The organism is Stutzerimonas stutzeri, from assembly GCF_002890915.1.
GTDB lineage: Bacteria > Pseudomonadota > Gammaproteobacteria > Pseudomonadales > Pseudomonadaceae > Stutzerimonas > Stutzerimonas stutzeri_AF.
In genome coordinates this window covers 726,446-783,876 of sequence record NZ_POUT01000001.1, presented here as the reverse complement: position 1 = coordinate 783,876, position 57,431 = coordinate 726,446, and the positions used below count along the sequence as shown (strand labels likewise).

Below are 57,431 nucleotides of genomic sequence, written 5' to 3'. Positions count from 1 at the left end.
GCCACGCCCATCGATGCCATGCAGCTGTTGCTGATGCGGCGCACCGACCATGCGCTGCTGGCCGAGCCGGCGATCTCCATGGCATTGCGCAAGGCCGCCGAGGGCCCCCTGAGCCTGGTCGCACCCGAGCTGCATCGCAGCGTGGACCTGCAGCGCGAATGGGGCCGCCTGCTACAGCGCGAGGCACGCATTCCCCAGGCCGGCATCGCCCTGATGGCCAGCATCAAGGACGACCCGGCGCTCGCCGCGCACATCGCCCGGGCCTATGCCGATTCGCTGCAGTGGTGCCACGCCCATGCCGATGCCTGCGGCCAACTGGTCGCCAGGCACCTGCCGATGCTCAGCGCCGAGGCCGTCGCCGACTCGCTGGCGGTGGCGCAGATGCAGGCGGTGCCGGCCGCCGAGGCACGGGCGGAAGTCGAGTTCCTCTTCGAACGGCTGCTCGAGAAGAATCCGGCGCTGGTCGGCGGCAAGCTGCCGCCGGCGGACTTCTACGCGCCGGCTGGGCCATGAGCCTGCTGCGCAGCTGGCTGGGCGGCCTGCCGGGCTATCTCTGGAGCGGCTGGGGCGCGCTGGCCAGCCTGTGCCTGCTGCTCGCCGGCTGGGAGGCGGTGGCCGCGCATTACGGTCCGCTGGTGCTGCCCGCGCCGCTGGACACCTTCGCCCGCCTGCTGCAGCTGATCGAGGATGGCGCGGCCTGGCCGGAACTGCTGGCCACCGGCCGGCGCGCCCTGCTCGGCTTCGCCCTCTCGGTGCTGCTGGGCAGCGCGCTGGGGCTGGCCGCCGGCGTCTCCATGACCGCCTCGATGATGGCGCGGCCGCTGGTCACGGTGCTGATGGGCATGCCGCCGATCGCCTGGCTGGTGCTGGCGATGCTCTGGTTCGGCGCCAGTGACGGCACGCCGGTGTTCACCGTGTTCATCGCCAGCTTCCCGCTGGTGTTCGTCGGCGCCCTGCAGGGCACGCGCACGCTGGACAACCAGCTCAAGGACATGGCCCTGGCCTTGCGCCTGCCGCGACGCATGCTGTTCTTCGATGTCTACCTGCCGCACGTGGTCTCCTACCTGTTCCCGGCCTGGATCACCGCCCTCGGCATGGCCTGGAAGATCGTGGTGATGGCCGAGCTGCTCGCCACCCAGGACGGCGTCGGCGCGGCGCTGGCGGTCTCGCGCTCGCATCTGGACACCAGCGCCACCATGGCCTGGATCAGCGCCGTGGTGGGCCTGCTGCTGGCGGTGGAATACCTGCTGCTGGAGCCGATCAAGCGCGAAGTCGAACGCTGGCGCGAGGTATCGCCATGAAGCGCCTGCAGGTCCACGGCCTGGGCCACGCCTTCGGCCGCGACGAGATCTTCGCCGGCATCGACTTCGGCCTGGCCGCCGGCGAGGTGGTCGCCCTGGTCGGCCCCTCCGGCTGCGGCAAGACCACCCTGCTGCACCTCTGCGCCGGGCTGCTGGACGTGCAGGAGGGCCGCATCGACAACGGCTTCCGCAACCCGGCCAGCATGTTCCAGCAGCCGCGCCTGCTACCGTGGAAGACCAGCGCCGACAACATCGCGCTGGGGCTCAAGGCGCGCGGTATCGCCCGGCACGCGCGCCTGCGGCAGGCCACTGCGCTGGCCTTGCGCCTGGGCCTGGGCACAGGCGATCTGGCCAAGTTCCCGCACCAGCTTTCCGGCGGCATGCAGAGCCGCGTCTCGCTGGCCCGCGCGCTGGTGCTGCAGCCGGACCTGCTGCTGCTCGACGAACCTTTCGCCGCGCTGGACATCGGCCTCAAGGAGGAGCTCTACGCGCTGCTGCTGGCCGAGCAGGCCGCGCGCGGCATGGGCGTGCTGATGATCACCCACGACCTGATGGAAGCGGTGCGCCTGGCCGACCGCATCCTGGTCATGGCGGCCGAGCCGGGGCGCATCGTCAGCCGCCTGGAACTCGACCTGCCCGCGCCGCAGCGCACCGATGCCTGGATCTACCAGCACACCGCCGAACTGTTGCAGCTGCCGGCGGTGCGGCAGAGCTTCGGCCTGGCCACGCGCGCGCCACAAGCGTTGCCGAGCGTCGCCCAGGGCGCCATACGCGAGGCGGCCTCTCCAGCCACTGCCAGCAGGAGGCGTTCACGATGCTGACTACCGTCACCCGCCGGCTCGCCGCTTGGCCATTGCTGCTGTGCAGCTTCCGCCCGCTGTTTCTCGTCAGCGTGCTGCTGGCCGTGCTCGGCGTGGCGCTCTGGCTCGGCTTTCTCGGTTTCGGCCTGGCGTTGCCGGCGGTCCCGGGCGGCCCGCTGGTCTGGCATGCGCACGAGCTGCTGCTGGGCTTCGGCCTCGCCGCGGTGGCCGGCTTCGTCCTCACCGCGGTGCCCGAATTCACCGCCAGCGCGGCGTTCGGCCGGCGCGTCGGCCTCGGCTTCGTCGCCCTCTGGCTGGCGGCGCGGCTGTGCTTCTGGCTGTCCGGCGTGCTCGGGCCGTGGCCGGCCGCGCTGGGCAACGTCGCCTTCGCCCTGGCGCTGCCGGTGCTGCTGACGCCACGCCTGCTGGGCGACCCGTTGCGCCGCCAGTACGGATTCTTCGGCGGGCTCGGCGCGCTGGCGCTGGTGACGGCAGGCTTTCATCTCGACGTGCTGGCCGGCCACTACCCGATGCGCTGGCTGCACGCAGGCGTCGGCGTGATGATGGTGCTGATCGTGGTGGCGATGAGCCGCATCTCCATGCGCATCCTCAACGACGCCATCCAGGCCCGCCGCGACCGTGGCCACGAGGTGGACGAGGACTATCGCGCCCGGCCGCCGCGACGCAACCTGGCGATCGTCTGCATCGCGCTGTTCAGCCTCGGCGAATGGCTGGCGCTGCCGGTGGCGCTCAACGGCTGGCTGGCGCTGGCCGCGGCGGCGGCGATGCTCAATCTGCTGAACGACTGGCATATCGGCCGGGCGCTGTTCGAGCGCTGGTCGCTGATGCTCTACAGCGTCTACTGGCTGATGGCGCTGGGCTACGCCACATTGGGCATCTCGTTGCTGGCGAACGGCGTAGCCAGCAGCGCCGGCCGGCACCTGCTGACGCTCGGAGCGATGGGCGTGTCGATCCTGGCGGTATTGTGCATCGCCGGGCGCACCCACAGCGGCCATGCGCTGGACCAGCGCCGCTGGGTGCCGCTGGCGGCCGCGCTGCTGGTGCTGGCCGCGCTGCTGCGCGCCGGCGCGGGCCTGCCGGGCGCACCGGCGCAGGTACTGACGCTGCTGGCCGGCCTCGGCTGGCTGACGGCCTTCGCCTTGGCCTTGCGCTACCTGGCACCGATCTGGCTGAGCCCCAGGCCGGACGGCGGGCAGGGTTGCGAGGAGCCGCTGAGCGAGGACAATGCGCCGGGCTGCCGGTAGTGCTGCGACACAGCTCGCCCCCCCCCCGGCGGAACCGTAGGCCGGGTCGGGCGGCGCTCCACTGAGGCGCGTAGCGCAAGCCGAAGCGTTGCCTGACACGTCGCCCGTTGGGCTTCGCTGCGCTCAACCCAACCTACGGCTCTGGCGGTTCAGCTATGTGCCGAGGGCGGCGCCATCGCTTTGCGGCTCTCGATCACCTGGCGCCAGGTCGGCGTGCCGCTGCCCTCGTCGCTCGCCTGCTGCATGGCGCGGATGCGGCGCTTTTCGGCACGGCGCGAGAGGTACCAGGCGAGGAAGGTGGCCAGCGATACGCTGAGCAGGATCAGGCTGGCCACCGCATTGATTTCCGGCTTCACGCCCAGGCGCACGGCGGAGAAGATCTCCATCGGCAACGTGGTCGAGCCCGGCCCGGAGACGAAGCTGGCCAGCACCAGGTCGTCCAGCGACAGGGCGAACGAAAGCATGCCGCCGGCCGCCAGCGACGGCGCGATCATCGGCATGGTGATCAGGAAGAACACCTTCCACGGCCGCGCGCCGAGGTCCATCGCCGCCTCCTCGATGGACAGGTCCAGCTCGCGCAGGCGCGCCATCACCACCACCGCGACGTAGGCCGAGCAGAAGGTGGTATGGGCGATCCAGATGGTCACCAGGCCGCGCTGCGCCGGCCAGCCGATCAGCTGGGCCATGGCGACGAACAGCAGCAGCAGCGACAGGCCGGTGATCACCTCGGGCATCACCAACGGCGCGGTGACCAGCCCGCCGAACAGCGTGCGGCCACGGAACACTGGGATGCGCGTGAGCACGAACGCCGCCATGGTGCCCAGCGCCACCGCGGCGATGGCGGTGTAGGCGGCGACTTCCAGCGAGCGCATCACCGCGCCCATCAGCTGGGCGTTGTCGAGCAGGCCGGCATACCACTTCAGCGACCAGCCACCCCATACCGTCACCAGCCGCGAGGCGTTGAACGAGTAGATGACCAGGATCACCATCGGCAGGTAGATGAACAGCAGGCCGAGCATCAGGATCAGGTTGGAGAAGCTCCAGCGTTTCATGGCGTGCCCTCGGGACGGGTCGAACGGGACGGGTCCGCGCAGGTGCGGGCCTGCTCGCAATGGCGGACGTTCGTGCCATCCGGGATCGCCAGCAAGCTGGCTGCTACTGTCGCGGTCATAGCTTGCCCTCCAATTCCTTGGCCTGGTTCCGGTTGAACAGGATGATCGGTACCAGCAGGATCGCCAGCATCACCACCGCCAGCGCCGAGGCCACCGGCCAGTCGCGGTTGTTGAAGAATTCCTGCCAGAGCACCTTGCCGATCATCAGCGTCTCCGGGCCGCCGAGCAGTTCGGGAATGACGAACTCGCCCACCACCGGGATGAACACCAGCATGCAGCCGGCGATGATGCCGTTCTTCGACAGCGGCACGGTGATCTTCCAGAAGCGGGTGAGGTTGCGCGCGCCAAGGTCGGACGCGGCTTCCAGCAGGCTCGGGTCGTGCTTCACCAGGTTGGCGTAGAGCGGCAGGATCATGAACGGCAGGTAGGAATAGACCACGCCGATGTACACCGCCAGGTCGGTATTGAGGATCTGCAGCGGCGAATCGATCAGGCCGATACCCAGCAGCAGGCTGTTGAGCAGGCCGTTGCTGCTGAGGATGCCCATCCAGGCATAGACGCGGATGAGGATCGCGGTCCAGGTCGGCATCATGATCAGCAGCAGCAGCACGGTCTGCAGGTCCTTGCGCGCGCGGGCGATGGCGTAGGCCATCGGGTAGCCGACCAGCAGGCACAGCAGGGTGCTGAAGAAGGCGATCTTCAACGAGCCGGCATAGGCGGCCAGGTAGAGGTCGTCCTCGCTGAGGAAGATGTAGTTGCCCAGGTTGATCAACACCTGCAGCTGCTGCTCGGCGTAGCTGAAGATTTCCGTGTACGGCGGAATCGCCACGTCGGCCTCGGAGAAGCTGATCTTCAGGACGATGGCGAACGGCAGCAGGAAGAACAGGAACAGCCACAGGAAGGGAACGCCGATGACCAGCCGGCGCCCGCTGTTCAGCCGTGCCCGGCTCATGCCTGCAGCACCACGCCGCTGTCGCTGAGCCAGTGCAGGTAGACCTGCTCTTCCCAGGTCGGCCATTTCACGTGGCGCTCGGCGTTGGCGACGAAGGCCTGCAGCAGCGTCCCCGATTCCAGCTTGATGTAGTACACCGAGTGGCCACCGAGGTAGGCGATGTCATGCACCACGCCCTGCACCCAGTTGTAGCCGGCCAGCTCGAGCACCGGCTTGTCCAGGCTCATCAGCAGCTTCTCCGGGCGCAGGGCGTAGGTCACACGCTTGTCCTCGGCGCGGGTGCTGATGCCGTGGCCGACATAGATCGGCCGTTCCAGTTGCGGACAGTCGATCACCGCATGGTCCTCGGCGTCTTCGATCAGCTCGCCGTCGAACAGGTTGACGTTACCGATGAATTCGCAGACCAGGCGGCTGGCCGGTGTCTCGTAGATGTCCATCGGACTGCCGACCTGGGCGATCCAGCCCTGGTGCATGATGGCGATGCGTTCGGCCATGGTCATGGCCTCTTCCTGGTCGTGGGTGACCATCACGCAGGTCACGCCGACGCGCTCGATGATCTGCACCAGCTCCAGCTGCATCTGCGAGCGCAGCTTCTTGTCCAGCGCGCCCATCGGCTCGTCGAGCAGCAGCAGCTTGGGCCGCTTGGCCAGCGAGCGCGCCAGTGCCACGCGCTGGCGCTGGCCGCCGGAGAGCTGGTGCGGCTTGCGCTTGGCGTACTGGGTCATCTGCACCAGGCCGAGCATTTCCTTGACCCGCTCGTCGATCTCAGCCTTGGCCAGGCCATCCTGTCGGAGGCCGAAGGCGATGTTCTGCTCCACGCTCATGTGCGGGAACAGCGCATAGGACTGGAACATCATGTTGATCGGCCGCTCGTAGGGCGGCAGGTCGGTGATGTCCTGGCCGTCGAGGAAGATGCGCCCCTCGGTGGGCCGCTCGAAGCCGGCGAGCATGCGCAGCAGCGTCGACTTGCCCGAGCCCGAGCCGCCGAGCAGGGCGAAGATCTCGCCCTGGTGGATGCTCACCGAGACGTCGTCGACCGCCACCGTCTCGTCGAATTTCTTGGTGACGCGATCGATCTTCAGCAGCACCTGCTTGTTCTTGCTCTCGCCGCTGAGGGCTTTCTTGTAGGCGCTGGAGGCAACGGCCATGCGCGAACTCCCGAAATGAAAAGGTTGGCCCGGCCTGCGCCGGATATCTGGTGGTCGTTGCTGCGGGCGCGCCGCACGCGGCGCGCCCTGGGATTCACTTGCCGGATTTCACCTTGGTCCAGCTGCGGGTCATCAGGCGCTGGACCTTCGGCGGCAGCTCGGCCGAGACGTAGAGCCGGTCGAGCACTTCCTGCGGCGGATACACCGAGGCGTCCTCACGGACGTCCTGGTCCATCAGTTCGCCCGCCTTGAGATTGGGGTTGGCGTAACCGACGTAGTCGCTCACCGCGGCGATCACCTCGGGGCGCAGCAGGTAGTCGATGAAGGCATGCGCCTCTTCGACGTTTTCGGCATCGGCGGGGATGGCGAGCATGTCGAACCAGAGGTTGCCGCCCTCCTTGGGAATCGCATAGGCGATCTCGATGCCCTTGCCGGCTTCCTCGGCGCGGGCGGCGGCCTGGAACACGTCGCCGGAGAAGCCGGCGGCGACGCAGATGTTGCCATTGGCGAGATCGGAAATGTACTTGGACGAGTGGAAATAGCGCACGTGCGGGCGTACCGCCAGCAGCTTCTGCTCGGCCTTCTGGTAATCGGCGGCGTTCTCGCTGTTGGGGTCCAGGCCCAGGTAATTGAGCATGGCCGGGATCATCTCGTCGGCCGAATCGAGGAAGGCGATGCCGCAGCTGGCCAGCTTCTCGGCATTCTCCGGCTCGAAGATCGCCGCCCAGGAGTCGATCTCGTCGACGCCGAGGGCCGCCTTGACCTTCTCGACGTTGTAGCCGATGCCGTTGGTGCCCCACAGGTAGGGCGCCGCATGGGCGTTGCCGGGGTCGTTCTTCTGCAGTTGCTTGAGCAAGGCCGGGTCGAGGTTTTCCCAGTTCGGCAGCTTGCTCTTGTCCAGTTCCTGGAAGGCACCGGCGCGAATCTGCTTGCCGAGGAAGTGGTTGGACGGCACCACCACGTCGTAGCCGCTGCGCCCGGCCAGCAGCTTGCCTTCGAGGGTCTCGTTGGAGTCGAAGACGTCGTAGACCGGCTTGATGCCGGTCTCCTTCTCGAACTCTTCCAGCGTCGTTTCGCCGATGTAATCCGACCAGTTATAGATGTGCACCGAGGCGGCCTGGGCGGTGGCGGTACCGGCGATGGCGGCGGCGATGATCAGCGACTTGAGGGTCGAGCGCATGGGATGAGTCCTCTTGTTACAGGCCGCACGTTATCCCGGCGGGAAAGGCGGGCTATTTATTGGAAAAACCTCTGGAAATCAACAGATTTGACACGACGACCAATGCGGTCGCGAAAGAAAGGAATGCGGGAACGGGCGACGAGCGGCGGGAAAGGCGTTTCCATCGTTTTCCTCGCGGTGGGGTCGCTCCGCCAGCCGGCGTAGCGGAGCGGTCTCGGGCCTGGTCAGGCCAGGCCGCGTGAGCGGGCCCGGCCTGGCCGAAGCGGATCAGCGACCGGACTTGATCTTGGTCCAGCTGCGGGTCATGGCCCGCTGGGTCTTCGGATCGAGGTCAGGGAAGGTGTAGAGCTTCTGCAGCACCGCCTGGCTCGGGTAGATGCCCGGGTCGGTGCGGATCGCCTCGTCCACTAGCGGGGTCGCGGCAGCGTTGCCGTTGGGGAACTGCACGTAGTCGGTGATCGACGCCATGACCTCCGGCTTCATCAGGTAGTCGAGGAAGGCGTGGGCATTGTCGACGCTCTTCGCATCGGCCGGGATCGCCAGCATGTCGAAGAAGCTGCCGGCCCCTTCCTGCGGGATCTTGTAGCCGACGTTGACGCCGTTGGCCGCCTCTTCGGCGCGCGACTTGGCCTGGTAGATGTCGCCGGAATAGCCGATGGCGACGCAGATGTTGCCGTTGGCCAGGTCGGAGATGTACTTGGAGGAGTGGAAGTAGGCCACGTGCGGGCGGATCTGCATGAACAGCTCCTCGGCCTTCTTCAGCTCGTCGGCCTTGCCGCTGTCCGGGGCATAGCCCAGGTAATGCAGGGCGGCGGGGAGGATCTCGGTCGGCGAATCGAGGAAGGAAACGCCGCAGGACTTCAACTTCTCGATGTTCTCCGGCTTGAACACCAGGTCCCAGCTGTCCACCGGCGCGTTGTCGCCGAGCACGGCCTTGACCTTGTCGACGTTGTAGCCGATGCCGATGGTGCCCCACATGTAGGGAATCGAGTACTGGTTGCCCGGATCGCTCGGCTCCAGCGCCTTGAGCAGGTCCTTGTCGAGGTTGTCCCAGTTCGACAGCTTGGCCTTGTCCAGCTTCTGGAACACGCCGGCCTTGATCTGCTTGGCCAGGAAGGGGTTGGACGGCACCACCACGTCGTAACCGGAGCTGCCGGCCAGCAGCTTGGCTTCCAGCACCTCGTTGCTGTCGAAGACGTCGTAGACCACCTTGATGCCGGTTTCCTTGGTGAAGTTCTCCAGGGTGTCTTCGGCGATGTAGTCGGACCAGTTGTAGACGTGCAGTACCTTTTCCTGGGCCTGCGCAGCCCCGGCGACGGTGCCGGCCAGCGTCATGGCGAATAGGGTCTTGGCGAAGGGATTCATCCGTGCAGCTCCTGTTGTCATCGTTTATATCGGGGCAGTGGAACAGGCCAATGAACGCCGCGGCCTGGCGGCGTGCCGGCATCGACACACCGCGCGGCAGGTCTGGCCATGAGCACGCGCGCAGTCTGGCAAGGTCGGGGGCGTTTTTTCAACAAGCCCAACGCATGCCGGCCACACAATCGACAACCTTAGCCCAGGACATCCGTGGCCGTCGCATCCAGGCAGCGCCTGACCTTGCCGATCAACTCGTCGATCTCCGCTTCGCCGATCACCAGCGGCGGCGAGATGATCATGGTGTCGCCGACCGCGCGCATCACCAGGCCGTTGCGGAAGCAGTGCTCGCGACAGAGCATGCCCACGCCCGGCTCGGCGAAACGCTCGCGGGTCTTCTTGTTCTTCACCAGCTCCAGGGCGCCGAGCATGCCGACGCCACGGGCCTCGCCCACCAGCGGGTGTTCGAGCAGTTCCTGCCAGCGTGATTGCAAATAAGGTGCCGTTTTCGCCTTGACCCGCTCGACGATCTTCTCCTCGCGCAGGATGCGGATGTTCTCCAGCGCCACCGCGGCGGCCACCGGGTGCCCCGAGTAGGTGAAGCCGTGGTAGAACTCGCCGCCCTCGTTGAGGGTCTGCACCACTTCGTCGCGCACCACCACGCCGCCCATGGGGATGTAGCCGGAGGTCAGGCCCTTGGCGATCGGCATCAGGTCCGGTTTCAGCCCGTAGTAGTCGCTGCCGAACCATTCGCCGGTGCGGCCGAAGCCGCAGATGACCTCGTCGGCGATGAACAGGATGTCGTGGCGCGCGAGGATTTCGCGGATCTTCGGCCAGTAGCTGTCCGGCGGGATGATCACGCCGCCGGCGCCCTGGATCGGTTCGGCGATGAAGGCCGCCACCTTGTCCTCGCCCACCTCGAGAATCTTGCGCTCCAGCTGCTCGGCGACGCGCAGGCCGAACGCGTCCGGGTCCATGTCGCCGCCCTCGCCGAACCAGTAGGGCTGGTCGATGTGCTCGATGCCGGGGATCGGGAAGTCGCCCTGGCCGTGCATGGCCTTCATCCCGCCGAGGCTGGCGCCGGCCACGGTCGAGCCGTGGTAGCCGTTCCAGCGGCCGATGACCACCTTCTTCGCCGGCTTGCCCTTGATCGCCCAATAATGGCGCACCATGCGCAGCACGGTGTCGTTGGCCTCCGAGCCCGAGCCGGTGAAGAACACGTGGTTCATCCCGTCCGGCGCGATGTCGGCGATGGCCTTGGCCAGCGCCACGGCCGGCGGGTGCGCGGTCTGGAAGAACAGGTTGTAGTAGGGCAGCTCGCGCATCTGCCGGGCCGCCGCCTCGACCAGTTCCTCGCGGCCATAGCCGACGTTGACGCACCACAGCCCGGCCATGGCGTCGAGGATCTTGTGCCCCTCGCTATCCCACAGGTACACGCCGGAGGCCCGGGTGATGATGCGCGTGCCCTTGGCGTTCAGCGCCTTGTAGTCGGTGAACGGCGGCAGGTGATGGTCGCGGCTCAGGGCTTGCCAGTGCAGGGTTTGCGAATCGCTCATCGGTCACCTCTTGGTCTTGTGTGCATGATCGGCGGATGAAGAGAGCATCATCCCCCTACGGCTCACGTAGGGTGAATCGCGCTTCACCGATCCACCGGATAGCGCGCCACCGAACGGAGTCACGGTGGATGTAAAAAGCGACATCCACCCTACGACTGCTTTACACCGACAACATCAGGAACTCGCGCTCCCAGGAGCTGATGACGCGGTGGTAGTTCTCCTGCTCGGCGCGCTTGACCGCGACGTAGCCGGTGATGAATTTCGGGCTCAGGTACTTCTCCAGCTCGCGGCAGGTTTCCATCCGCTCCAGCGCCGCTTCCAGGGTCAGCGGCAGGCGCAGGTTGCGCCGCTCGTAGCCACGGCCCTTGACCGGCTGGCTCGGCGGCAACTGCTCGACCATGCCGATGTAGCCGCACAGCAGGCTGGCGGCGATGGCCAGGTAGGGGTTGGCGTCGGCGCCGGCCAGACGGTTCTCCACCCGCCGGTTCTGCGGGTCGGAATCCGGCACGCGCAGGCCCACCGTGCGGTTCTCCTCGCCCCACTCGACGTTCACCGGCGCCGAGGTGTCGGGCAGGAAGCGGCGGAACGAATTGACGTTGGGGGCGAACATCGGCAGCAGCTCGGGGATGTACTTCTGCAGGCCGCCGACGTGGTGCAGGAACAGCTGGCTCATCGAGCCGTCGGGGCTGGAGAAGATGTTGCGCCCGGTTTCCAGCTCGATCACGCTCTGGTGCAGGTGCATGGCGCTGCCCGGCTCGCCGGTCATCGGCTTGGCCATGAAGGTGGCGGCGACATTGTGCTTGAGCGCCGCCTCGCGCATGGTGCGCTTGAACACCAGGATCTGGTCGGCCAGGTGCAGCGCCTCGCCATGACGGAAGTTGATTTCCATCTGCGCGGTGCCTTCCTCGTGGATCAGCGTGTCCAGGTCCAGGCCCTGGGCCTCGCACCAGTCGTACATGTCCTCGAACAGCGGGTCGAACTCGTTGGCCGCATCGATGGAGAACGACTGGCGGCCGGTCTCCTGGCGGCCCGAGCGGCCGACCGGCGGCTGGAACGGCAGGTCCGGGTCCTCGCAGCGCTTGGTCAGGTAGAACTCCATCTCCGGCGCGACGATCGGCTGCCAGCCCTTGTCGGCGTACATCTTCAGCACGCGCTTGAGAATATTGCGCGGCGACAGCTCGATGGGATTGCCCATCTTGTCGTAGGTGTCGTGGATCACCTGGGCGGTGGGCTCGATGGCCCAGGGCACGAGGAACACCGCGTTGGGATCGGGGCGGCAGAACATGTCGATGTCGGCCGGGTCGAGCAGCTCGTAGTAGATGTCGTCCTCGACGTAGTCGCCGGTGACGGTCTGCAGCAGCACGCTCTCCGGCAGGCGCATGCCGCGCTCGTCGAGGAACTTGTTGGTCGGTGAAATCTTGCCGCGGGCAATGCCGGTCAGATCGCTGATCAGGCATTCCACTTCGGTGATCTTGCGTTCTTTCAGCCAGCCGGTGAGCTGGTCGAGCTGGATACTCATGGTGACCTCGAATGGGGGTGAGTCGACCGTCAGCGTGTTCGGGCGTGCTCCCGACAGGCCTCGGCGAAGCCCTGGAACAGCGCCAGGTAATGGGGGTGCTCGTGCACCTTCCATTCCGGATGCCACTGTACGCCCAGAGCGAAGCTGCGCGCATGCTCGACGGAGAACGCCTCGATCAGCCCGTCGGGTGCCAGCGCCTCGATGCGCAGGCCGTCGCCGAGGCGCTCGACGCCCTGGCCGTGCACCGAGTTGACGCTGATCTGCGCCGGCAGGCCAAGACGCTGCAGCAGGCCGCCCGGCTGCACGTGCAAGGCATGGCTGAGGCCGTACTGCAGCTCCAGCGGGTCGTCGGGATTCTCGCGGTGGTCCTGGTAGGGACCGGCCTCATGGACCTTCTGGTGCAGGCTGCCGCCGAAGGCCACGTTCATTTCCTGGAAGCCCCGGCAGATGCCGAACACCGGAATCCCGGCCTCGACCGCGGCGCGGATCAGCGGCAGGGTCAGGCGGTCGCGCGACGGGTCGTGCGGGGTGCCCGCAGCGCTCGCCGGCCCGCCATAATGATGGGGCTCGACGTTCGACGGCGAGCCGGTGAACAGCAGGCCGTCGAAGTTTTCCAACAGGGCGGCCGGCTCGATCAGCTCGTCCAGGGCCGGAATCACCAGTGGCACGCCGGCGATCGCCGCGGCGCGCAGGTACTTGTCGCCGGCGATATGGAAACTGTGGGAGCCGATCTGCTTGGTACAGGCGCTGACGCCGATCAGGGGCATGCGAGGCATGGGATACTCGTTAGTCGGATGGGGCATACCGGAGAGTAGTCTTGTTCATTTTTATAGACAATAGCCCGCCTCTCCGGCCCATGCCCGCGTCACGCGCGACCTGCCGCGCCAGCCCAGGGCGCCCCAAAATAGGCCCAACGTGGGCACTCACGGGGCATCCGGGTGCGACTATTGACAGCGCAGAGGCTTTTCGATTGACTCACAGACAAGCATCTGATGATTGAAATTTTTAACAATTAAGGTACTTCATCATGGCCCCCCCGCCGCGTGCCGTTCAGCTCAACGAAGCGAACGCGTTTCTCAAGGAACACCCGGAGGTTCAGTACGTCGACCTGCTGATCACCGACATGAATGGAGTGGTGCGCGGCAAGCGCATCGAGCGCGCCAGCCTGCACAAGGTCTATGAGAAGGGCATCAACCTCCCCGCCTCGCTGTTCGCCCTCGACATCAACGGCATCACCGTGGAAAGCACCGGCCTGGGCATGGACATCGGCGACTCCGACCGCACCTGCTTCCCGATCCCCAATACCCTGAGCAAGGAACCCTGGCAGCGCCGCCCCACCGCGCAGTTGCTGATGACCATGCACGAGCGCGACGGCGCGCCGTTCTTCGCCGACCCGCGCGAAGTGCTGCGCCAGGTGGTGGGCAAGTTCGACGAACTCGGCCTGACCATCTGCGCCGCCTTCGAGCTGGAGTTCTATCTGATCGATCAGGAGAACATCAACGGCCGGCCGCAGCCGCCGCGCTCGCCGATCTCCGGCAAGCGCCCGCACTCGACCCAGGTCTACCTGATCGACGACCTCGACGAATACGTCGACTGTCTGCAGGACATCCTCGAGGGCGCCAAGGAACAGGGCATCCCCGCCGACGCCATCGTCAAGGAAAGCGCCCCGGCACAGTTCGAGGTCAACCTCCACCACGTCGCCGACCCGATCAAGGCCTGCGACTACGCGGTGCTGCTCAAGCGGCTGATCAAGAACATCGCCTACGACCACGAGATGGACACCACCTTCATGGCCAAGCCCTATCCGGGCCAGGCCGGCAACGGGCTGCACGTGCACATCTCGCTGCTGGACAAGCAGGGCAACAACATCTTCGCCACCGACAACCCGCTGGAAAGCCAGCCGCTGCGCCATGCCATCGGCGGCCTGCAGCAGACCATGGCGGCCTCGATGGCCTTCCTCTGCCCCAACGTCAATTCCTACCGCCGCTTCGGCGCCCAGTTCTACGTGCCCAATGCGCCGTGCTGGGGCATGGACAACCGCACCGTGGCGCTGCGCGTGCCCACCGACAGCCCCGATGCCGTGCGCATCGAGCACCGCGTCGCCGGCGCCGATGCCAATCCCTACCTGCTGCTGGCGGGCATCCTCGCCGGCGTGCACCACGGCCTGACCAACAAGCTCGAGCCGGACCAGCCGATCGAGGGCAACTCCTACGAGCAGGTCGAGCCGAGCCTGCCGACCAACCTGCGCGACGCCCTGCGCGAGCTGGACGACAGCGAGATCATGGCGCGCTACATCAGCCCCGACTACATCGACATCTTCGTCGCCTGCAAGGAGAGCGAGCTGGCCGAGTTCGAGCATTCGATCTCGGACCTGGAATACAACTGGTACCTGCATACGGTCTAAGAGCAGCTGGAAGCAAGCGTAGGGTGGATGTCGTTTTCACATCCACCATGACGCCACCCGTCAGGTCAGCGAAGCGTGACCAGCCTACGATCTACACCACGGTAAGGCTGGGTGAGCTTTTTCTTCCAGCTTCAGGCTTCCAGCTGCTCCTCCGAACGACATCGCCTAGAATCACTCCATTTCCGAAAGCCCCAACCCAGCGAGGCCGCCATGTCCCGTACCGTTACCGTCGCCGCCACCCAGATGGCCTGCTCCTGGGATCGCCAGGCGAACATCGCCAACGCCGAGAAGCTGGTGCGCGAAGCCGCCGCCAAGGGCGCGCAGATCATCCTGATCCAGGAACTGTTCGAGACGCCCTACTTCTGCCAGAAACCCAATCCCGAGTACCTGCAGCTGGCCACCAGCGTCGAGGACAACCCGGCCATCCAGCATTTTTGCAAGGTCGCCGCCGAGCTGCAGGTGGTGCTGCCGATCAGCTTCTTCGAGCAGGCCGGGCGCGCGCGCTTCAACTCCATCGCCATCATCGATGCCGACGGCGCGCTGCTCGGCGTCTACCGCAAGAGCCATATTCCCGATGGCCCGGGCTACCACGAGAAGTACTACTTCAACCCCGGCGACACCGGTTTCAAGGTCTGGAACACCCGCTACGCGAAGATCGGCGTGGCCATCTGCTGGGACCAGTGGTTCCCCGAAACCGCGCGCAGCATGGCGCTGATGGGCGCCGAACTGCTGTTCTACCCCACCGCCATCGGCAGCGAGCCGCATGACCCGACCATCACCTCGCGCGAGCACTGGCAGCGCGTGCAGCAGGGCCACGCCGGCGCCAACCTGATGCCGCTGGTCGCCAGCAACCGCATCGGCAAGGAAGAGCAGGACGGCTACGACATCACCTTCTACGGCTCGTCGTTCATCGCCGACCAGTTCGGCGCCAAGGTCGAGGAGATGGACCAGACCAGCGAAGGCGTGCTGGTGCACGAATTCGATCTCGACCAACTGGAACACATCCGCAGCGCCTGGGGCGTGTTCCGCGACCGTCGGCCGAACCTCTACGGCCCGATCAGGACCCTGGACGGCTCGCAGCCCTCCGCCTGAGCCACAGCCATTCGTAGGGTGGAAAACCGCGCAGCGTTTTCCACCGTTCGGAAACCAGCGGTGGAAAACGCCTGCGGCCGTTTTCCACCCTACCCACGGACATCGCCATGACCACCCTGAGCACCACACCCCGCACCGACGGCTACTTCATGCCCGCCGAATGGGCGCCGCACAGCCAGACCTGGATGGTCTGGCCGCAGCGCCCGGACAACTGGCGCGAACAGGCCGCACCGGCGCAGGCCGCGTTCGCCGCGGTGGCCAAGGCCATCGCCCGCTTCGAGCCGGTGACCGTCTGCGCCAGCGCCGCGCAGTACCATGCCGCCCGCGCGGCGCTCGACGATCCGCGCATCCGCGTGGTGGAAATGAGCAGCGACGACGCCTGGGTGCGCGATACCGGGCCGACCTTCGTCATCGACGGCCGCGGCGGCCTGCGCGGCGTCGACTGGACCTTCAACGCCTGGGGCGGCAAGGACGGCGGGCTCTACGCCGACTGGCAGCGCGACGACGAAGTGGCCGAGAAGATCCTCGAGATCGAGCGCTGCGAGCGCTACCGCACCGAGGGTTTCGTGCTCGAGGGCGGCTCGATCCACGTCGACGGCGAAGGCACCCTGATCACCACCGAGGAATGCCTGCTCAACCGCAACCGCAATCCGCATCTCTCGCGCGAACAGATCGAGCAGGTGCTGCGCGAGCACCTGGCGGTGGACAGCATCATCTGGCTGCCGCACGGCCTGTACAACGACGAGACCGACGGCCACGTCGACAACTTCTGCTGCTTCGTGCGCCCCGGCGAAGTGCTGCTGGCCTGGACCGACGACCCGGCCGACCCCAACTACGAACGCTGCCAGGCCGCCATGGCCGTGCTCGAGCGGGCTCGCGACGCCAGGGGCCGGGCCATCACCGTGTACAAAATGCCGATCCCCGGCCCGCTGCATGCCAGTGCCGCGGAATGCGCCGGCGTGGCGGCGCTGGATGGCAGCCAGCCGCGCGACCCGTCGATCCGCCTGGCCGGCAGCTACGTGAACTTCCTGATCGTCAACGGTGGCATCATCGCGCCGGCCTTCGGCGACCCGTTGGATGGCGAAGCCCAGCGTATCCTCGCCGAGGTCTTTCCCGAGCATGGGGTGGTGATGGTGCCGGGCCGCGAAATCCTGCTCGGTGGCGGCAACATCCACTGCATCACCCAGCAGCAGCCGGCGCCGCTTCCGCGCTGACGCATCCAATCCCGCAGGCAGGCGCGTGCGCAGCAGCGAGGGGGTGCGGATGGATTTCCTGGTGAATCTCGATGTGGACGACCTGGAACGGGCCGTCGACTTCTACAGCACGGTGTTCGACCTGCGCGTCGGGCATCGCCTGGGCGGCTTCGCCGTCGAGCTGCTCGGCGGCCCGGCGCCGATCTACCTGTTGCGCAAGGAGCCCGGCACGCCAGCCTCAGCCACGGCGAAGCCCCCGCGCCGCAGCTACGCGCGACACTGGACACCGCTGCACCTGGATTTCGTCGTCGACGACATCGAATCGGCCGTGGCCAGGGCGATTGCCCATGGCGCACGCCTCGAACAACCGGCGCAGAGCCACGAATGGGGCAGGCTGGCGCTGCTGGCCGACCCCTTCGGCCACGGCTTCTGCCTGATCGAGTTCCTCGGCCGTGGCTACGATGAGCTGACCAGGTAGGTTGGGTTGAGGCGCGCAGCGCCGAAGCCCAACACGGGTACGCCGCACCCCATTCCTGCATGACACTCCGCGCATTGGGCTTCGCTGCGCTCAACCCAGCCTACGATCTACGCGCGCCGGCCAATCCACGCCCGCGTATCAGGCCACGATCACCTGGTTCTTGCCCAGGCGCTTGGCCTGGTACATCGCCGCGTCGGCGCGAGCGAACACCGCGCTCAGCTCGGCATCGTTGGCCTTGAGGTAGGTCAGGCCGAGGCTGGCGGTGACGCGGAAACGTTCGCCGCTGTCGGCGGTGAACACCACCCGTTCGATCTCGCGCTGCAACCGTTCGGCGATCTGCTCGGCCAGGTCCGGCTGGCAGCCCGGCAGCACGGCGGCGAACTCCTCGCCGCCGATGCGGCCGAACAGGTCGCTCTGGCGCAACGCCGCGGCCCCGCAGCGGGCCACCTTCTGCAGCACCTGGTCGCCCATCTGGTGGCCATGGGTGTCGTTGATGCGCTTGAAGTCATCGATGTCCAGCAGCAGGAACGCCAGCGGCGTGGCGAATTGCCGGGCATGATCGAATTCGCGGCGAGCGCAGTCGAAGAAGTGCCGGCGGTTGCTGCTCTGGGTCAGCACATCGGTGGTGGCCAGGCGCTGCAGTTCGCCCTCGAGCTGCTTCTTCTCGGTGATGTCCTCGGCGATGCCGACGATGATCGGGCCCTGGCCATGCTCGGCGCGGCGGCCGAGGAAGCACTTGTCGCTCAACCAGCGCAACTGGCCGTCGCCACGGATGATGCGGTACTCGCGGGTTTCCACGGCGCCTTCGTCGAGCACGGCGAGCAGGCTCTTCTGCGCGTAGTCCAGGTCGTCGGGATAGATCGCGTTGCGCCATTCGCCGTAGTCGGCCAGCAGCAGCGCCGGCGAACGGCCGAAGATGCACTCGTAGGCCGGGCTGACATAGATCATCCGCTGGGCCTGCCAGTCGAAGGCCCAGAGTACGGCATTGACGCTGCCCAGCAGCGTGCTGAACAGCTGCTCGCGTTCGCCCAGCCGTGCGGCTTCCGCCCGCGCATGCATCAACGCCAGCAAGGTCTGCGCATCGCCGCCCGGCAGCATGCCCACTCCCGCATCACTTCGATTGCTCGCCAACTGCATGGTCTTCTTCCTGAACGACCGCTGCGCGCCGGCAGCGGTACTGCATTGATTGGAATGCAGTTCAGAGAGCCGGCAGGCGACAAAGTTCCGGCTGACGCAACGGCGGGCGATCGCGCCGATCGAAGGTCAGGCGGGTACGACGGACGGCCGCAGCGAGTAGGTGCGCAGGTGCTCGGCGAATTCGCGCAGCGACTGGATGCCGCTGGCCTCGGCGTCGTGCACCCACTGCTTGATCGCCGCCAGCATGTCGTGGCCGTTGGCGCTGGTGCGCGTCCAGATCTGCTGCAAGGCCAGACGCTTCTCGTAGATCACCTTGAGCGCCTGGCTCTGCGCCAGCATGACCTCGATATGCGCCTGCTGCTCCCGTTGCAGCAGGCTCGGCTCGCGCGCCAGCAGGCGCTTGGCGCGGCGCAGCCGATGGCGCAGCGAGGCATCGGCGCGGCCGAGCTCCTGCCGTACCAGCGGCACGATCACCAGCCGGCGGTACTGCGCCATGATCTGGAAGCGGTTGTTGAGGATCGCCATGGCGCTGTCCATGTCCAGCTGGCGCTTGCCCTCGATGCGGTGGGCGATCGGCGCGGTGCGGTTGACCCTGGCCAGGCCGAGCAGACTGAACAGGCGGATCCAGGCCCAGCCCATGTCGAACTCCCATTTGCGCACCGAGAGCTTGGCCGAGTTCGGGTAGGTGTGGTGGTTGTTGTGCAGCTCCTCGCCGCCGATGAGGATGCCCCAGGGCAGCAGGTTGGTCGCCGCGTCGCGGCACTCGAAGTTGCGATAGCCGACCGCGTGGCCGAGGCCGTTGACCACCCCGGCGGCCCAGAACGGGATCCAGATCATCTGCACTGCCCAGATCGTCAGCCCCAGCGCACCGAACAGCGCCAGGTCGATGGCCAGCATCAGCACGATGCCGGCATTGGGCAAGCGGGAGTAGAGGTGGCGCTCGAGCCAGTCATCCGGGCAGTTCTTGCCGTAGATGCGCAGCGTTTCCTCGTTCTTCGCCTCGGCCATGTACAGCTCGGCGCCCTTGCGCAGCACCGTGCCCAGGCCCTTGTGCACCGGGCTGTGGGGATCGTCGGGGGTTTCGCACTTGGCGTGGTGCTTGCGGTGGATGGCGGTCCATTCGCGGGTGTTCATCGCCGTGGTCAGCCACAGCCAGAAACGGAAGAAATGCTTGAGCGCGGGATGCAGCTCCAGCGCGCGGTGTGCCGAATAGCGGTGCAGGTAGACGGTGACACTGACAATGGTGATGTGCGTCAGCAGCAGCGCGGCCGCAATAAGCTGCCAGACCGAGAGGTCGAGTAAACCGGTGTGCCACATGGATAGTGCTGCCTCGATAGTGAACGAGCGGTTCCAGGGGAAACCCTGCTGCGCGCAGCCTAGCACTCCCGCGCGGCGAATCGAGCCGGGCGGCCTGCCGACCGTCGCCTGGCTGATGATTTTTTAGCCAGATTCGGCTGCAATCGCCACGGCCTCGCGGCCTCGGCGGCGGTCGCTATCGATAGTAATGGCATAGAGCTATCATTGTACTTTTTTCAACCGGAATCGCGGCTCCATGCACTCGTCGTACCTCTGCCTCGGGCGCCTTCCCCGCCGCGTACCACCGGGCGTCGCCAGGCGTCGCACGCATCACCGAAACACCCGCCGATGAGCACACCTCACTGGACATTCGCGATCGGCAGCCTGCTGCTCGCCCTGTTGTTCGGCAGCCTGGCGCTCAACGATTACCAGGCCCGCGACGCGGCCTGGCGGCTGGAAATCGAAACCCATGGCGAGCTGCAGAGCCTGGCGCTGCAGAGCGCCCAGCTCAGCCAGCTCCGCCAGGCCGACATGGTCGCCACCGCCCTGGCCGGCAATGCCGAAGTGCTGCGCCGAATGCGCCGCATCGACACCCTGTTGCGCACTGGCGCCCCGCTGGACGGTGCGCGGATCGACGCCTTGCGCCAGCGCCTGCGCGCCACGCTGGCCCCCGCCTGGGAGTCGATGCAACGCCACCAGGCCCTGCACCTGCAGCTATGGGACGCCAGGGGCGTCGCCATCCTGCGCATGCAGCGCCCCGACGCCTTCGGCGATGCGCCGGCGGCCCAGCGGCCGCTGCTGCGCCGGGCATTGGCGGAAGGTGCCGTGCAATCCGGGCTGGAAGTCGACCAGCTCGGTGCCAGCAGCCGCACCATCGTCCCACTGCACGCCGCCGACGAGCCCGGCAGTCCGCTCATCGGTGCGCTGGAAGTCGGCTACGACGCGCTGCCGAAGCTGGACGACCTCGGCGACCAGTTGGCCGCCGGCCTCGCCCTGATCATCGACCAGCAGGCACTGCGCGCCGCGCAGGTCGACCCGCCGAGCGGCGTGCGCCTGGGCCGCGACAGCGACTGGCTGCTGGTCGGCCTCTCGGCCACGCAGATCCTGCACTGGGCGCAGATGGACATGCTGCCCGAACCGGAGAGCGGCATGGCGCTGCGCCTGCTGGAGGCCGACGGGCGCACCTTCCTGCTCAACCAGATCCCGCTGCAGGACGGCCGCTCCTCCGCACCGAAGGCCGCGGCGCTGGTCTGGCGCGACATCAGCGCCATGCAGCGCGAACACCGCCAGGCCGAGCAGCGGCTGCTGGTGAAATGGAGCCTGGCCTGGCTGATCGCCGAAGCGCTGCTGCTGCTTCTGGCGATCCTGCTGCAGCGGCGCAGCGCCGTGCGCAAGCAGCATCGGCTGGCGCAGCGACAGGAGGCGCGCCGCCGCCAGCGCCTGCTCGACCGCGCACAGAAGATCGCCAGCCTGCTGCCGGGCATGGTGTTCCAGCTCAAGCGTTTCGCCAATGGACGCTACGCGTTCCTCTACGTCAGCGAAGGCGCCCGCGAACTCTACGGCATCGAGCCGAGCCTGCTGGCCGAGGATGCCGGCCGGGCGCTGGCAGACGTGTACCCGCCGGACCTGCCGCACCTGCGCGCCGCGCTGCTGCGCCTGGCCACCGCTCCGGGCAGCGGCGCGGTCGAATTCCGCATCCACCACCCGCTGCGCGGGATGCTCTGGGCCGAGGGCCGCGCCACGGCCGAGCGCCTGAGCGACGGCGCGGTGGTCTGGCACGGCTTCATCACCGAGATCACCGAGCTGATGGAGGCCACCCGCGCCCTGCAGAAGAGCGAGAGCCGCTTCCGCGCGATGGTCGGCAACCTCCCGGGCGTGGTCTACCGCTGCCGCAACGACGGCCAGCGCCGGATGAGCTACCTCAGCAGCGGTATCGAGCGGCTGACCGGCTACCCCGCCAGCGATTTCCTCGGCGACCGCGCGCGCAGCTATGCCAGCCTGATCCATCCCGAGGACCGCCCACTGGCCCGGCAGACCCCGGAACAGGACGTGTTCGAGGGCATCTACCGGCTGCTCAACGCCGACGGCCAGACCGTCTGGGTGCGCGAGAAGGCCCGCGTGCTGCGCGAGCGCGACGACCCCACCGGCTGGTGCGACGGCTTCATCTGGGACGTCACCGCGCAGGCGCTGGCGCAGGAGGAGATGCAGGAGCGCGAGCGCTACCTGAGCCTGCTGATCGCCAACGTGATCGACGCCATCGTCATCATCGACGCCCGCGGCATCATCGAGACCTTCAACCACGCCGCCGAACAGATCTTCGGCTACAGCGCGCAGGAGGTCCTCGGCCGCAACCTGTCGATGCTGATGCCCGAACCCGATCGCTCCGCCCACGACGGCTACCTGGCCGCCTACGCGCAACGCGGCACGCCGCGCGCGCTGGAGCAGAACCGCGAACTGACCGCCCTGCGGCGCAACGGCGAGACCTTCACCATCGAGTTGCGCGTCTCACAGATCACCCACCACGGCGAACGCAAGTTCATCGGCCTGGTGCGCGACATCACCGAGCGCAAGCGTATCGAGCGGATGAAGAGCGAACTGGTGTCCATCGTCAGCCACGAGCTGCGCACGCCGCTGACCTCGATTTCCGGCGCCCTCGGCCTGATCGTCGGCGGTGCGCTGGGCGAGCCGCCGGCGGCGATGCGCCAGATGCTGCTCATCGCCCACCAGAACAGCCTGCGCCTGGGCCGGCTGATCGACGACCTGCTGGACATGGACAAGCTGGTCGCCGGCAAGATGACCTTCGCGCTCGGCACGCATTCGCTGGCGCAGCAGCTGGAACAGGCGATCGCCAGCAACCAGGGCTATGCCGCGCAGCACGAGGTGCGCTTCGTCCTGCTGCCGGTGGCGGACCTGCAGATCGTGGCGGACGACGACCGGTTGCAGCAGGTACTGGCCAATTTCATCTCCAATGCCGTCAAATTCTCCCCCGTGGGCGGCGTCGTGGTGCTGAGCGCCGAGCGCCGCGGCGACTGGGCGCGGATCAGCGTCCGCGACCAGGGGCCAGGCATCGCGCAGGCGTTCCATGCACGCATTTTCCAGAAGTTTTCCCAGGCGGACTCCTCCGATACCCGGCACAAGGGCGGCACCGGCCTGGGCCTGGCCATCAGCAAGGAACTGGTCGAACACATGCACGGGCGCATCGGCTTCGAGTCCGAACCCGGCCATGGCGCCTGTTTCTGGTGCGAGCTGCCGCTCGCCACGACGCTAACCTCATGAAAAAAGCCCCGCATCATCACGGAGACCACATGGCCGAGCTAAGGCGCATCCTGCACATCGAAGACGACCCCTCCATCCAGGCGGTGACCAAACTGGCGCTGGAGGCGATCGGCGGCTACGAGGTGCTGTCCTGCTCTTCCGGAAGCCAGGCCCTGGATGAAGTCGAACGCTTCGCGCCCGACTTCATCCTGCTGGACGTGATGATGCCGGGCATGGACGGCCCGGAGACGCTCGCCAGGCTGCGCGAGCGAATCGATCTGCAGCGGATTCCGGTAACATTCATGACCGCCAAGGTACAACCCGGCGAAATCGAGCACCTGCGCAAGCTGGGCGCGCGCGACGTGATCATCAAGCCATTCGATCCGATGCGGTTGCCCGAGCAGATTCGCAGCATCTGGGCCGCTGACCGATACTAGGTTTCGACAGGGCCTGGCATGCAAGGCGCTCCGCTCGCTGGCCTGGCGGGTGCGCCCTGGGCGGCCACCCACCCCACAGCAACGCGGCAGTTCCGTGCCCGCCGGAAACAGCTTCCCGGGCGACATTCAACGAATCGCCAAGGTCCCGACGATGGAGTCACCGCAAGCGAGTCCGACTGCGACGCCAGCCACATCCCAGCCACGCGAACTGTCGCGCCTGGCCGCGTTGCTGCGCTACGAGATCCTCGACACCCCCGAGGAATCCGCCTTCGACGACTTCACCGAACTGGCCGCCCGCCTGTGCGGCACCCCCATCGCGCTGATCTCGCTGGTCGACGAGCGCCGCCAGTGGTTCAAGAGCCGCGTCGGCCTGGAGGTCAGCGAAACCCCGCGGGAAATCTCCTTCTGCACCCATACCATCCGCGGCGAGGCAATCTTCGAGGTTCCCGATGCCCTGCAGGACCCGCGCTTCCGGCAGAACCCGCTGGTGGCCGGCGACCCGCATATCCGCTTCTATGCCGGCACGCCGCTGACCTCGCCCGATGGCCACAACCTCGGCACCCTCTGCGTGATCGACCGCCAGCCGCGCCAACTGACCGCCGAGCAGCGCGACACCCTCGAACGCCTCGGCCGCCAGGTCATCCGCCTGTTCGAGCAGCGTCTGCTGGCGCACCACCACGCCGAGCAGGCGGCCTTGCAGCAGGCGATCCTCGACAGTGCCTCCAGCGCGGTGCTGGTCACCCGTCCCGACGGCATCGTCACCCGCGTCAACCCGAGCGCCGAACGCCTGCTCGGCTACCCGGCGGCGGCCTTGATCGGCCAGCCGCTGACCGCGACGCTGTTCCAGCCCGAAACGCTGCAGCGCCGCGCCGCGCTGCTTTCCAGCGAACTGGGCGTGCCGCTCGCCCCCGGCTTCGCGGTACTCACCGCACCCTTGCACCAGGGCCGGCGCGAGATGTCCGAGTGGCGCCTGCGCCATCACGACGGCAGCGAGGTCCCGGTGCTGCTCGGCGTGACGGCGATCCGCGACGAACAGGCGCAGCTGCGCGGCTACCTGGTCAACGTCTACGATCTGGCCTACCAGGAACAGCTGCAGCTGCGCCTGCAGCAGATCGCCGCGCAGGTGCCGGGCATGCTCTTCCAGTTCCACTGGCGCCCCGACGGCGCCGGCTGCTTCCCCTACGTCAGCGAAGGTATCGAGCAGATCTATGCCCTGAGCCCGGCGCAGCTGGCCAGCAGCTTCGCGCCGATCTATGCCCGCGTGCACCCGGCCGATCGCCCCCGGCTGCTGGCCAGCATCCGCCAGGCCGCCGCCAGCCTGACCGCCTGGCACAGCGAGCACCGCGTCGAACACCCGCGCAAGGGGCTGCTCTGGGTCGAGGCCCGCGCCACGCCGCTGCGGCAGGTCGATGGCTCGGTGCTCTGGCACGGCTTCGTCGCCGACATCACCACGCGCAAGGCCGAACAGCTGGAGCTGGACCGCCAGCAGGAAATGAACCGACGCCTGCTCGAGGCGCTGAGCGAGGCGGTCGTCGCCTGCGATGCCGACGGTTGCCTGACCCTGTTCAACGACAAGGCCAAGCAGTGGCATGGTGGCGACGCCGCGCCGATCTCGCCCGACGACTGGGCGCGGCATTACCGGCTCTACCAGCCCGATGGCGTCACCCCGCTGTCGGTCGGGCAGATCCCGCTGATGCGTGCGCTGCACGGCGAGCACGTCAGCAACCACGAGATGGTGCTGCTCGGCCAGGACACGCCGCGCTACGTGCTGACCAATGCCGACCCGCTGTACACCTCCGACGGCCAGCCGATGGGCGCGGTCGCGGTGATGCACGACATCACCGAGCGCAAGCGCATCGAGCGCCTGCAGCGCGAATTCATCTCCACCGTCAGCCACGAGCTGCGCACGCCGCTGACCTCGATCACCGGCGCGCTGGCGCTGATCTGCTCGAACGTCATGGGCGAAGTCCCGGCGCAGATGAGCGAGCTGCTGGAGATCGCCCACCAGAACAGCCAGCGCCTCAGCGCGCTGATCGACGACCTGCTCGACATGGACAAGCTGCACGCCGGCAAGATGCGTTTCGAGCTGCTGCGCCAACCGCTGCGCCCGCTGCTCGAGCAGGCCCTGCGCAGCAACCACAGCTACGCCGAACAACATGGCGTGCAGCTGCGCCTGGGCGACTGCCCGGCGGTGCAGGTGGAAGTCGATGCCATGCGCCTGCACCAGGTGCTGAGCAACCTGCTGTCCAACGCGGCGAAATTCTCGCCGGCGGGCGAACACGTCGAGCTGTCGGCCGAACGCGGTGACGAACGGGTGCGCGTCAGCGTCCGAGATCGGGGCCCGGGCATTGCCGCGGATTTTCGTGAACGCGTCTTCCACAAGTTCGCCCAGGCCGACTCGTCGGACAGCCGCCAGCAGGGCGGCACCGGCCTCGGCCTGGCCATCAGCAAGGAGCTGATCGAGCACATGGGCGGGTCCATCGGCTTCGACACCGAACCCGGCCAGGGCACCTGCTTCTGGTTCGAGTTGCCCTGTAGCAAGCGGCCCGTCACGGCCAGCGGGAGTCAGCCATGAAACAGCTCAAGCGCATTCTGCATGTCGAGGACGTCCCGTCGATCCAGGTGGTGACCCGCATCGCCCTGGAAAAGCTCGGCGGCTTCGAGGTACTCAGCTGCCCTTCCGGCCAAGCTGCGCTGGAACAGGTGCAGGCCTTCGCCCCGGACCTGATCCTGCTCGACGTGATGCTGCCGCAGATGGACGGCATCGAGCTGGTGCGCCAGCTGGCGCACGTGGTGGACCTGAGCCGCATCCCGGTGGTGCTGCTCACCGGCCACCTGCAGCCCGAACGCCTCGATCTGCTGCGCCAGCTGGGTGTGCGACAGGTACTGAGCAAGCCCTTCGATCCCCTCCAGCTGGCCGGCCAGCTGCAGGAAATCTGGGAGGCCGAACATGCATGACCCGATGCGCCTCGAGTTGCAGCAGCAGTTCGAACTGCTCAACCAGCAGTTCGCCCAGCGGCTGCGGGTCGACCTCGCCGAGCTCGCCGGGCTGACCGACGAGCTGCAGCGCAGCCAGGCGCCGGACAGCCGCCGCCAGCTGATGCTGGCGATTCGCGAGCGCTTGCACCGCCTGGCCGGCGCCGCAGGCACCTTCGGCTTCGACTCGCTCGGCGAGCGCGCCCGGCGGCTGGAGCAACGCGCCGACCGCTGGCTGGAATCGGCCAAGCCCGGCACCCGCGCACTCGAGGCCCTGACCCGCGCGGTCCAGCAACTGGCGAGCGAGACCCCCGGCGAGGAACCGCCGGCGGCCGCGCTGGCGCTGCGGGAAAGCCCGGACGAATTGCCGCCGGGCTGTCGCATCTACCTGCTGGAGGCGGACCCCAAGGCCGGCGCCAGCACGGCGCTGACCCTGCGCAACTTCGGCTACATGGTCAGCCATCTGCGCGATTTCGCCGCCCTGCAGGATGCCGTCGACGCCCAGTTGCCCGATGCGCTGATCGTCAGCGTGCAGCACGACAGCGCGCTCGAGCAGGTCGCGCAACTGCAACAGCGGCTGGAAAGCCCGCTGCCGCTGCTGGTGATCCACGACCATTTCGACTTCGCCAGCCAGCTCGCCGCGGTGCGCGCCGGGGCCCAGGGATTCTTCGGCCGGCCGCTGGACATCACCCAGCTGGAGAACAGCCTGGAGCGCTGCCTGGACCGCCGCCAGGGCGAGCCGTTCCGCGTGCTGATCGTCGACGACGATGCCGAGCTGGCGGCCCGCTACAGCCTGGTGCTGCGCAATTCGCAGATGCAGGTACAAACCCTCGCCGAGCCCACCCGCCTGCTCGACAGCATGCGCAGTTTCAACCCCGAGGTGCTCCTGCTGGACGTCAACATGCCCGGCTGTTCCGGCCCCGAGCTGGCCCAGATGATCCGCCTGCACGACGAGTGGCTGCGGGTGACCATCATCTACCTCTCGGCGGAAACCGATAGCCACCGGCAGATGGCGGCGCTGCTGCAAGCGGGCGACGATTTCATCACCAAGCCGATCAGCGATACCGCGCTGGTCGCCTCGGTGTATTCCCATGCCCAGCGCGCCCGCTCGCTGAGCACGGCGCTGGCGCGCGACAGCCTGACCGGGCTGCTCAAGCACGCCGACATCAAGGAGCAGCTGGCGCTGGAGGTACAGCGCGCCACCCGCAGCGGCAAGCCGGCCAGCGTGGTGATGCTCGATCTCGACCATTTCAAGCAGGTCAACGACCACTACGGACACGCCGCCGGCGACAACGTCATCCGCGCCCTGGCCAACCTGCTGCGCCAGCGCCTGCGGCGCATCGACAGCCTCGGCCGCTACGGTGGCGAGGAGTTCGTCGCGGTGCTGCCGGAATGCTCGGCGCTACAGGCCAGGCGCATCTTCGACGAGATCCGCGTGCGCTTCGCCGCGCTCAGCTTCAACAGCGGCGAGAGCCATACCTTCAGCGTCACCTTCAGCGCCGGCATCAGCGAAACCGACGGCCGCACCACTGCCGGTATCCTGCTGGAACGCGCCGACCAGGCCCTGTACGTCGCCAAGCACAACGGCCGCAACCTGGTGAGCCTGTTCGGCGCAGGTTCCTAGAGCTGGATCCAGGTGGCCTTGAGTTCGGTGTACTTGTCGAAGGCGTGCAGCGACTTGTCGCGACCGTTGCCGGACTGCTTGAAGCCGCCGAACGGCGCGGTCATGTCGCCGCCGTCGTACTGGTTGACCCACACGCTGCCGGCACGCAGGGCGCGCGCGGTGCGGTGCGCCCGGGACAGGTCGGCGGTCCACAGCGCCGCGGCCAGGCCGTAGGGGCTGTCGTTGGCGATGGCGACGGCTTCCTCGGCGCTGTCGAAAGTGATCACCGACAGCACCGGGCCGAAGATTTCCTCGCGGGCGATCTTCATCGCATTGTCGACGCCGTCGAAGAGGGTCGGCTCGACGTACAGCCCGCCGGTTTCCGCCAGGGTGCGCTGGCCGCCGACCAGCACCTGCGCCCCGGCCTCGCGCCCGGCCTCGATGTAGCCGAGCACGGTGTCGAGCTGCTGGGTATCCACCAGCGCGCCGACGTTGGTCGCCGGATCCAGCGGATTGCCCGGCTTCCAGGCCTTGAGCGCCTCGACCACCATGGGCAGGAAGCGCGCCTTGATCGAGCGCTCCACCAGCAGTCGCGAACCGGCGGTGCAGACCTCGCCCTGGTTGAAGGCGATGGCACCGGCCGCCGCCTGGGCCGCGGCCGCGAGGTCCGGCGCGTCGGCGAAGACGATGTTCGGGCTCTTGCCGCCGGCCTCCAGCCAGACGCGCTTCATGTTCGACTCGCCAGCGTAGATCATCAGTTGCTTGGCCACCCGGGTGGAGCCGGTGAAGACCAGGGTGTCGACGTCCATGTGCAGCGCCAGCGCCTTGCCCACGGTATGCCCGTAGCCCGGCAGCACGTTGAGCACGCCGGCCGGAATACCCGCCTCGATGGCCAGCCGGGCGATGCGGAGCGCCGTCAACGGCGACTTCTCCGAGGGCTTGAGCACCACCGAGTTGCCGCTGGCCAGCGCCGGGCCGAGTTTCCAGCAGGCCATCATCAGCGGGAAGTTCCACGGCACGATGGCCGCCACCACGCCCACCGGCTCGCGGGTGACCAGGCCGAGCTGGTCGTGCGGGGTGGCCGCGACCTCGTCGTAGAGCTTGTCGATCGCCTCGCCGCTCCAGCGCAGCGCCCGCGCCGCGCCGGGCACGTCCACCGCCAGCGAATCGCCGATCGGCTTGCCCATGTCGAGGGTTTCCAGCAGCGCCAGCTCCTCGCGGTTGGCTTCCAGCAGGTCGGCGAAGCGGATCATCACCGCCTTGCGCCTGGCCGGCGCCAGCTTCGCCCATACGCCGGCCTCGAATGCCGCACGCGCGCTGGCCACGGCACGCTCGGCATCGGCCTGCTCGCAGCTGGCCACCTGCGCCAGCACGCGCCCGTCCACCGGGCTGACGCAGTCGAAGCGGGCCCCTCCCGCCGCGTCGAGGTATTCGCCCTGGATGAAGGCGCGCCCTTCGATGCGCAAGTCGCGGGCACGCTGTTGCCAGTCGGCGAGGGTCAGGGTGGTCATGGAGCGTCCTCTCGTAAGGTCTTCGGGCTGCTGGAAGGGGCACCCTAAACCAGCGGCGCCGGCCGTATCAATATTTTTTACGAACCAGGCGTTTTACGCCTTGTTTTGTTCGTTTTATTAAACATAGACTCGATGCATCCGCTGTGCGCTCGCCACAGCATAGCCTCCACCCGCAGCCCTGCCGGAGCTCACCATGGCCAACGATTTCCACCCTAGCGCATCGCCCGACCATTTCTGGATGCCCTTCACCGCGAACCGCCAGTTCAAGGCCAGCCCGCGGCTGCTGGAAAGCGCCGAAGGGCTGTATTACACGGCGAGCGACGGCCGCAAGATCCTCGATGGCACCGCCGGCCTCTGGTGCTGCAACGCCGGCCATGCGCGGCGCGAGATCAGCGAGGCGGTGAGCCGGCAGATCGCCAAGATGGACTTCGCCCCGACCTTCCAGATGGGCCATCCGCTGCCCTTCGAGCTGGCACAGAAGCTCAGCGGCATCAGCCCCGAGGGCCTCGACCGGGTGTTCTTCACCAACTCCGGCTCGGAGTCGGTGGACACCGCGCTGAAAATCGCCCTGGCCTACCAGCGCGCCATCGGCCAGGGCACCCGCACCCGGCTGATCGGCCGCGAACTGGCCTATCACGGCGTCGGCTTCGGCGGCATCTCGGTCGGCGGCATGCCGAACAACCGCCGCGCCTTCGGTGCGCTGCTGCCGGGCGTCGACCACCTGCCGCACACCCTCGACCTGCAGCGCAACGCCTTCAGCAAGGGCCTGCCGCAGTATGGCGTGGAGAAGGCCGACGAGCTGGAACGCCTGGTGACCCTGCATGGCGCGGAGAACATCGCCGCGGTGATCGTCGAGCCGATGTCCGGCTCGGCCGGGGTGATCCTGCCACCGCTGGGCTACCTGCAGCGGCTGCGTGAGATCACCGCCAGGCACGGCATCCTGCTGATCTTCGATGAGGTCATCACCGGCTTCGGCCGCGTCGGCGAGCCCTTCGCCGCGCAGCGCTGGGGCGTCACGCCGGACATCCTCACCTGCGCCAAGGGCCTGACCAACGGCGCGGTGCCGATGGGCGCGGTGTTCGTCGCCGACAGGCTGTTCGAGGCCTTCATGACCGGGCCGGAAAGCGCCATCGAGTTCTTCCACGGCTACACCTACTCCGGCCATCCGGTGGCCTGCGCGGCGGCGCTGGCGACCCAGGAGATCTACCAGCGCGAGAACCTGTTCCAGAAGGCCATCGAGCTCGAGCCCTACTGGCAGGACGCGCTGTTCAGCCTCAAGGACCTGCCCAACGTGGTCGACATCCGCACCGTCGGCCTGGTCGCCGGCGTGCAGTTCGCGACGCACGCCGACGGCGTCGGCAAGCGCGGCTACGAGGTGTTCCGCCAGTGCTTCGAGAACGGCCTGATGGTGCGCGCCAGCGGCGACACCATCGCCCTGTCGCCGGCGCTGATCATCGAGAAACCGCAGATCGACACGATGATCGCGCAGTTCGCCGATGGCATCCGCCAGGCCGGCTGAACATTCGGCGCACACGAGCTGCTACGACCCTGCAGGAGCCCGCTTGCGGGCTCCTGCAACGGTGCATACAGGATCATCCGCGTTGATGCCCTCCGAACGCGTGGAAAATGCTCCGCAGTTTTCCACCCTACGCGGCCCGCCCGCATGAATGCTCTCCATCGATCCGACCGGTTGGCATGCGCGTGGGCAAGCGCCACATCGTGCTTGGTGTAGGAGCCGGCTTGCCGGCGATCCTCGTACAAGCTCATCGGTGCGCGGGAGCGCACCCTACACGGTGGGCGTTACAGCGAATCCAGGCAGTCGGCCAGGGCGTTGCCGAGGCCTTCGAGCAGCCGCTCGTAGCCCTGCGCATCCACCGCCAGGCCGACGCCGAGCACGTCCAGCTCGACCATCTTCACCGGCAAGCCGCTGGTCAGCGTTTCAGCCAGGCGCGGGCGGGCCGGCGGTTCGCTGAACACGCAGCTCGGCCCGGCCTGCTGCAGCCGTTCGCGCATCGCCGCGACATGCCGGGCGCCCGGTTGCGCTTCGCCGCCGGCGCTGAACACGCCGGCATGGCGCAGGCCGTAGGCAGCCTCGAAGTAGTCGTAGGCCTCGTGGAAGACGAAGAACGGCTTGTTGCGCACCCCGGCGAAGCGCTGTGCGAGCCGTGCGTCCAGCGCCTCGAGGCGCTGGGCGAAGGCGGCGAGGTTCGCCTGGTAGCGCTCGGCGTTGGCCGGGTCGGCGGCGGCGAAGTCGGCGGCCATGCGCTCGGCGATCACCCGCGCATTGGCCGGCAGCAGCCAGAGGTGCGCGTCGAGGCTGCCGGGGCGATGATCGTGGTCGTGCTTGTCGGCATGCGCGGGCTCGTGGTCGTCATGGTCGTCATGCTCATGAGCGTGCTCGTCGGCCGGATCGTGATCGTCATGCTCATCCGCTTCGGTGTGTTCATGCGCATCGCCGAAATGCCGTAGCGTCAGGCCCGGCAGCGCCTGCACGGCGACGGTCGCGCCCTTGCGCCCGCTCAGCGCATGCGGCAGGAAACTCTCCAGATCCGGGCCGATCCAGTAGAGCAGCTCGGCATCGCGGATTCGCCGTACGTCGGACGGGCGTAGCGCATAGTGGTGCGCCGAGGCGCTGGCCGGCAGCAGCACGTCGGGTTCGCCGACGCCGTCCTGCACCGCCGCAGCGATCAGTTGCAGCGGCTTGATGCTGGTCAGCACACGGACTTCGGCTTGGGCGGAGGCGCTGCCGACGAGCAGCGCGGCCAACAGCGAAAGGGAGAAAAGACGGTTCACGGGCATCACTCGAAGGGACGAAATTGGTACATAATAACGTCTCTCCACCACGACGTCGCCGCCCATGTCCAAGACCCCGCTGGCCTGCACGCCCCATGACCACGACCACTGTGTCAGCCACGCGCTGGCCGAAGCCGACAGCCTCTGCGCGCGCCAGGGCGTGCGCCTGACCGCCCTGCGCCGGCGCGTGCTGGAACTGGTCTGGCAAAGCCACAAGCCGCTCGGCGCCTACGACATCCTCGCCGTGCTGAGCGAGCAGGACGGCCGCCGCGCGGCACCGCCGACCGTCTACCGGGCGCTGGATTTCCTGCTGGAGAACGGCCTGGTGCATCGCCTCGCCTCGCTCAACGCCTTCATCGGCTGCAATCATCCGGAGCATCCGCACCAGGGCCAGTTCCTCATCTGCCGTCACTGCCATACCGCCATCGAGCTGGAGCAGCCGGCCATCGCCGAAGCCATCGACGCTGCCGCGCGCAGCGTGGGTTTCGCCGTCGAGGGCCAGACCGTGGAAGTGGTCGGCCTCTGCGCAACGTGCCGGAGCGCGGCATGAGCGAAGTGCTGTTGCGGCTGGACGACATCCATGTGCATTTCGCCAACCAGGCGGTGCTCGAAGGCGCACAGTTGCAGGTGCATCGCGGCGAGATCGTCACCCTGATCGGCCCCAACGGCGCCGGCAAGACCACCCTGGTGCGCACCGTGCTCGGCCTGCTCAAGCCGGATCGCGGCCAGGTCTGGCGCAAGCCGAAGCTGCGGATCGGCTACATGCCGCAGAAGCTCCACGTCGACCCCACCCTGCCGCTGTCGGTGCTGCGCTTTTTGCGCCTGGTGCCCGGCGTCGACCGGGCCCGCGCGCTGGCGGCGCTGGGCGAGGTCGGTGCCGAGCACGTCATCGACAGCCCTCTGCAGAAGATTTCCGGTGGCGAGATGCAGCGCGTGCTGCTGGCCCGCGCCCTGCTGCGCGAGCCGGAACTGCTGGTGCTGGACGAGCCGGTGCAGGGCGTCGACGTCGCCGGCCAGGCCGAGCTGTACCGGCTGATCGGCGTGTTGCGCGATCGCTATGGCTGCGGCGTGCTGATGATTTCCCACGACCTGCACCTGGTGATGAGCGCCACCGACCAGGTGGTCTGCCTGAACCGCCACGTCTGCTGCTCCGGCCATCCGGAGCAGGTCAGCAGCGACCCGGCCTTCGTCGAGCTGTTCGGCCAGGATGCGCGCAGCCTGGCGATCTACCACCACCAGCACGACCACAGCCACGACCTGCACGGCAGCGTGGTGATCGGCAAGCCCCACGTCCACGGCCCGAACTGCAAGCACTAGTAGGGCCTATTGATGCTTTGTCACGGCCGCGCCGGATCCAGTTTTAGCGCGGGGCAAGGCATGAGGAGAGAAGTTTGGTTATTCCAAATAAACGACGAATAACGCAGCACCGCGCTAAAACTGGCCCGGCCCTTCGGAATTGCGCGTCAAATGGTGCCATGCGGCGTTGCGGGACTTGCCAAGGGAGCGACCATTGCCTGCGTCCCGCGCCTTGCCTGGCACCATTTGCCGCGGCAACGCGGCTCGCGACAAAGCATCAATAGGCCCTAGCATGCCCGATTTTCTTCTCAACGCCCTGCTCGCCGGCCTCGCCCTGGCGCTGGTCGCCGGCCCGCTCGGCTCCTTCGTGGTCTGGCGGCGCATGGCCTATTTCGGCGATACCCTGTCGCATGCCGCGCTCTTTGGCGTCGCCCTTGGGCTGATGCTGGACGTCAACCTGACCCTCGCGGTGACGGTCGGCTGCATGCTGCTCGCCCTGCTGCTGGTGACCCTGCAGCAGCGCCAGCCGCTGGCCTCCGACACGCTGCTGGGCATCCTGGCCCACAGCACGCTGTCGCTCGGCCTGGTCTCGCTGAGTTTCATGAAAGACGTACGCATCGACCTGATGGGCTACCTGTTCGGCGACCTGCTGGCCGTCGGGCCGAGCGACCTGGCCTGGATCGCCGGTGGCAGCGCGCTGGTGCTGCTGATGCTGATCCCGCTGTGGCGGCCGCTGCTGGCGATCACCGTGCACGAGGAGCTGGCCAAGGTCGAAGGCCTGCCGGTGGCGGCGATCCGCCTGGCGCTGATGTTGCTGATCGCCGTGGTCATCGCCGTGGCGATGAAGATCGTCGGCGTGCTGCTGATCACCTCGCTGCTGATCATTCCCGCCGCCGCGGCGCAGCGCCACGCGCGCACGCCGGAGCAGATGGCGCTGGGCGCGAGCCTGCTGGGCCTCGTCGCGGTGTGCCTGGGGCTGGCGCTGTCCTGGTTCGAGGACACCCCGGCCGGGCCGTCCATCGTGGTCAGCGCCGCCGCGCTGTTCCTGCTCAGCTTCGCCTGGCCGAAACGCGCATGACCGATCTGAAGTACCTGCGCGGCTACCCCGAGCCGTTGCTGGCCCAAGTGCGCCAGCTGATTGCAGAGGACCGTCTGGGCGACTACCTGGCGCGGCGCTATCCCGGCCGGCATGAGGTGCAGAGCGACAAGGCGCTGTACGGCTATGTGCAGACGCTCAAGCAGGAGTACCTGAAAAGCGCGCCGCCGATCGACAAGGTGCTCTACGACAATCGACTGGACCTGACCCACCGCGCGCTGGGCCTGCATACCGCGGTGTCGCGGGTGCAGGGCGGCAAGCTCAAGGCAAAGAAGGAAATCCGCGTCGCCGCGCTGTTCCGCGAGGCGGCGCCGGAGTTTCTCAGGATGATCGTGGTGCACGAGCTCGCCCACCTGCGCGAAAGCGAGCACAACCGCGCCTTCTACAAGCTCTGCGAACACATGCTGCCCGGCTACGGGCAGATCGAGTTCGACCTGCGACTGTTCCTGCACTGGCGGGAGCTGCAGGGCAGCTGAAGAGGCGCCCCGCGTGGATGGCTTCGGCCATCCACCCTACGCCCGAGCACGCCGGAGCCCCGCGTAGGGTGGAAAACTCGTGCAGCGATTTTCCACGCCTCAGTGCCTGGCTTCGCCTCATGCCGGACCCGGTGCCGCATCCGCGTGGATGGCTTCGGCCATCCACCCTACGCCCGAGCACGCCGGAGCCCCGCGTAGGGTGGAAAACTCGCGCAGCGATTTTCCACGCCTCAGTGCCTGACTTCGCCTCGTGCCGGACCAGGCGCCGCATCCGCGTGGATGGCTTCGACCATCCACCCTACGCCGGGATCGCCTCCGCCGCAGCCTCACGTGCCCACACCCGATGCTGACCGAGTGCCTGGGCGAAGTTGCCGAATACCGCATCGACGTCGTCGCCCTCCAGCAATCCGGCATCGGGGGTGAGCTGCAGCGACGCCAGCAGCGGCCGTGCCGCACCGAGCACCACGATGGGTTTCAAGTGCTTGTAGGCCTCCAGCAGGTAGTGCCTGGCCTCGCCGGACTTGGCCATGGCCGCCGCCGCATCGGCACCGCCAGGGACGAACACGGCGTCGAACATCACCGAGGGCATGCCGTCCATCGCGGCGTCGACCGGCAGCATCTTGCCATCCGCCGTCTTCACCGGAGCCGGCGAGGGGCCGATGATCTTGGCCAGCGCGCCCTGCCCGGCCAGCTTGGCCTTGAATGTATCGATCGCCGCACCATCGACGCCGTTGGCCACCAGAATGGCGATCTTGCGCGACTTGATATTGCCCGGTGCATGGTTCATCAAACTCAGGGCCGGCGAGCTCTGCGGAGTCGGCGCCTTCGGCGGCACAGTTGGCGCGCTCGGTGCCGGCAGGCCGAGGTTCTCGGCCACGCGGCGGGCCAGCTCCAGGTCGATGTTGGCGAGGATCTCGTTGACCTGACGCTCACGGATGAACACCCGCTCGACCTTGCCCAGCTCGAAGGTGTAGGCGCCGATGATGTGCTCCTTCTCCGGACCGCTCATGCTGTTCCAGAACAGCGTGGCCTGGGAGAAGTGGTCGCCGAAGGACTCGCTGCGGTTGCGGATCTTGTGCCCCTCGACCCGCTCCGGATAGCTCTCGAACCCGCCGCCCTGAGCTGCCGGTGGGGTTTCCTTGGGCCAGCCGTTGTCGATCGAATTGGGCTCGTAGTTGGCACGGCCCTTGTGGATGGTCTGGCGATGGAAGGCGTCGCGTTGGTTGTTGTGGAACGGACACAGCGGGCGGTTGATCGGGATCTCATGGAAGTTCGGCCCACCGAGACGCAACAGCTGGGTGTCGGTGTAGGAGAACAGCCGGCCCTGCAGCAGCGGGTCATTGGTGAAGTCGATGCCCGGCACGATATGGCCGATGTGGAAGGCGGCCTGCTCGGTCTCGGCGAAGAAGTTGTCCGGGTTGCGGTTGAGGGTCATCTTGCCGAGCTTCTGCACCGGCACCAGCTCCTCGGGGATGATTTTGGTCGGGTCCAGCAGGTCGAAGTCGAACTTGTGCTCGTCGGCCTCCTCGACCACCTGCACGCCCAGCTCCCACTCGAAGTAGTCGCCCATCTCGATGGACTCCCACATGTCGCGGCGATTGAAGTCCGGGTCCTTGCCGGCGATCTTCAGCGTCTCGTCCCAGACCAGCGAGAAGGCGCCGGCCACCGGCTTCCAGTGGAACTTGACGAAGCGGCTGACGCCCTCGGCATTGATCAGGCGGAAGGTGTGCACGCCGAAGCCTTCCATCGCCCGGTAGCTGCGCGGCAGGGCGCGGTCGGACATGGTCCAGAGCACCATGTGTGCGGACTCGGGCGTCAGCGAGACGAAATCCCAGAAGCTGTCGTGGGCCGATTGCGCCTGCGGGATCTCGTTGTGCGGCTCGGGTTTTACCGCGTGGACGAAGTCCGGAAACTTGATGGCATCCTGGATGAAGAACACCGGCATGTTGTTGCCGACCAGGTCGAAGTTGCCCTCGTCGGTGTAGAACTTGGTGGCGAAGCCGCGCACGTCGCGCACGGTGTCGGCCGAGCCGCGCGAGCCCTGCACGGTGGAGAAGCGCACGAACACCGGGGTCTCCTTGCCTTCGGCGGCGAGAAACGAGGCCTTGGTCAGCCAGCTGTGGTCGGCGTAGCTGACGAACACACCGTGGGCTGCGGCACCGCGGGCATGCACGATGCGCTCGGGAATGCGCTCATGGTCGAAGTGGGTGATCTTCTCGCGCATGATGAAGTCTTCGAGCAGCGAGGGCCCGCGGCCGCCAGCCTTGAGGGTGTTCTGGTTGTCGGCGATCTTCACGCCCTGGTTGGTGCGCAGCGCCTCGCCGGTGGCGTCGCTACGGAAGGTTTCCAGTTGGTCGAGCTTGGCATTGTGGTTGGCGCGGTCCACGGTATCGGTACCGGCCAGTTCGCTCTGCTTGGGAGTCTTGTCCGTCATGATGGTCCTCGATTGGCGGATGGGCTGAGCCACGAACGCTCCAGCTGACAGGCCAGGCCTGAAAGCAGGAGCGATTCACGGCATGCCAGTTAGTGACCGCCAGCGGCGCGACAAGGTTGCTGGGCCGGCCGGATCGCCCGACGATTTGCAAAGGCCCGGAGGCGCAGCGCAACGCCGCCGTTTCGAAGAACTTGACCGGCCACATGAGCCTTTTCGCCACATGCGGTAGAATGCCGGCCTTTCGCCGGACACCCCGGCATCGAACGACCGCACCCACAAGGTTCGCCCGTGATCGAATTTCACCAAGTCCACAAAACCTACCGGGTCGCGGGGCGTGATGTCGCCGCGCTGCAGCCGACCGAACTGCAGATCGCCTCTGGCGAGGTGTTCGGCCTGATCGGCCATTCCGGCGCCGGCAAGAGCACCCTGCTGCGCCTGATCAACCGCCTCGAGGAACCCTCCGGCGGGCGCATCCTGGTCAACGGCGAGGACGTCACCGCGCTGGATGCCGATGGCCTGCGGCGCTTTCGCCAGCGCGTCGGGATGATCTTCCAGCACTTCAACCTGCTGATGTCCAGGACCGTCGCCGACAACGTCGCCATGCCGCTACGCCTGGCCGGCAGCTACTCGCGGGCCGAGATCGACGCCCGCGTCGCCGCCCTGCTCGAGCGCGTCGGCTTGCGCGAGCACGCACGCAAGTACCCGGCACAGCTCTCCGGCGGGCAGAAACAGCGCGTCGGCATCGCCCGTGCGCTGGCCACCGAGCCGGACATCCTGCTCTGCGACGAGGCCACCAGCGCCCTCGACCCGCAGACTACCGCGCAGGTGCTGCAGCTACTGGCCGAGATCAACCGCGAGCTGCAACTGACCATCGTGCTGATCACCCACGAAATGGACGTGATCCGCCGCGTCTGCGACCGCGTGGCGGTGATGGACGACGGCGTGATCGTCGAGCAGGGGCCGGTGACCGAGGTGTTCCTGCATCCCCAGCACCCGACCACCCAGCGTTTCGTGCTGGAAGACGAGGCGGTGGACGAGGGCGACATGCACGACGACTTCGCCCACGTGCCGGGCCGCATCCTGCGCCTGACCTTCCAGGGCGACGCCACCTACAAGCCGCTGCTGGGCACCGTCGCCCGCGAAACCGGGGTCGACTACAGCATCCTGTCCGGACGTATCGACCGCATCAAGGACACCCCCTACGGCCAGCTGACCCTGGCGCTGGTCGGCGGTGACATGGCCGCGGCGCTGGGGCGCCTGGATGCCGCCGACGTGCACGTGGAGGTGCTGCGCTGATGGAAGCTCTGTTCGGCTCCTTGTTCACCAATGTGGATTGGTACGAGATCTGGCTGGCGACGCTGGACACCCTGCTGATGCTCGGCGGCTCGCTGCTGTTCACCATCCTGCTCGGCCTGCCGCTGGGCGTGCTGCTGTTCCTCAGCGGCCCGCGCCAGCTGTTCGAGAACGGCCCGCTCTACGCGCTGCTGTCGTTCATCGTCAACGTGCTGCGCTCGCTGCCGTTCATCATCCTCTTGATCGTGATGATTCCCTTCACCGTGCTGCTGACCGGCACCTCGCTGGGCGTCGCCGGGGCGATTCCGCCGCTGGTGGTGGGCGCCGCGCCGTTCTTCGCGCGGCTGGTGGAGACCGCATTGCGCGAGGTCGACCGCGGCATCATCGAGGCGACCCAGGCGATGGGCGCGACGACCCGGCAGATCATCTTCAGCGCATTGCTGCCCGAGGCGCGCCCAGGCATCATCGCCGCCATCACCGTCACCGCCATCACCCTGGTGTCCTACACCGCGATGGCCGGTGTGGTGGGTGCCGGCGGCCTTGGCGACCTGGCCATCCGCTTCGGCTACCAGCGCTTCCAGACCGACGTCATGGTGGTCACCGTGGTCCTGCTGCTGGTGCTGGTGCAACTGCTGCAGAGCCTCGGCGACCGGCTGGTGACCCACTTTTCACGCAAATGAACCGCAACCAGGGCGAGCGAACCTTCGCACCCCGATCTACCTACGAAGGAACCGAACGATGAAGAAACTGATTGCCGCCCTGGCCACCGTCGCGGCGTTTTCCGCCCAGGCCGCCGAAACCCTGACCGTCGCCGCCACCGCCGTGCCGCATGCCGAGCTGCTGGAGTTCGTCAAGCCGCAACTGGCCGAGCAGGGCGTGACGCTGAACGTCAAGGTCTTCACCGACTACGTGCAGCCGAACATCCAGGTCGCCGAGAAGCGCCTGGACGCCAACTTCTTCCAGCACCAGCCGTACCTGGACGAGTTCAACAAGGGCAAGGGCACCGAGCTGGTCAGCGTCGCCGGCGTGCACATCGAACCCTTCGGCGCCTACTCGAGCAAGGTCAAGTCGCTGGACGAGCTGCCCAACGGCGCCACCGTGGTCATCCCCAACGACGCCACCAACGGCGGCCGCGCCCTGCTGCTGCTGGACAAGGCCGGCGTGATCGGCCTCAAGGAAGGCGCCGGCATCACCGCCACGCCGAAGGACATCGCCGAGAATCCCAAGCGCATCAAGATCCGTGAACTCGAGGCGGCCACCCTGCCGCGCGTGCTGACCCAGGTCGACCTGGCGCTGATCAACACCAACTACGCGCTGGAGGCCAAGCTCAACCCGACCCAGGACGCGCTGGTGATCGAAGGCAGCGACTCGCCCTACGTCAACATCCTGGTCGCCCGTCCGGATAACAAGGACAGCGACGCCATGCAGAAACTGGCCGCTGCCCTGCACAGCGAAGAAGTGCGCCAGTTCATCGAAGAGAAGTACCAGGGCGCCGTGGTCCCGGCATTCTGACCGTCGGGGGCGTACCGTAGGTTACGGTTGAGGCGCGCAGCGCCGAAGCCCAACTCGCGCCGAGGTGTTGCCTGAGGCATCGGCCGTTGGACTTCGCTCAACCCAATCTACGCGGCCCCAGCCAGCCTACTCGAAACCCCGCCCCGTGCGGGGTTTCGGTTTTTCACGGCACCAGCACCGCGGCACCCTGGAAGCGTCCGTGGCGCAGGTCGTCCAGCGCCCGGTTGGCCTGCTGCAACGGGTAGACATGGGTCTCGGTACGAATACCGACCTTCGCCGCGATCGGGAAGAAATCCAGGCCATCCTGGCGCGTCAGGTTGGCCACCGAGACCACTTCGCGCTCCTGCCAGAGGATGTCGTAGGGAAAGCTCGGGATGTCGCTCATGTGGATGCCGGCGCAGACCACCCGGCCGCCCTTGCGCACCGCACGCAGGGCCGCCGGCACCAGCTCGCCGGCCGGCGCGTAGATGATCGCCGCATCCAGCGGCACCGGCGGTGGCTGCGTCGAATCGCCGGCCCAGGTCGCGCCCAGCGAGCGGGCGAAGTCCTGCGCGGCAACGTCGCCGGGACGGCTGAAGGCGTAGACGTCGCGCCCCTGCCAGCGCGCCACCTGCATGACGATATGCGCCGCGGCGCCGAAGCCGTAGAGCCCCAGCCGCTTGCCGGTGCCGGCCTTGACCAGCGAACGCCAGCCGATCAGCCCGGCGCAGAGCAGCGGTGCCAAGGCCACGTCGTCACCCTCCTCGCCCAGGGCGAAGGCGAAACGCGCATCGGCGACCACCCGTTCGGCATAGCCGCCGGGCCGTGTGTAGCCGGTGAATTGCGGCGCGTCGCAGAGGTTCTCCTCGGCGTGCTGGCAGTAGCTGCACACCCCGCAGGTATGCCCGAGCCAAGGAATGCCCACCCGCTGGCCCAGCTCGAAGCCGCTCACCCCCTCGCCCAGCGCATCGACGCGACCGACGATCTCGTGACCGGGAATGATCGGCAGCGGTGCCGCTGGCAACTCGCCGTCGACCACGTGCAAATCGGTGCGGCATACGCCGCAGGCCAGCACCCGCACACGCAGCTCGCCCGGGCCGGGTTGCGGGTCGGGCAGTTCGCGCATCTGCAAGGGTTGACCGGGCTGTTCCAGCAACATGGCACGCATCGACGCGCTCCTTTCGTCCTGTGTGATGGCAGGTTAGCCATGCAGGGCGAATAACGCGAAGCTTATCCGCCGTTGTTCTGTCAGGCGGTATCGGCGGTGGAAAATGCTTTGCAGTTTTCCACCCTACGGGTTGCCTCCTATTCAGGCCGAAGGCGTACCCGTGCCCTCGGCCAGGTGCAGGTTCTTCAGCTTCACGTAGTTGCCGGCGGTGTAGCTGAAGAAGCTGCGCTCCTTGTCGGTCAGCGGCCGGGCCTGTTTCACCGGGCTACCGACGTAGAGGTAGCCCGATTCCAGGGTCTTGCCCGGCGGCACCAGGCTGCCGGCGCCGATGATCACCTCGTCCTCGACCACCACGCCGTCCATCACGATCGAGCCCATGCCCACCAGGATGCGGTTGCCCAGGGTGCAACCGTGCAGGGTGACCTTGTGGCCGACGGTGACCTCGTCGCCGATGGTCAGCGGGAAGCCGTCCGGGTTGTACGGGCCGGCGTGGGTGATGTGCAGCACGCTGCCGTCCTGGATGCTCGAGCGCGCGCCGATGCGGATGCGGTGCATGTCGCCGCGGATCACCGTCAGCGGCCAGACCGAGCTGTCCGTGCCGATTTCCACATCGCCGATGACCACGGCGGAGTCGTCGACGAACGCGCGCTCGCCCAGCAAGGGAGTGGAGTTGTGGTAGCTGCGAATCGCCACGATAGAAACCTCTTTGGCTGCGGGAAGGGTCGATTGTAATTAAGATGGTCGCCAATGCCGCTACAGATTGGCCGGAGCATCGTCCGGCCGCCGTGGTCTGAGTTTCAACCCTCTTCGTCACAAGGTGCACCGTGAGCGCGAACAACCCCCTGCTGCAAGAATTCGACCTGCCGCCCTATACCGCGATCCGTCCGGAACACGTCGAGCCGGCCATCGACAGCATTCTCGGCGACAACCGCGTGGCCATTGCCGAACTGCTCAGCCGCCCGGCCGAAAGCCTCGACTGGCAGACCCTGGTGGTCGGCCTGGACGAGCTGAACGAGCGCCTCGGCCGTGCCTGGAGCCCGGTTGGCCACCTCAACTCGGTGTGCAACAGCCCGGAACTGCGCAGCGCCTACGAGGCCTGCCTGCCCAAGCTGTCGGCCTACTGGACCGAGCTGGGTCAGAACCGTGCGCTGTTCGAGGCCTACCAGGCGCTGGCCGAAAGCCCGCAGGCGGCCGGTTTCGAGGTGGCGCAGCAGACCATCCTCGAACATGCGCTGCGCGACTTCCGCCTGTCCGGTATCGACCTGCCGCCGGTCGAGCAGCAGCGCTTCGGCGCCATCCAGATGAAGCTCGCCGAGCTGGGCAGCAAGTTCTCCAACCAGCTGCTGGACGCCACCCAGGCCTGGACCCGGCACATCACCGACGAGAGCCTGCTGGCCGGGATCACCGATTCGGCCAGGGCGCAGATGGCCGAGGCGGCCAAGGCCAAGGGCCTCGGCGGCTGGCTGATCACCCTGGAATTCCCCAGCTACTACGCGGTCATGACCTACGCCGACGACCGCGCGCTGCGCGAGGAGGTCTATGCCGCCTATTCCACCCGCGCCTCGGACCAGGGACCGAACGCCGGCCAGTTCGACAACGGCCCGGTGATGGAAGAAATCCTCGAACTGCGCCACGAGCTGGCCGGCCTGCTGGGCTACGGCAACTTCGCCGAGCTGTCGCTGGCGACCAAGATGGCCGAGTCCACCGAGCAGGTGCTGAACTTCCTGCGCGACCTGGCGCTGCGCAGCAAGCCGTTCGCCGAGCGCGACCTGGCCGAGCTGCGCGCCTTCGCCGCCGAACAGGGCCTGACCGACCTGCAGAGCTGGGACCTCGGCTACTACGCCGAGAAGCTGCGCCAGCAGCGCTACAGCCTCAACCAGGAGGAGCTGCGCGCCTACTTCCCCATCGACAAGGTGCTCTCCGGGCTGTTCAGCATCGTCCAGCGCCTGTACGGCATCGAGATCCACGAGCTGGAAGGCTTCGACGGCTGGCATCCGGATGTGCGCCTGTTCGAGATCACCGAGCACGGCGAGCATGTCGGGCGCTTCTTCTTCGACCTCTACGCGCGGCCGAACAAGCGCGGCGGCGCCTGGATGGACGGCGCCCGCGACAAGCGCCGCACCGCCGCCGGCACGCTGCAGACGCCGGTGGCCAACCTGGTCTGCAACTTCACCCCGCCGGTGGGCGAGCGCCCGGCGCTGTTGACCCATGACGAGGTCACCACGCTGTTCCACGAATTCGGCCACGGCCTGCACCACCTGCTGACCCAGGTCGAGCACGCCGGCGCCTCGGGCATCAACGGCGTGGCCTGGGATGCGGTGGAGCTGCCCAGCCAGTTCATGGAGAACTGGTGCTGGGACCCCGAGGGCCTGGCGCTGATCTCCGGCCACTACCAGACCGGCGAACGCCTGCCGCAGGACAAGCTGGACATGATGCTGGCGGCGAAGAACTTCCAGTCCGGCATGATGATGGCGCGCCAACTGGAGTTCTCCCTGTTCGACTTCGAACTGCACGCCACCCACGGCGACGGTCGCAGCGTGCTCGAGGTGCTCGAACACATCCGCGACGAGGTCTCGGTGATGCGTCCGCCGGCCTACAACCGCTTCCCCAACAGCTTCGCGCACATCTTCGCCGGCGGTTACGCAGCCGGTTACTACAGCTACAAATGGGCCGAGGTGCTGTCGTCCGATGCCTTCTCGCGCTTCGAGGAGGAAGGGGTGTTCAATTCCGAGACCGGCCGCGCCTTCCGCGAGGCCATCCTGGCGCGTGGCGGCTCGCAGGAACCGATGGTACTGTTCGTCGATTTCCGAGGCCGCGAGCCGTCCATCGACGCCCTGCTGCGCCACCTCGGGCTGGTAGCGGAGGCCGCGGCATGAACGACGAAGTATCCCGAGTCACCACCAAGCGCTTCATCGCCGGGGCCGTGTGCCCGGCGTGCGGCGCCAGCGACTGCATCAAGATGTGGGACGTCGACGGCGTGCCGCACCGCGAATGCGTGGTCTGCGGCTATGCCGACATACTCAACGCCCAGGGCCAGTCGGTGCCGACCGAACTCGGCACGCGGGTCAACAAGGCACAACCCAAGCCGGCCAACCCGCAGGTGCAGTCGGTGCAGTTCTTCCCCAATCCCAAGCTGAAGAAGAAACCCGAATAACCGCCATGCTTCACCTGACCTGTGGCGACCCGGCGGCCGGCTACCGGAATCTGCAGGTCCGCCGCCTCGGTTGAAGGCGCTTGCCGTCGAGAATTGGGCAGGCCTGCGGCCTGCATCGCCGCGAGGTCGCGCCTCCCACAGGTTCGGTGTGCACATACCGCTTTTGTGGGAGGCCCGCCCTCGGGGCGATGCTTTTAAGCTTCTGGCTACTTGGGCCAATCGGCCTTTCAGCCTTCCACCTTCGGCGTCGCCCGCCCCGGCCGCGGCGCGGAGGCGAACAGCCGCTTGAGCTTCATCGCCGGCGCCTCGATCAGGTGCCAGGACAGCGCGGCGAGGGTCAGCGTCGGCACGAAGGCGATCAGCGTCAGGCCGAGCACGCCGACCTGCGGGCCGAACAGGTAGACGGTGAGCTGCTGGAAGGGGAAAGCGTAGATGTACAGGCCGTAGGAGAAATCACCGTACTTGCCGAAGCGCGATGCCCAGGGCAGCGGCGCATAGGCCAGATAGAGCACCAGGTACGGCAGCGCGACGAAGTACACCAGCGGGCCGATGTCGGTGCGGAAGGTCGCCACCAGCGCGGCGAACAGCAGCGCCGCGATCCAGCCGCGCCAGGGGATGGCGTCGCGGTAGAGGAACAGCGCCGAGCCGCTGTAGTAGAGCAGGCCGAGCTTGCAGATGTTCTTGATGAAATAGGACTCGATGCCGAGCTTGCCGAGCAGCCAGAAGTGCCCGAGCGCCAGCACGGCGATGGGCAGGAAGATCAGCCGGCGCCTGAGAAAGCCGGTCAGCCCCAGGATCATCACGCCGATGTACATCAGCACTTCCAGCGGCAGCGTCCACAGCGAGCCGTTGACCACGTCGGGGTAGACGTTGCCGGTGAATACGCCGGGCAGCTCGTAACGCGTCACCAGCAGGATGTTCTGCAGGTAGGTCCAGGTGCCGTCGGCCGCCAGGTAGCGTGCGAGATCGAATTGCGTGACCAGCGGCCCGATGACGAATGCCGAGAGCAGCACCGCGACGATCAGCGCCGGGAAGATGCGCAGTGCGCGCTTGAGCAGGAAGCTCTTCGGGCTGCTGCTGGCCAGCCAGGACGAGGCGATCAGGTAGCCGCTCATGACGAAGAAGATGCCGACGGCGATCGAGCCACCCTTCTCGTAGCCGGTGAGCACGGTCAGCGGCTCGTCCTCGCGGCGCCCGACCAGCGGGTAGCTGTGGGCGAACAGCACCAGCGCGGCAGCGAAGAAGCGCAGGAAGTCGAAATTATTCTCCCGCGTATGGAAGGAACCGGTGGTGTGCATGGGCTCTGCTCCTGACATATGACGGCAGCGGGTTGGAAAGTCTGGAGTGCACGCCCGACGGCGTCGCATTGCCGGTACTGCCGGGCCGGGCGCCCTGACGGCGTGCGGCCTTCCCTGTTTCGATTTTCGGCGGGCTCCGTGGTGGGAATCGCCAGGCGGCTAGGTGCCCGGCTCGACCCGATCAGACCTTTTTGTCCGAGGCAGCGCGCAAATGTTCCCCGGCCAGGCGACGGATGGTCGTCCGTACCGTCGATCGGGATGTCTGGCGTCGATGTTGCAAGCCGATTACTGTATATATAAACAGTATTCGATGAGCCTGAGATGACCCACCTTCGCTCGACGCCCCGCGGCCGCGGCACCGCGATCAACCCCGACAACCGCTTCGCGCCGACGCGCAGCGAAGCCTACGACGACGGCTGGCAGCAGGACGTGCCGCCGACCCGCGCCACCGAGGTGCGCCGCGAGACGGCGAAGACGGTGATCACCCGCAACCAGTCGCCGGACGTCGGCTTCGATCGTTCGGTCAATCCCTATCGCGGCTGCGAGCACGGCTGGGTGTGTTCTGCGATAGGTTCCATCTTGAATTGAGTGATTTTCAACCAGTTTTATAAGGCTGAATAAAATAAGGGAAAGGGGGGTAGGCTTATGCGTGTGTGTGCGTATGCGTGTGTAGATAGTAATATATATATAGATAGTGTTTTTAAAGCTCTTAATTCCAGCCTTGCCTTTTGCTTTTCCTTTCAGTCAAAGCTCGGGCAAAGCTGGTCTTCCTGACTTAATAAACTAAATCAGTTGGAGCCTTACCTGAACTTTAATAGCTCGGGGTTTAGATATGTGATACTCATTCTAAACTTTGAACACTATGTCGGCTATATCAACACCTTAACTGCACCTTGTTCAACATATATCACTATATGGCTGGTAGGTCGTAAGCATTTGCAGTATCCCCGTTTTACCTGCTGATGTTATTTCAAAGCAGGGTGCTTACTTGGCTCTATGCAACGAAACAATCGCTTGAATTTCCTACATTGCAAGAGAGTTAAACACTGAAATTTATTATTAGGATATGGATATTTCGGCAGGTTTTATATTTGACAAGTTGTTAGAATATGATATAACTTAAATATGTTGAATCTGCCGACATCAGTATTCAACCCGAAGCCTTAATGTTAATCGCATTAGGGCTTCACCTTTTTATATACTACTATAATTATAACTAAAGTCAAATCAACTACCGGGTTTAATTATTCTTCGTTTTACATCATTAAAGAAAAGCCCAACCTTCTGGGTTGTACTTAAAGATGTATCGACAACAGTATCAATAGATTCTCTTTTAAATCGTTCTTGCTGACCCATTAAAAATTCGTCGCGTTCTTTTGGGCTCATCTCTTTTAATAGTGCGTAATTTGCCTTATTGAACTCTTTTAAACTGGATTCAATTTTTCTACGGTCGTGAATGTTAAACGAAAGCAAGTTTAATTTTAGGTCGTAATCTTCAACCTTTTGTCTCTTGATTTCATTCTCTTGAATCTGCTTAAGCAACGATTTATTAGATTGATTAAGTTTGTCGTTCTGTTCTATTTGAAAACTAAGTTCTTTTTGTTCTGATGCGATTCTACTTCTAAGAACATCAAGTTCTTTATTCTCTTTCTTAATTAATGATTTGAGCCTATTCTGCTCATCATGTAATGATTTATTTGATTCAACCAAGTCATCTTTAATTTTGGATTGCTTAACAATCTCTTTATTGGTATTGGCTAGGATTCCATTATTTATATTTATATCCGCCTCAAGTTTCTTGAACTGGTCGTTGCGTTCATTCATTCGCTTAATAACTGAGTTGAATTGTTTCTTCTTTAACTCTAATTCTTCGGCTTTACGCTTGTTTTCAATTTCAAGTTTCTTCTTTTCTGCCTCAGCCTTACTAATCTCATCAAGTGTATGATTAAGTAAATTATAACTTCTGGATACCTTGGCTTTATTCTGTTCTTTCTTTATGTTCGCTATCTTTTGCTTATGCTCAATAGTCTTTTCGCTAACTGCTGCTTCTATTAAATAGCCATATTCTTTTAGTTTCTTGTTAACGAATTGATAAACAAGTTCTTGATATGCTTCTCCAATCTTTTGTGCAGACTGGAAAGAATCATTCTTTAATTCTGGTCTGTTTGTGTTTTTTAGATGCTGATTAACAACTTGCAATTGAGCATTGACTAAATCATATTGGCCAGTCTTGCTATTCTTTCCACTGATAAAAATATGAGGATGCACGCCATTTTTCATATCGTCTTTACTTAATACTTCATCACCGTGAAAGACACACGCCTTTATTTCATAGTCTGGCAAATACTGACGATGAAACGAATGTATGATTTTAAGGTAGTCCTCTGGTTTAACTTCACTTATATTATTGCGTGAAGGAAACTTAAAGAACGATTCTTGGATAACTGTCTTCTTCTTATGTGCTAAATCATCAGCAGAATTGACTATCTTGTTATGTAGTTCAATGTAATTGGTTAGTGCTGATTTCTTATCGTTAACACGCTTTAAACTCATTTCATCAAGTGTATTTACGATAGATAAATCAATCGCTCCACTCTCATCAAGAACCGACTGAATAAGTCTTTTTAACTCATCTGGTTCATTATCCTTTTTAACCAGTGTCTTTAATTTACTGACATATTTGGAGCGGTCATTTTTAAACTTAGTTATGTCTTGATGTGCATTTACATCAGCAGAAACAGAACTAACTATATCATTTACGATGGCCTTCCTTTCATCAATAGATAAACTATCAAGGGCAATTATTTTGCCTTGATAAACTATTCTATTGTGTTTAGACAACTGTTCATTGAATTCAAGTTCTCCTTTCTTAACAGTTCTTAAACTGTGAGAAAGTGAACTTCTTAATTGAGCAAGGCCAGCGGTTTTATTTACTCTGGTCTGCTGACCTGAGTAGTTCATACGTTTCCAAATCATAGTAGTATTTTTTACATTCATAAGTCCTCTTGTTAATTGTTAGTTCTGCTTTTGCTTCTGTCCTTCCGACAAGGAACCAGTTAACTTCCCTCAAGCGTAGCGTCTTTGCGTAGCAAAGTGTGGGGAGTTAAACAACTGGTTGATAAAACTTAAAGTTTTAGTTAATTACAAGTTAACATATATTATAATGTTTTCAAGAGGGCATAAAAAAGCCGACTGAATTAGCCGGCTAATTATTCGACCAAATGTATAGCAAACTATTCCAAATCTGGTAAATCAATATCGCTTGGAATGTCTGTTGGAACTCTTTGACCTTCGGCTAAATATCTAACTGTGCCGTCTTTAAATTCAAGTACAAGCATATCGCTCAACCAATCTATCGCTATGCCTTTAAAAATTGATTTCAATGTTAGGTTGTACGCAACTCTTTTTTCAATGGCTTCTTCTGACCTGTCATAGATAATGGATTCAATATCTATGTGTTCAACTTCAAGCAGAGCATTATAGGATTGGGTTGCTTGGTTATACTTCTCTTCTAATAACTTTGAAGATTCATGTAAAGCACTGAAATCATTTTCAAGTTCTTGTAATACTTCATATAAGGTATTGGGAATTGATTGGTTATCAATAACCATTTTCTTTAATCTGGATTTAAAATCATCAATGCTGGATTGAAGTTTATTCTTCTTGTTCTCAACCGCTAGCATCTCATTCTTTATGTTTGAGTAGTCCTTATTTTCTTCAATCAATGATTGAATGTTCAGTCTGTATGTGAACTGAAAGAACAAAGAAAATAATTTTTTCCCTCTAATTGACTGTTGACCTGGAACTACACATTTATGGCCCATTGAATTGGTACATATGAAATAGTCCCTTTCTCCCTTGTTCATATACCGGATAGTACCACCGCACCAACGGCAGTAAATTAAGCCCCTAAATATGTTGTATTGTTGCTTATTATAGTTTCCGGTGAATGGCTTCCTGTCGTTTATTATCTCTTGAACCTTAAAGAATAGAGTTGGTTCTATAACTACTGGATAATAATTTGGAATCGCTTTGCCTTCATCTTTAAGCCTTCTTTTACCACCATCTTCCCAATGCAATTTCTTAGGTTGATGCTCACCTATTAACTTTCTATTTCCCAATAGATATTGCACTTGATGAGGTGCCAACTTATCAACATATAATTGATTGTATTGTTTGGTTGCTTCTAATAGGCCATATTTAAGCGATAACTTGAATAGTTGTTCTATCCTATTAACCTTATCTAAATCTACGAGAAAAACACCATCCTCGACACTTAACCAACTTGGAGCTTTTTTAGTTACGATTTCACCGTCTCGCATTTTATTGCGATTGATATTCCAAGCCTTGCTAATCAAATCACTTTTTCTTTCGCTTTCTTTATTTGCTCGTTCAAACTCTACAAGTGCCGTAATCCAATCTCCGAAATCAAGATTATCAGCATCATAAATCTTGTTTTTATCAAGTATCACGACTTTGATGCCAGCAAACAAAAGATCAGTAAAGATCTTATTGCTTCGAACTATCTTATCCCGTGAAAGTCGATCAAAGTTCTCAATCAACAAATAAGAACCTTTCTCAATTTCCCCCTTCCTGACTTGTTCAAGGAAGCCACCAAGCACCCCATCTTTTGATGCGTTTAAACCACGATATGCGGACGTTGCTGGGTCTTCTAATGCCCTATCTACCGTCAGACCGTATTTGGACACGAAGGCGTCTATAAGGGCGTTTTGACGCTCTCTGGTGCTTCCATCTTCTTGCCGTGTAGATGAAAAGCGAACGTATGGAAAGCACTTTTTGGTCATTTTTTGAGCAGATCAAGGCTATGGAACCTTTAACATAGCACGTCTGCATCTACTGCTTCGCGCGGCCCAGCCATGCCTACTGGGACCTTTCGCCCGGCATCGATTTCGAGACCCGGCTGATCGCCAAGACCAACCTCGCCGAACGCCTGGAGGCCGAGTTGAGCAGGCCCGGCTACGTGCCGCAGCCGATCGCCCTGGGCATCAACACCGATGCTTACCAGCCGCTGGAGCGCGAGCAACGGCTGACCCGCCAGGCGCTGGAGATCCTCCTGCGCTTCCGCCATCCGGTGCACCTGATCACCAAGGGCTCGCTGGTGCTGCGCGACCTCGACCTGCTGGTGCCGCTGGCCGAGCAGCGGCTGGTCAGCGTCGCGGTCAGCCTGACCACGCTGGACGACGAGCTCAAGCGCATCATGGAGCCGCGCACGGCCTCGCCAACGGCGCGGCTGCGGGTGCTGCGCACGCTGCACGAGGCCGGCGTACCGGTCAGCGTGATGTGCGCGCCGATGATCCCGATGATCAACGACATGGAGCTGGAGCGCCTGCTCGAGGCCGCGCGCGAAGCCGGCGCGCGCTCGGCCGGCTACGTGCTGCTGCGCCTGCCCCACGAGATCGCCACGCTGTTCGAGGCCTGGCTCGAGGAACATTTCCCGCAGCGCGCCGCCCACGTCATGAGCCTGATCCGCCAGTCACGTGGCGGCAAGGTCTACGACAGCCGCTTCGGCAGCCGCATGCGCGGCGAGGGCCAGTTCGCCCAGTTACTGGCGCAGCGCTTCCAGCTGGCCTGCAAGCGCCTGGGCTACAACCGCCGCGAGCAGAACCAGGGGCTGGACTGCAGCCTTTTCGCTCCGCCGGGGCAGCAGTTGAATCTGCTCTGAAGGCGCGTTTTACCTTCGGCTTCGAGAACCGCGTGGAAAACGCTTCGCGGTTTTCCACCCTACGTCTGTAGCTTGCCGAGCGAGGCGCAACGAACGGCCCCCCCGGAATGGCAACCCTGTAGGAGCCCGGGGGACGCCGAGTCCTTGCGGGCGATCCGGTGCGGCTATCGCCCGCAAGCGGGCTCCTACAAAAGCGTGACCTCGGGGCGATGCTTTCAAACTTCCGACCGGCATGCAGCGCCCAGGCGCGAAGGAACTATCGCCCACGCGAAAGGCACCAATCGCTGTATTCCCGCGAGCCGGCCGGCATGGCTTCTCGCGTTTCCCGCGGAGGCAATGTGGACTGGATCGACCTGCTGCAATGGCCAGCCATGGTGGTCACGGTGATCGCCGCCTGGCTGATCGGCTCGTTGCGCCCGGGGCGGCGCTTCGTCGGCTTCTGCTGTTTCCTGTTGAGCAACCTGCTCTGGGTGATCTGGGGCTGGTATGCCGGGGCCTGGGCGCTGATCGCCCTGCAGGTTTGCCTGGCGCTGATGAACCTGCGCGGCGTGAAGAAGAACGATGCAGCGCCCGGTCCAGACGCACCCGGCCGCTGAATTGCCAGTGCGTGATCGCTGTCTATACTCCGAATCGTAGGCGTACCTGATTGAAGTTCCGACTGCGCGTGCAGGCGAAGGCGCGGCGACCGAGGCATTCGGTGGCCACGCCGGACAGAATCGGACCGATCGAGAACGTAGCGGGCACAGCGGGGAAAGAGTCCCCGGCCAGCCGATTCTCGGCGGTTTCGATGGCAGTCGGCGGGATAACAAGAATCATAAGGGGAACCCGCAATGTCTCGACATCCACGTATCTGGATGGGGCTTGGGCTATTGGCATTATTCGGCCAGGCCCAGGCGGCCTGGGACGTGAACATGCGCTCCGGCGCAACCGACGTCAGCCGATCGGTGTTCGATCTGCACATGACGATCTTCTGGATCTGCGTGGTCATCGGCGTGCTGGTATTCGGCGTGATGATCTGGTCCATGGTCGCGCACCACCGTTCCAAGCGCCGGCACTCGGCGAATTTCCACGAAAACACCAAGGTCGAGGTGCTCTGGACCGTCATTCCGCTGCTGATCCTGATCGGCATGGCGGTGCCGGCGACCCGCACGCTGATCCACATCTACGATTCCAGCGAGTCCGACGTCGACGTGCAGATCACCGGCTACCAGTGGAAGTGGCACTACAAGTACCTGGGCGAGGACGTCGAGTTCTTCAGCAACCTCACCACGCCACGCGAGCAGATCAACAACCAGGCGCCCAAGGGCGAGCACTACCTGCTGGAGGTCGACCAGCCGCTGGTGATTCCGGCCGGCGCCAAGGTGCGCTTCCTGATCACCGCGGCGGACGTGATCCACTCCTGGTGGGTGCCGGAACTGGCGGTGAAGAAGGATGCCATCCCCGGCTTCATCAACGAATCCTGGACCCGTGTCGAAGAGCCCGGCCTCTACCGCGGCCAGTGCACCGAGTTGTGCGGCAAGGACCACGGCTTCATGCCGGTGGTGGTGGAGGTGAAGTCTGCGGAGGACTACACCGCCTGGCTCGGCGAGAAGAAGGCCGAGGCGGCCAAGCTCGCCGAGCTGACCAGCAAGGAATGGACCCGCGAGGAACTCGCCGAGCGCGGCGAGAAGATCTACCAGACCACCTGTGCCTCCTGCCACCAGGCCGGCGGCGAGGGTATCCCGCCGATGTTCCCGGCGCTCAAGGGTTCGCCCATCGCCACCGGCGACGCCGAAGCGCACATCAATATCGTCGTCAACGGCAAGCCGGGCACCGCCATGGCGGCCTTCGGCAAGCAGCTGTCGGAGGTCGACCTGGCCGCGGTGATCACCTACGAACGCAACGCCTGGAGCAACAAGACCGGCGACATGGTCACGCCGAAAGACGTGCTCGACTTCAAACAGGCCGAAGAAGCCAGTCAATAAGAGGAGTGGCGGCGATGAGTGCAGTGATCGACGATCATGGTCATGCCGGGCATGACCTCCACCACGGCCCGGCCAAGGGGCTGTCCCGCTGGCTGCTGACCACCAACCACAAGGACATCGGCTCGATGTACCTGTGGTTCAGCTTCTGCGCCTTCCTGCTCGGCGGCTCGATGGCGATGGTGATCCGCGCCGAGCTGTTCCAGCCGGGGCTGCAGATCGTGCAGCCGGAATTCTTCAACCAGATGACCACCATGCACGGCCTGATCATGGTCTTCGGCGCGGTGATGCCGGCCTTCGTCGGCCTGGCCAACTGGATGATCCCGCTGATGATCGGCGCGCCGGACATGGCCCTGCCGCGGATGAACAACTTCAGCTTCTGGCTGCTGCCGGCCGCCTTCACCCTGCTGGTCTCGACGCTGTTCATGGAGGGCGGCGGGCCGAACTTCGGCTGGACCTTCTATGCGCCGCTGTCGACCACCTACGCGCCGGAGTCGGTGACCTTCTTCATCTTCGCCATCCACCTGATGGGCATCAGCTCGATCATGGGCGCGATCAACGTCATCGCCACGGTGCTCAACCTGCGCGCGCCGGGTATGACACTGATGAAGATGCCGCTATTCGTCTGGACCTGGCTGATCACCGCGTTCCTGCTGATCGCGGTGATGCCGGTGCTGGCCGGGGTGGTGACCATGATGCTGATGGACATCCACTTCGGCACCAGCTTCTTCAGCGCCGCCGGCGGCGGCGACCCGGTGCTGTTCCAGCACGTGTTCTGGTTCTTCGGCCACCCCGAGGTGTACATCATGATCCTGCCGGCGTTCGGCGCGGTCAGCTCGATCATCCCGGCCTTCAGCCGCAAGCCGCTGTTCGGCTACACCTCGATGGTCTATGCCACCGGCGCGATCGCCTTCCTCTCGTTCATCGTCTGGTCGCACCACATGTTCACCGTCGGCATCCCGGTGACCGGCGAGCTGTTCTTCATGTACGCCACCATGCTGATCGCCGTGCCGACCGGGGTGAAGGTGTTCAACTGGGTGTCGACCATGTGGCGCGGCTCGCTGAGCTTCGAGGCGCCGATGCTGTTCGCCGTGGCCTTCGTCATCCTCTTCACCATCGGCGGCTTCTCCGGACTGATGCTGGCCATCGCCCCGGCGGACTTCCAGTACCACGACACCTATTTCGTGGTGGCGCATTTCCACTACGTGCTGGTGCCGGGGGCGATCTTCGGCATCTTCGCCTCGGCCTACTACTGGCTGCCGAAGTGGACCGGGCACATGTACGACGAGACCCTGGCCAGGCTGCATTTCTGGATGAGCTTCGTCGGCATGAACCTGGCGTTCTTCCCCATGCACTTCGTCGGCCTGGCCGGCATGCCGCGGCGCATCCCCGACTACAACATGATGTTCGCCAACTTCAACATGGTCTCCAGCGTCGGCGCCTTCATGTTCGGCGCCACCCAGCTGCTGTTCCTGTTCATCGTCATCAAGTGCATCCGCGGCGGCCCGGCCGCACCGGCCAAGCCCTGGGACGGCGCCGAGGGGCTGGAGTGGAGCGTGCCGTCGCCGGCGCCCTACCACACCTTCCAGACGCCGCCGGACATGCACCAGCTGCATGAACACCGGATGGGCCCGAAGCATGGCTAGACGGAGTCGGATTCAACGCCGAATCGGCGGGTTGCAACCCGCCCTACGGTCGCCGAGGCCGTTCCCATGAGCGCTGAAATGTCCACCGCCCGCCTGGTCCGCCGCCTGCTGTTCGTGGTGGTGGCGATGTTCGCCTTCGGCTTCGCCCTGGTGCCGATCTACGACGTCATGTGCCAGGCCTTCGGCATCAACGGCAAGACCGCCGGCGCCTATGAGGGCACGCAGAGTGCCGACGCCGCGCGCGAGGTGCGCGTGCAGTTCCTCGCTACCAACGCCGCCGGCATGGTCTGGGAATTCGGCCCGCTGGCCGACCAGCTCAGCGTGCATCCCGGCGCCAGCACGGAAATCCGCTTCGTCGCCTACAACCCGACCGACAAGCCGATGACCGCCCAGGCGATCCCGAGCGTCTCGCCATCCAAGGCGGCGGCCTATTTCCACAAGACCGAATGCTTCTGCTTCACCCAGCAGGTGCTGCAACCGGGCGAACGCATCGAGATGCCGGTGCGCTTCATTGTCGACCGCGACCTGCCCGCCGACGTGCGCCATCTGACCCTCGCCTACACGCTGTTCGACATCACGTCCCGCCAGCCACCGGTCGCCGCCCTGGCGCCGGGCGCGGCCAAGGAGAGTCTGCAATGAGCACCCAGACCCACGAGCAGTACTACGTCCCGGCCCAGAGCAAGTGGCCGATCATCGCCACCGTCGCCCTGCTGGTCACCGTCTTCGGCCTCGGCACCTGGTTCAACGACCTCAAGGCCGACCGCGCCGAATCCAGCGGGCCGCTGATCTTCTTCGTCGGCGCCCTGCTGATCGCCTACATGATGTTCGGCTGGTTCGGCGCGGTGGTGAAGGAGAGCCGCGCGGGGCTCTACAGCGCGCAGATGGACCGCTCGTTCCGCTGGGGCATGAGCTGGTTCATCTTCTCCGAGGTGATGTTCTTCGCCGCCTTCTTCGGCGCGCTGTTCTACATCCGCTACTGGACCGGCCCCTGGCTCGGCGGTGAAGGCGACAAGGGCATCAGCAACATGCTCTGGCCGGGCTTCGAGTACAGCTGGCCGCTGCTGAACACGCCCGATCCCAAGCTCTACCCGGCGCCGGAGGGCACCATCAGCGCCTGGGGCCTGCCGCTGCTCAATACCGTGCTGCTGGTCAGTTCCAGCTTCACCCTGACCTGGGCCCACCATGCGCTGCGCAAGAACAACCGCCAGCAGCTCAAACTGGGCCTGGCGCTGACCGTGCTGCTCGGCGTGGCCTTCCTCGCCTTCCAGATCGAGGAATACGTGCACGCCTATACCGAACTCGGGTTGACGCTGGGCTCGGGCATCTACGGCGCGACCTTCTTCATGCTCACCGGCTTTCACGGCGCCCACGTGACCATGGGCGCGATCATCCTCACGGTGATGCTGGTGCGCATCCTGCGCGGGCATTTCAGCCCGGAACATCACTTCGGCTTCGAGGCGGCCGCCTGGTACTGGCACTTCGTCGATGCGGTGTGGATCGCGCTGTTCATCTTCGTCTACGTGCTCTGAAACCTTTTACAGGAGCGGGCGGGAACGCCGAGTTCATGCCCGCCACCCTCCAGGCCTGCTTGGAGACGAGTCGCATCGAAACGGGAACGAATCCTAGAAACCGAACGCCGGCCGCAGTTGGCCGGACCAGAAGCCCCAGCCGATCAGCGCGACGGTCAGCGCGCTGAGGCTGACACGGATGAACAGGGCCATGACGACCCGGGAGGTTCGCCCCTCGTCCTTGACCAGGAAGAACAATCCACTGAACAGACTGACCAGCGTGGCCACTAACAACAGAACGATCGCCGCCTTGAGCATGAGCGGGTCCACGACAGGGGTAATGGGGGTGGAGTATAGCCAGCCATATCGACATCCAGCGGTGCCGGCCATGAACGGTTTCAGGCCGGGGCTGCTGCCTACCCTGCTGGTGCTGGCCCTGCTGCCGGGGCTGCTCTGGCTGGGCATCTGGCAGCTGGAACGCAGCGAGCAGAAGCGCGACCTGCTGGAGCGCCAGGAAGCCCGCCAGCAGGCCGCACCGCTGGCGCCGGAACAGATCGGGACGG

At 64.6% G+C, this 57,431-nt stretch carries 48 protein-coding genes and 2 pseudogenes (2 of these 50 running past the window's edge); 31 read left to right on the top strand and 19 right to left on the bottom strand.

What is annotated here, in order from left to right; all coding sequences use genetic code 11:
• The 4 genes in view from CXK94_RS03715 to CXK94_RS03700 are tightly spaced (each overlapping or abutting the next) and all read left to right on the top strand, a layout consistent with a single transcriptional unit that may run on beyond the window.
• On the top strand, positions 1-513 hold the 3' portion of the coding sequence (locus CXK94_RS03715; RefSeq protein ID WP_102893314.1) for an ABC transporter substrate-binding protein. It extends 474 nt beyond the left edge of the window; the window shows 513 of its 987 coding nt (coding positions 475-987); its start codon lies off the left edge, out of view; its stop codon occupies positions 511-513.
• Positions 510-1,301: an ABC transporter permease gene (locus CXK94_RS03710; protein WP_102893313.1), complete on the top strand. Its 792-nt coding sequence runs from the start codon at positions 510-512 to the stop codon at positions 1,299-1,301. Before CXK94_RS03715 ends, CXK94_RS03710 begins: the two co-directional genes overlap by 4 nt.
• On the top strand, positions 1,298-2,122 hold the full coding sequence (locus tag CXK94_RS03705) for an ABC transporter ATP-binding protein (RefSeq protein ID WP_102893312.1): 825 nt from the start codon (positions 1,298-1,300) through the stop codon (positions 2,120-2,122). Before CXK94_RS03710 ends, CXK94_RS03705 begins: the two co-directional genes overlap by 4 nt.
• Positions 2,116-3,366, top strand: coding sequence for an NnrS family protein (locus CXK94_RS03700; protein WP_102893311.1), 1,251 nt, complete (start codon positions 2,116-2,118; stop codon positions 3,364-3,366). The genes CXK94_RS03705 and CXK94_RS03700 overlap by 7 nt, the downstream gene beginning before the upstream one ends.
• Positions 3,367-3,515: 149 nt before the next feature.
• Here the strand turns inward: CXK94_RS03700 and CXK94_RS03695 are convergent, their stop codons facing one another.
• The 8 genes from CXK94_RS03695 to CXK94_RS03660 all read right to left on the bottom strand — a co-directional run bounded on the left by CXK94_RS03695 (position 3,516) and on the right by CXK94_RS03660 (position 12,965).
• Positions 3,516-4,418 carry an ABC transporter permease subunit gene (locus tag CXK94_RS03695; protein WP_037043565.1) on the bottom strand — a complete coding sequence of 301 codons (903 nt, stop codon included), beginning with the start codon at positions 4,416-4,418 and terminating at the stop codon, positions 3,516-3,518.
• A gap of 115 nt (positions 4,419-4,533) precedes the next feature.
• Complete coding sequence (locus CXK94_RS03690; RefSeq protein WP_037043567.1) at positions 4,534-5,430, bottom strand: ABC transporter permease subunit; 897 nt, start codon at positions 5,428-5,430, stop codon at positions 4,534-4,536.
• Positions 5,427-6,578: an ABC transporter ATP-binding protein gene (locus CXK94_RS03685; protein ID WP_102893310.1), complete on the bottom strand. Its 1,152-nt coding sequence runs from the start codon at positions 6,576-6,578 to the stop codon at positions 5,427-5,429. Before CXK94_RS03685 ends, CXK94_RS03690 begins: the two co-directional genes overlap by 4 nt.
• A 94-nt stretch (positions 6,579-6,672) precedes the next feature.
• A complete protein-coding gene (locus CXK94_RS03680) occupies positions 6,673-7,758 on the bottom strand; it encodes a polyamine ABC transporter substrate-binding protein (RefSeq protein WP_037043569.1) in 1,086 nt (361 codons plus the stop codon).
• Between the two features lie 267 nt (positions 7,759-8,025).
• On the bottom strand, positions 8,026-9,123 hold the full coding sequence (locus tag CXK94_RS03675) for a polyamine ABC transporter substrate-binding protein (protein ID WP_102893309.1): 1,098 nt from the start codon (positions 9,121-9,123) through the stop codon (positions 8,026-8,028).
• A gap of 188 nt (positions 9,124-9,311) precedes the next feature.
• On the bottom strand, positions 9,312-10,670 hold the full coding sequence (locus tag CXK94_RS03670) for an aspartate aminotransferase family protein (RefSeq protein ID WP_102893308.1): 1,359 nt from the start codon (positions 10,668-10,670) through the stop codon (positions 9,312-9,314).
• A 160-nt stretch (positions 10,671-10,830) separates the two neighbouring features.
• Positions 10,831-12,189 carry a glutamine synthetase family protein gene (locus tag CXK94_RS03665; RefSeq protein WP_037043579.1) on the bottom strand — a complete coding sequence of 453 codons (1,359 nt, stop codon included), beginning with the start codon at positions 12,187-12,189 and terminating at the stop codon, positions 10,831-10,833.
• 29 nt (positions 12,190-12,218) lie between these two features.
• Complete coding sequence (locus tag CXK94_RS03660) at positions 12,219-12,965, bottom strand: gamma-glutamyl-gamma-aminobutyrate hydrolase family protein (protein ID WP_037043582.1); 747 nt, start codon at positions 12,963-12,965, stop codon at positions 12,219-12,221.
• Between the two features lie 251 nt (positions 12,966-13,216).
• Between CXK94_RS03660 and CXK94_RS03655 the strand changes: the two genes are divergently transcribed.
• The 4 genes from CXK94_RS03655 to CXK94_RS03640 all read left to right on the top strand — a co-directional run bounded on the left by CXK94_RS03655 (position 13,217) and on the right by CXK94_RS03640 (position 17,356).
• The gene (locus CXK94_RS03655; RefSeq protein WP_102893307.1) at positions 13,217-14,593 is read left to right on the top strand and encodes a glutamine synthetase family protein; all 1,377 of its coding nucleotides are present in this window, start codon (positions 13,217-13,219) and stop codon (positions 14,591-14,593) included.
• Positions 14,594-14,803: 210 nt separating this feature from the next.
• A complete protein-coding gene (aguB, locus tag CXK94_RS03650; protein ID WP_102893306.1) occupies positions 14,804-15,685 on the top strand; it encodes an N-carbamoylputrescine amidase in 882 nt (293 codons plus the stop codon).
• Positions 15,686-15,792: 107 nt separating this feature from the next.
• A complete protein-coding gene (aguA, locus tag CXK94_RS03645; protein WP_102893305.1) occupies positions 15,793-16,899 on the top strand; it encodes an agmatine deiminase in 1,107 nt (368 codons plus the stop codon).
• A 49-nt stretch (positions 16,900-16,948) separates the two neighbouring features.
• A complete protein-coding gene (locus tag CXK94_RS03640; protein WP_102893304.1) occupies positions 16,949-17,356 on the top strand; it encodes a VOC family protein in 408 nt (135 codons plus the stop codon).
• A gap of 138 nt (positions 17,357-17,494) precedes the next feature.
• Here CXK94_RS03640 and CXK94_RS03635 read toward each other — a convergent pair whose 3' ends face one another.
• Together CXK94_RS03635 and desA are read right to left on the bottom strand one after the other, a co-directional pair.
• Complete coding sequence (locus CXK94_RS03635) at positions 17,495-18,493, bottom strand: GGDEF domain-containing protein (RefSeq protein WP_102893303.1); 999 nt, start codon at positions 18,491-18,493, stop codon at positions 17,495-17,497.
• Positions 18,494-18,619: 126 nt separating this feature from the next.
• Entirely contained in the window at positions 18,620-19,810 is a 1,191-nt protein-coding gene (gene desA, locus CXK94_RS03630; protein WP_102893302.1) for a delta-9 fatty acid desaturase DesA, read from the bottom strand.
• A gap of 327 nt (positions 19,811-20,137) precedes the next feature.
• Between desA and CXK94_RS03625 the strand changes: the two genes are divergently transcribed.
• The 5 genes from CXK94_RS03625 to CXK94_RS03605 all read left to right on the top strand — a co-directional run bounded on the left by CXK94_RS03625 (position 20,138) and on the right by CXK94_RS03605 (position 28,081).
• Entirely contained in the window at positions 20,138-23,065 is a 2,928-nt protein-coding gene (locus tag CXK94_RS03625; RefSeq protein WP_102893301.1) for a PAS domain-containing sensor histidine kinase, read from the top strand.
• A 29-nt stretch (positions 23,066-23,094) separates the two neighbouring features.
• Positions 23,095-23,481: a response regulator gene (locus CXK94_RS03620; protein WP_037045091.1), complete on the top strand. Its 387-nt coding sequence runs from the start codon at positions 23,095-23,097 to the stop codon at positions 23,479-23,481.
• Positions 23,482-23,632: 151 nt separating this feature from the next.
• Positions 23,633-26,056: an ATP-binding protein gene (locus CXK94_RS03615; protein WP_102893300.1), complete on the top strand. Its 2,424-nt coding sequence runs from the start codon at positions 23,633-23,635 to the stop codon at positions 26,054-26,056.
• A complete protein-coding gene (locus CXK94_RS03610) occupies positions 26,053-26,439 on the top strand; it encodes a response regulator (RefSeq protein ID WP_037045089.1) in 387 nt (128 codons plus the stop codon). The genes CXK94_RS03615 and CXK94_RS03610 overlap by 4 nt, the downstream gene beginning before the upstream one ends.
• The gene (locus tag CXK94_RS03605) at positions 26,432-28,081 is read left to right on the top strand and encodes a diguanylate cyclase (RefSeq protein WP_102893299.1); all 1,650 of its coding nucleotides are present in this window, start codon (positions 26,432-26,434) and stop codon (positions 28,079-28,081) included. The genes CXK94_RS03610 and CXK94_RS03605 overlap by 8 nt, the downstream gene beginning before the upstream one ends.
• On the opposite strand, the gene CXK94_RS03600 is transcribed toward CXK94_RS03605, so the two are convergent.
• On the bottom strand, positions 28,078-29,571 hold the full coding sequence (locus CXK94_RS03600) for an aldehyde dehydrogenase (RefSeq protein WP_102893298.1): 1,494 nt from the start codon (positions 29,569-29,571) through the stop codon (positions 28,078-28,080). The two genes, CXK94_RS03605 and CXK94_RS03600, sit on opposite strands and share 4 nt — an antisense overlap.
• Before the next feature lie 193 nt (positions 29,572-29,764).
• On the opposite strand from CXK94_RS03600, the gene CXK94_RS03595 reads away from it, so the two are divergent.
• Complete coding sequence (locus CXK94_RS03595; protein WP_102893297.1) at positions 29,765-31,090, top strand: aspartate aminotransferase family protein; 1,326 nt, start codon at positions 29,765-29,767, stop codon at positions 31,088-31,090.
• Between the two features lie 281 nt (positions 31,091-31,371).
• Here the strand turns inward: CXK94_RS03595 and znuA are convergent, their stop codons facing one another.
• Positions 31,372-32,364, bottom strand: coding sequence for a zinc ABC transporter substrate-binding protein ZnuA (znuA, locus tag CXK94_RS03590; RefSeq protein ID WP_102893342.1), 993 nt, complete (start codon positions 32,362-32,364; stop codon positions 31,372-31,374).
• A gap of 64 nt (positions 32,365-32,428) precedes the next feature.
• Between znuA and zur the strand changes: the two genes are divergently transcribed.
• From zur to CXK94_RS03565, 4 genes are all read left to right on the top strand, one after another.
• Complete coding sequence (gene zur, locus CXK94_RS03585) at positions 32,429-32,914, top strand: zinc uptake transcriptional repressor Zur (protein WP_102893296.1); 486 nt, start codon at positions 32,429-32,431, stop codon at positions 32,912-32,914.
• The gene (gene znuC / locus CXK94_RS03580; RefSeq protein WP_102893295.1) at positions 32,911-33,681 is read left to right on the top strand and encodes a zinc ABC transporter ATP-binding protein ZnuC; all 771 of its coding nucleotides are present in this window, start codon (positions 32,911-32,913) and stop codon (positions 33,679-33,681) included. The genes zur and znuC overlap by 4 nt, the downstream gene beginning before the upstream one ends.
• Before the next feature lie 271 nt (positions 33,682-33,952).
• On the top strand, positions 33,953-34,738 hold the full coding sequence (znuB, locus tag CXK94_RS03570; protein ID WP_102893294.1) for a zinc ABC transporter permease subunit ZnuB: 786 nt from the start codon (positions 33,953-33,955) through the stop codon (positions 34,736-34,738).
• A complete protein-coding gene (locus CXK94_RS03565; protein ID WP_102893293.1) occupies positions 34,735-35,232 on the top strand; it encodes a YgjP-like metallopeptidase domain-containing protein in 498 nt (165 codons plus the stop codon). The genes znuB and CXK94_RS03565 overlap by 4 nt, the downstream gene beginning before the upstream one ends.
• Before the next feature lie 298 nt (positions 35,233-35,530).
• Here the strand turns inward: CXK94_RS03565 and katE are convergent, their stop codons facing one another.
• On the bottom strand, positions 35,531-37,687 hold the full coding sequence (gene katE / locus CXK94_RS03560; protein WP_256046082.1) for a catalase HPII: 2,157 nt from the start codon (positions 37,685-37,687) through the stop codon (positions 35,531-35,533).
• A 267-nt stretch (positions 37,688-37,954) separates the two neighbouring features.
• On the opposite strand from katE, the gene CXK94_RS03555 reads away from it, so the two are divergent.
• From CXK94_RS03555 to CXK94_RS03545, 3 genes are read left to right on the top strand one after another with little or no spacing between them, the layout of a single operon-like run.
• Entirely contained in the window at positions 37,955-38,962 is a 1,008-nt protein-coding gene (locus CXK94_RS03555; RefSeq protein ID WP_102893291.1) for a methionine ABC transporter ATP-binding protein, read from the top strand.
• Entirely contained in the window at positions 38,962-39,639 is a 678-nt protein-coding gene (locus CXK94_RS03550) for a methionine ABC transporter permease (RefSeq protein WP_037044110.1), read from the top strand. The genes CXK94_RS03555 and CXK94_RS03550 overlap by 1 nt, the downstream gene beginning before the upstream one ends.
• 58 nt (positions 39,640-39,697) lie before the next feature.
• A complete protein-coding gene (locus CXK94_RS03545) occupies positions 39,698-40,471 on the top strand; it encodes a MetQ/NlpA family ABC transporter substrate-binding protein (RefSeq protein WP_037044108.1) in 774 nt (257 codons plus the stop codon).
• A 163-nt stretch (positions 40,472-40,634) separates the two neighbouring features.
• Here CXK94_RS03545 and CXK94_RS03540 read toward each other — a convergent pair whose 3' ends face one another.
• Together CXK94_RS03540 and CXK94_RS03535 are read right to left on the bottom strand one after the other, a co-directional pair.
• Entirely contained in the window at positions 40,635-41,618 is a 984-nt protein-coding gene (locus tag CXK94_RS03540; protein ID WP_102893290.1) for a zinc-dependent alcohol dehydrogenase family protein, read from the bottom strand.
• Positions 41,619-41,759: 141 nt separating this feature from the next.
• On the bottom strand, positions 41,760-42,311 hold the full coding sequence (locus tag CXK94_RS03535; RefSeq protein ID WP_102893289.1) for a gamma carbonic anhydrase family protein: 552 nt from the start codon (positions 42,309-42,311) through the stop codon (positions 41,760-41,762).
• Between the two features lie 131 nt (positions 42,312-42,442).
• Between CXK94_RS03535 and prlC the strand changes: the two genes are divergently transcribed.
• On the top strand, positions 42,443-44,494 hold the full coding sequence (gene prlC / locus CXK94_RS03530) for an oligopeptidase A (protein WP_102893288.1): 2,052 nt from the start codon (positions 42,443-42,445) through the stop codon (positions 44,492-44,494).
• On the top strand, positions 44,491-44,772 hold the full coding sequence (locus tag CXK94_RS03525) for a YheV family putative zinc ribbon protein (protein ID WP_037038205.1): 282 nt from the start codon (positions 44,491-44,493) through the stop codon (positions 44,770-44,772). Before prlC ends, CXK94_RS03525 begins: the two co-directional genes overlap by 4 nt.
• Positions 44,773-44,999: 227 nt before the next feature.
• Here CXK94_RS03525 and CXK94_RS03520 read toward each other — a convergent pair whose 3' ends face one another.
• Positions 45,000-46,070, bottom strand: coding sequence for an acyltransferase family protein (locus CXK94_RS03520; protein ID WP_102893287.1), 1,071 nt, complete (start codon positions 46,068-46,070; stop codon positions 45,000-45,002).
• A gap of 321 nt (positions 46,071-46,391) precedes the next feature.
• On the opposite strand from CXK94_RS03520, the pseudogene CXK94_RS03515 reads away from it, so the two are divergent.
• Positions 46,392-46,628: pseudogene (locus tag CXK94_RS03515) on the top strand (radical SAM protein); the annotation flags it as partial.
• Between the two features lie 669 nt (positions 46,629-47,297).
• Here the strand turns inward: CXK94_RS03515 and CXK94_RS22205 are convergent.
• Positions 47,298-49,067 (bottom strand): coiled-coil domain-containing protein, encoded by a 1,770-nt coding sequence (locus CXK94_RS22205; RefSeq protein WP_146032296.1) that lies wholly within the window; start codon positions 49,065-49,067, stop codon positions 47,298-47,300.
• Positions 49,068-49,303: 236 nt separating this feature from the next.
• Positions 49,304-50,875, bottom strand: coding sequence for a recombinase family protein (locus tag CXK94_RS03510; RefSeq protein ID WP_102893285.1), 1,572 nt, complete (start codon positions 50,873-50,875; stop codon positions 49,304-49,306).
• 38 nt (positions 50,876-50,913) lie between these two features.
• Here CXK94_RS03510 and CXK94_RS03505 point away from each other — a divergent pair.
• The 6 genes and pseudogenes from CXK94_RS03505 to CXK94_RS03480 form a co-directional block, all read left to right on the top strand.
• Positions 50,914-51,753: pseudogene (locus CXK94_RS03505) on the top strand (PA0069 family radical SAM protein); the annotation flags it as partial.
• A 308-nt stretch (positions 51,754-52,061) separates the two neighbouring features.
• Complete coding sequence (locus tag CXK94_RS03500; RefSeq protein ID WP_272888704.1) at positions 52,062-52,349, top strand: hypothetical protein; 288 nt, start codon at positions 52,062-52,064, stop codon at positions 52,347-52,349.
• A gap of 234 nt (positions 52,350-52,583) precedes the next feature.
• On the top strand, positions 52,584-53,717 hold the full coding sequence (gene coxB / locus CXK94_RS03495) for a cytochrome c oxidase subunit II (RefSeq protein WP_102893283.1): 1,134 nt from the start codon (positions 52,584-52,586) through the stop codon (positions 53,715-53,717).
• 14 nt (positions 53,718-53,731) lie between these two features.
• The gene (gene ctaD / locus CXK94_RS03490; RefSeq protein WP_102893282.1) at positions 53,732-55,360 is read left to right on the top strand and encodes a cytochrome c oxidase subunit I; all 1,629 of its coding nucleotides are present in this window, start codon (positions 53,732-53,734) and stop codon (positions 55,358-55,360) included.
• 66 nt (positions 55,361-55,426) lie between these two features.
• A complete protein-coding gene (locus CXK94_RS03485) occupies positions 55,427-55,999 on the top strand; it encodes a cytochrome c oxidase assembly protein (RefSeq protein WP_102893281.1) in 573 nt (190 codons plus the stop codon).
• Positions 55,996-56,889 (top strand): cytochrome c oxidase subunit 3, encoded by an 894-nt coding sequence (locus tag CXK94_RS03480; RefSeq protein ID WP_037038193.1) that lies wholly within the window; start codon positions 55,996-55,998, stop codon positions 56,887-56,889. The genes CXK94_RS03485 and CXK94_RS03480 overlap by 4 nt, the downstream gene beginning before the upstream one ends.
• Positions 56,890-56,982: 93 nt before the next feature.
• On the opposite strand, the gene CXK94_RS03475 is transcribed toward CXK94_RS03480, so the two are convergent.
• The gene (locus tag CXK94_RS03475; RefSeq protein ID WP_102893280.1) at positions 56,983-57,186 is read right to left on the bottom strand and encodes a twin transmembrane helix small protein; all 204 of its coding nucleotides are present in this window, start codon (positions 57,184-57,186) and stop codon (positions 56,983-56,985) included.
• Between the two features lie 70 nt (positions 57,187-57,256).
• On the opposite strand from CXK94_RS03475, the gene CXK94_RS03470 reads away from it, so the two are divergent.
• Positions 57,257-57,431, top strand: partial view of an SURF1 family protein gene (locus tag CXK94_RS03470; protein WP_102893341.1) — the 5' end (the start) only. It continues 563 nt past the right edge of the window; only the first 175 of its 738 coding nucleotides appear in the window; it begins with the start codon at positions 57,257-57,259; the stop codon falls past the right edge of the window.

Bases quoted from the DNA above. Each gene is read 5' to 3' on its own strand.
- CXK94_RS03710 (WP_102893313.1), top strand. From the start codon at position 510: ATGAGCCTGCTGCGCAGCTGGCTGGGCGGCCTGCCGGGCTATCTCTGG.
- CXK94_RS03705 (WP_102893312.1), top strand. From the start codon at position 1,298: ATGAAGCGCCTGCAGGTCCACGGCCTGGGCCACGCCTTCGGCCGCGAC.
- CXK94_RS03700 (WP_102893311.1), top strand. From the start codon at position 2,116: ATGCTGACTACCGTCACCCGCCGGCTCGCCGCTTGGCCATTGCTGCTG.
- CXK94_RS03695 (WP_037043565.1), bottom strand. From the start codon at position 4,418: ATGAAACGCTGGAGCTTCTCCAACCTGATCCTGATGCTCGGCCTGCTG.
- CXK94_RS03690 (WP_037043567.1), bottom strand. From the start codon at position 5,430: ATGAGCCGGGCACGGCTGAACAGCGGGCGCCGGCTGGTCATCGGCGTT.
- CXK94_RS03685 (WP_102893310.1), bottom strand. From the start codon at position 6,578: ATGGCCGTTGCCTCCAGCGCCTACAAGAAAGCCCTCAGCGGCGAGAGC.
- CXK94_RS03680 (WP_037043569.1), bottom strand. From the start codon at position 7,758: ATGCGCTCGACCCTCAAGTCGCTGATCATCGCCGCCGCCATCGCCGGT.
- CXK94_RS03675 (WP_102893309.1), bottom strand. From the start codon at position 9,123: ATGAATCCCTTCGCCAAGACCCTATTCGCCATGACGCTGGCCGGCACC.
- CXK94_RS03670 (WP_102893308.1), bottom strand. From the start codon at position 10,670: ATGAGCGATTCGCAAACCCTGCACTGGCAAGCCCTGAGCCGCGACCAT.
- CXK94_RS03665 (WP_037043579.1), bottom strand. From the start codon at position 12,189: ATGAGTATCCAGCTCGACCAGCTCACCGGCTGGCTGAAAGAACGCAAG.
- CXK94_RS03660 (WP_037043582.1), bottom strand. From the start codon at position 12,965: ATGCCTCGCATGCCCCTGATCGGCGTCAGCGCCTGTACCAAGCAGATC.
- CXK94_RS03655 (WP_102893307.1), top strand. From the start codon at position 13,217: ATGGCCCCCCCGCCGCGTGCCGTTCAGCTCAACGAAGCGAACGCGTTT.
- aguB (WP_102893306.1), top strand. From the start codon at position 14,804: ATGTCCCGTACCGTTACCGTCGCCGCCACCCAGATGGCCTGCTCCTGG.
- aguA (WP_102893305.1), top strand. From the start codon at position 15,793: ATGACCACCCTGAGCACCACACCCCGCACCGACGGCTACTTCATGCCC.
- CXK94_RS03640 (WP_102893304.1), top strand. From the start codon at position 16,949: ATGGATTTCCTGGTGAATCTCGATGTGGACGACCTGGAACGGGCCGTC.
- CXK94_RS03635 (WP_102893303.1), bottom strand. From the start codon at position 18,493: ATGCAGTTGGCGAGCAATCGAAGTGATGCGGGAGTGGGCATGCTGCCG.
- desA (WP_102893302.1), bottom strand. From the start codon at position 19,810: ATGTGGCACACCGGTTTACTCGACCTCTCGGTCTGGCAGCTTATTGCG.
- CXK94_RS03625 (WP_102893301.1), top strand. From the start codon at position 20,138: ATGAGCACACCTCACTGGACATTCGCGATCGGCAGCCTGCTGCTCGCC.
- CXK94_RS03620 (WP_037045091.1), top strand. From the start codon at position 23,095: ATGGCCGAGCTAAGGCGCATCCTGCACATCGAAGACGACCCCTCCATC.
- CXK94_RS03615 (WP_102893300.1), top strand. From the start codon at position 23,633: ATGGAGTCACCGCAAGCGAGTCCGACTGCGACGCCAGCCACATCCCAG.
- CXK94_RS03610 (WP_037045089.1), top strand. From the start codon at position 26,053: ATGAAACAGCTCAAGCGCATTCTGCATGTCGAGGACGTCCCGTCGATC.
- CXK94_RS03605 (WP_102893299.1), top strand. From the start codon at position 26,432: ATGCATGACCCGATGCGCCTCGAGTTGCAGCAGCAGTTCGAACTGCTC.
- CXK94_RS03600 (WP_102893298.1), bottom strand. From the start codon at position 29,571: ATGACCACCCTGACCCTCGCCGACTGGCAACAGCGTGCCCGCGACTTG.
- CXK94_RS03595 (WP_102893297.1), top strand. From the start codon at position 29,765: ATGGCCAACGATTTCCACCCTAGCGCATCGCCCGACCATTTCTGGATG.
- zur (WP_102893296.1), top strand. From the start codon at position 32,429: ATGTCCAAGACCCCGCTGGCCTGCACGCCCCATGACCACGACCACTGT.
- znuC (WP_102893295.1), top strand. From the start codon at position 32,911: ATGAGCGAAGTGCTGTTGCGGCTGGACGACATCCATGTGCATTTCGCC.
- znuB (WP_102893294.1), top strand. From the start codon at position 33,953: ATGCCCGATTTTCTTCTCAACGCCCTGCTCGCCGGCCTCGCCCTGGCG.
- CXK94_RS03565 (WP_102893293.1), top strand. From the start codon at position 34,735: ATGACCGATCTGAAGTACCTGCGCGGCTACCCCGAGCCGTTGCTGGCC.
- CXK94_RS03550 (WP_037044110.1), top strand. From the start codon at position 38,962: ATGGAAGCTCTGTTCGGCTCCTTGTTCACCAATGTGGATTGGTACGAG.
- CXK94_RS03545 (WP_037044108.1), top strand. From the start codon at position 39,698: ATGAAGAAACTGATTGCCGCCCTGGCCACCGTCGCGGCGTTTTCCGCC.
- CXK94_RS03540 (WP_102893290.1), bottom strand. From the start codon at position 41,618: ATGCGTGCCATGTTGCTGGAACAGCCCGGTCAACCCTTGCAGATGCGC.
- CXK94_RS03525 (WP_037038205.1), top strand. From the start codon at position 44,491: ATGAACGACGAAGTATCCCGAGTCACCACCAAGCGCTTCATCGCCGGG.
- CXK94_RS03520 (WP_102893287.1), bottom strand. From the start codon at position 46,070: ATGCACACCACCGGTTCCTTCCATACGCGGGAGAATAATTTCGACTTC.
- CXK94_RS22205 (WP_146032296.1), bottom strand. From the start codon at position 49,067: ATGAATGTAAAAAATACTACTATGATTTGGAAACGTATGAACTACTCA.
- CXK94_RS03510 (WP_102893285.1), bottom strand. From the start codon at position 50,875: ATGACCAAAAAGTGCTTTCCATACGTTCGCTTTTCATCTACACGGCAA.
- CXK94_RS03500 (WP_272888704.1), top strand. From the start codon at position 52,062: ATGGCTTCTCGCGTTTCCCGCGGAGGCAATGTGGACTGGATCGACCTG.
- coxB (WP_102893283.1), top strand. From the start codon at position 52,584: ATGTCTCGACATCCACGTATCTGGATGGGGCTTGGGCTATTGGCATTA.
- ctaD (WP_102893282.1), top strand. From the start codon at position 53,732: ATGAGTGCAGTGATCGACGATCATGGTCATGCCGGGCATGACCTCCAC.
- CXK94_RS03485 (WP_102893281.1), top strand. From the start codon at position 55,427: ATGAGCGCTGAAATGTCCACCGCCCGCCTGGTCCGCCGCCTGCTGTTC.
- CXK94_RS03480 (WP_037038193.1), top strand. From the start codon at position 55,996: ATGAGCACCCAGACCCACGAGCAGTACTACGTCCCGGCCCAGAGCAAG.
- CXK94_RS03475 (WP_102893280.1), bottom strand. From the start codon at position 57,186: ATGCTCAAGGCGGCGATCGTTCTGTTGTTAGTGGCCACGCTGGTCAGT.